Origin of the sequence: Rhodococcus sp. NPDC060084 (assembly GCF_042730335.1) — a bacterium.
GTDB lineage: Bacteria > Actinomycetota > Actinomycetes > Mycobacteriales > Mycobacteriaceae > Rhodococcus.
The window spans coordinates 56,454-105,725 of sequence record NZ_JBHWWX010000013.1 but is presented as its reverse complement, the minus strand read 5'-3'; the positions used below and the strand labels follow the sequence as shown (position 1 = coordinate 105,725).

Annotated in this window: 42 protein-coding genes (1 of these 42 cut by a window edge); 17 read left to right on the top strand and 25 right to left on the bottom strand. The window is 68.2% G+C overall.

Annotated elements, in window-relative coordinates:
- Nucleotides 1-56: 56 nt before the first annotated feature.
- Entirely contained in the window at nucleotides 57-533 is a 477-nt protein-coding gene (locus tag ACFWBU_RS10200; protein WP_169622132.1) for a VOC family protein, read from the bottom strand.
- A 78-nt stretch (nucleotides 534-611) separates the two neighbouring features.
- Nucleotides 612-944, bottom strand: coding sequence for a hypothetical protein (locus ACFWBU_RS10195; protein ID WP_169622133.1), 333 nt, complete (start codon nucleotides 942-944; stop codon nucleotides 612-614).
- A gap of 220 nt (nucleotides 945-1,164) precedes the next feature.
- On the opposite strand from ACFWBU_RS10195, the gene cysK reads away from it, so the two are divergent.
- Complete coding sequence (gene cysK / locus ACFWBU_RS10190; RefSeq protein WP_169622134.1) at nucleotides 1,165-2,097, top strand: cysteine synthase A; 933 nt, start codon at nucleotides 1,165-1,167, stop codon at nucleotides 2,095-2,097.
- Between the two features lie 4 nt (nucleotides 2,098-2,101).
- Nucleotides 2,102-2,683 (top strand): serine O-acetyltransferase EpsC, encoded by a 582-nt coding sequence (gene epsC, locus ACFWBU_RS10185; protein ID WP_378528176.1) that lies wholly within the window; start codon nucleotides 2,102-2,104, stop codon nucleotides 2,681-2,683.
- 120 nt (nucleotides 2,684-2,803) lie between these two features.
- Here epsC and ACFWBU_RS10180 read toward each other — a convergent pair whose 3' ends face one another.
- On the bottom strand, nucleotides 2,804-4,252 hold the full coding sequence (locus tag ACFWBU_RS10180) for an aldehyde dehydrogenase (protein ID WP_169622136.1): 1,449 nt from the start codon (nucleotides 4,250-4,252) through the stop codon (nucleotides 2,804-2,806).
- Between the two features lie 242 nt (nucleotides 4,253-4,494).
- Here ACFWBU_RS10180 and ACFWBU_RS10175 point away from each other — a divergent pair, with 242 nt between their 5' ends.
- A complete protein-coding gene (locus ACFWBU_RS10175) occupies nucleotides 4,495-4,890 on the top strand; it encodes a hypothetical protein (RefSeq protein ID WP_169651478.1) in 396 nt (131 codons plus the stop codon).
- Nucleotides 4,891-4,895: 5 nt separating this feature from the next.
- Here the strand turns inward: ACFWBU_RS10175 and ACFWBU_RS10170 are convergent, their stop codons facing one another.
- From ACFWBU_RS10170 to ACFWBU_RS10160, 3 genes are all read right to left on the bottom strand, one after another.
- Nucleotides 4,896-5,324 carry a CBS domain-containing protein gene (locus tag ACFWBU_RS10170; protein WP_169622138.1) on the bottom strand — a complete coding sequence of 143 codons (429 nt, stop codon included), beginning with the start codon at nucleotides 5,322-5,324 and terminating at the stop codon, nucleotides 4,896-4,898.
- A gap of 81 nt (nucleotides 5,325-5,405) precedes the next feature.
- The gene (locus tag ACFWBU_RS10165) at nucleotides 5,406-6,293 is read right to left on the bottom strand and encodes an ROK family protein (protein WP_169622139.1); all 888 of its coding nucleotides are present in this window, start codon (nucleotides 6,291-6,293) and stop codon (nucleotides 5,406-5,408) included.
- 43 nt (nucleotides 6,294-6,336) lie between these two features.
- Nucleotides 6,337-7,092 carry a class I SAM-dependent methyltransferase gene (locus ACFWBU_RS10160; protein ID WP_169622200.1) on the bottom strand — a complete coding sequence of 252 codons (756 nt, stop codon included), beginning with the start codon at nucleotides 7,090-7,092 and terminating at the stop codon, nucleotides 6,337-6,339.
- A 174-nt stretch (nucleotides 7,093-7,266) separates the two neighbouring features.
- On the opposite strand from ACFWBU_RS10160, the gene ACFWBU_RS10155 reads away from it, so the two are divergent.
- Complete coding sequence (locus tag ACFWBU_RS10155) at nucleotides 7,267-8,469, top strand: glycosyltransferase family 4 protein (protein WP_169622140.1); 1,203 nt, start codon at nucleotides 7,267-7,269, stop codon at nucleotides 8,467-8,469.
- On the opposite strand, the gene ACFWBU_RS10150 is transcribed toward ACFWBU_RS10155, so the two are convergent.
- Nucleotides 8,407-10,149 (bottom strand): hypothetical protein, encoded by a 1,743-nt coding sequence (locus ACFWBU_RS10150; protein ID WP_378528175.1) that lies wholly within the window; start codon nucleotides 10,147-10,149, stop codon nucleotides 8,407-8,409. The genes ACFWBU_RS10155 and ACFWBU_RS10150 overlap by 63 nt on opposite strands.
- A 42-nt stretch (nucleotides 10,150-10,191) precedes the next feature.
- On the opposite strand from ACFWBU_RS10150, the gene ACFWBU_RS10145 reads away from it, so the two are divergent.
- A complete protein-coding gene (locus ACFWBU_RS10145) occupies nucleotides 10,192-11,451 on the top strand; it encodes a polysaccharide biosynthesis protein (protein ID WP_169622141.1) in 1,260 nt (419 codons plus the stop codon).
- A 67-nt stretch (nucleotides 11,452-11,518) separates the two neighbouring features.
- Here the strand turns inward: ACFWBU_RS10145 and ACFWBU_RS10140 are convergent, their stop codons facing one another.
- Nucleotides 11,519-12,757 carry a DUF3068 domain-containing protein gene (locus tag ACFWBU_RS10140; protein ID WP_169622142.1) on the bottom strand — a complete coding sequence of 413 codons (1,239 nt, stop codon included), beginning with the start codon at nucleotides 12,755-12,757 and terminating at the stop codon, nucleotides 11,519-11,521.
- 192 nt (nucleotides 12,758-12,949) lie between these two features.
- On the opposite strand from ACFWBU_RS10140, the gene ACFWBU_RS10135 reads away from it, so the two are divergent.
- Entirely contained in the window at nucleotides 12,950-14,122 is a 1,173-nt protein-coding gene (locus ACFWBU_RS10135) for an acyltransferase (protein ID WP_169651477.1), read from the top strand.
- Here the strand turns inward: ACFWBU_RS10135 and ACFWBU_RS10130 are convergent.
- From ACFWBU_RS10130 to ACFWBU_RS10115, 4 genes are all read right to left on the bottom strand, one after another.
- The gene (locus ACFWBU_RS10130; protein WP_378528174.1) at nucleotides 14,011-18,306 is read right to left on the bottom strand and encodes an alpha-(1->3)-arabinofuranosyltransferase family protein; all 4,296 of its coding nucleotides are present in this window, start codon (nucleotides 18,304-18,306) and stop codon (nucleotides 14,011-14,013) included. The genes ACFWBU_RS10135 and ACFWBU_RS10130 overlap by 112 nt on opposite strands.
- Nucleotides 18,287-18,460, bottom strand: coding sequence for a DUF2613 domain-containing protein (locus tag ACFWBU_RS10125; RefSeq protein ID WP_169651475.1), 174 nt, complete (start codon nucleotides 18,458-18,460; stop codon nucleotides 18,287-18,289). The genes ACFWBU_RS10130 and ACFWBU_RS10125 overlap by 20 nt, the downstream gene beginning before the upstream one ends.
- A 96-nt stretch (nucleotides 18,461-18,556) precedes the next feature.
- Complete coding sequence (locus ACFWBU_RS10120) at nucleotides 18,557-19,639, bottom strand: isochorismate synthase MenF (protein ID WP_169622146.1); 1,083 nt, start codon at nucleotides 19,637-19,639, stop codon at nucleotides 18,557-18,559.
- 33 nt (nucleotides 19,640-19,672) lie between these two features.
- Nucleotides 19,673-20,140 (bottom strand): universal stress protein, encoded by a 468-nt coding sequence (locus ACFWBU_RS10115; protein WP_169622147.1) that lies wholly within the window; start codon nucleotides 20,138-20,140, stop codon nucleotides 19,673-19,675.
- 162 nt (nucleotides 20,141-20,302) lie between these two features.
- Here ACFWBU_RS10115 and ACFWBU_RS10110 point away from each other — a divergent pair, with 162 nt between their 5' ends.
- Together ACFWBU_RS10110 and ACFWBU_RS10105 are read left to right on the top strand one after the other, a co-directional pair.
- Nucleotides 20,303-21,475, top strand: a complete 1,173-nt coding sequence (locus ACFWBU_RS10110) for a glycoside hydrolase family 3 N-terminal domain-containing protein (RefSeq protein ID WP_378528173.1) — start codon at nucleotides 20,303-20,305, stop codon at nucleotides 21,473-21,475.
- Between the two features lie 75 nt (nucleotides 21,476-21,550).
- Nucleotides 21,551-22,159 carry a TetR/AcrR family transcriptional regulator gene (locus tag ACFWBU_RS10105; RefSeq protein WP_169622149.1) on the top strand — a complete coding sequence of 203 codons (609 nt, stop codon included), beginning with the start codon at nucleotides 21,551-21,553 and terminating at the stop codon, nucleotides 22,157-22,159.
- Nucleotides 22,160-22,229: 70 nt separating this feature from the next.
- Here ACFWBU_RS10105 and ACFWBU_RS10100 read toward each other — a convergent pair whose 3' ends face one another.
- On the bottom strand, nucleotides 22,230-23,087 hold the full coding sequence (locus ACFWBU_RS10100) for a MaoC family dehydratase (protein ID WP_378528172.1): 858 nt from the start codon (nucleotides 23,085-23,087) through the stop codon (nucleotides 22,230-22,232).
- On the bottom strand, nucleotides 23,087-24,433 hold the full coding sequence (locus ACFWBU_RS10095) for a 3-oxoacyl-ACP reductase (RefSeq protein WP_378528171.1): 1,347 nt from the start codon (nucleotides 24,431-24,433) through the stop codon (nucleotides 23,087-23,089). Before ACFWBU_RS10095 ends, ACFWBU_RS10100 begins: the two co-directional genes overlap by 1 nt.
- A 108-nt stretch (nucleotides 24,434-24,541) precedes the next feature.
- Here ACFWBU_RS10095 and ACFWBU_RS10090 point away from each other — a divergent pair, with 108 nt between their 5' ends.
- The 4 genes from ACFWBU_RS10090 (at nucleotide 24,542) to ACFWBU_RS10075 (ending at nucleotide 31,256) form a co-directional block, all read left to right on the top strand.
- Complete coding sequence (locus ACFWBU_RS10090) at nucleotides 24,542-25,855, top strand: acetyl-CoA C-acetyltransferase (RefSeq protein ID WP_378528170.1); 1,314 nt, start codon at nucleotides 24,542-24,544, stop codon at nucleotides 25,853-25,855.
- 217 nt (nucleotides 25,856-26,072) lie between these two features.
- Nucleotides 26,073-28,595 (top strand): VanW family protein, encoded by a 2,523-nt coding sequence (locus tag ACFWBU_RS10085; RefSeq protein ID WP_378528169.1) that lies wholly within the window; start codon nucleotides 26,073-26,075, stop codon nucleotides 28,593-28,595.
- Between the two features lie 68 nt (nucleotides 28,596-28,663).
- Nucleotides 28,664-30,094: an aldehyde dehydrogenase family protein gene (locus ACFWBU_RS10080; RefSeq protein ID WP_378528168.1), complete on the top strand. Its 1,431-nt coding sequence runs from the start codon at nucleotides 28,664-28,666 to the stop codon at nucleotides 30,092-30,094.
- A gap of 46 nt (nucleotides 30,095-30,140) precedes the next feature.
- Nucleotides 30,141-31,256: an NDMA-dependent alcohol dehydrogenase gene (locus tag ACFWBU_RS10075; RefSeq protein WP_169651470.1), complete on the top strand. Its 1,116-nt coding sequence runs from the start codon at nucleotides 30,141-30,143 to the stop codon at nucleotides 31,254-31,256.
- 88 nt (nucleotides 31,257-31,344) lie between these two features.
- Here ACFWBU_RS10075 and ACFWBU_RS10070 read toward each other — a convergent pair whose 3' ends face one another.
- Together ACFWBU_RS10070 and ACFWBU_RS10065 are read right to left on the bottom strand one after the other, a co-directional pair.
- The gene (locus ACFWBU_RS10070) at nucleotides 31,345-33,180 is read right to left on the bottom strand and encodes an acyl-CoA dehydrogenase (protein ID WP_169622156.1); all 1,836 of its coding nucleotides are present in this window, start codon (nucleotides 33,178-33,180) and stop codon (nucleotides 31,345-31,347) included.
- 98 nt (nucleotides 33,181-33,278) lie between these two features.
- Complete coding sequence (locus ACFWBU_RS10065; RefSeq protein WP_169622157.1) at nucleotides 33,279-33,887, bottom strand: cyclopropane-fatty-acyl-phospholipid synthase family protein; 609 nt, start codon at nucleotides 33,885-33,887, stop codon at nucleotides 33,279-33,281.
- Nucleotides 33,888-34,049: 162 nt separating this feature from the next.
- On the opposite strand from ACFWBU_RS10065, the gene ACFWBU_RS10060 reads away from it, so the two are divergent.
- Nucleotides 34,050-35,072 (top strand): beta-ketoacyl-ACP synthase III, encoded by a 1,023-nt coding sequence (locus ACFWBU_RS10060; protein ID WP_378528167.1) that lies wholly within the window; start codon nucleotides 34,050-34,052, stop codon nucleotides 35,070-35,072.
- A 3-nt stretch (nucleotides 35,073-35,075) separates the two neighbouring features.
- Nucleotides 35,076-35,795: an HNH endonuclease family protein gene (locus ACFWBU_RS10055; RefSeq protein ID WP_296549890.1), complete on the top strand. Its 720-nt coding sequence runs from the start codon at nucleotides 35,076-35,078 to the stop codon at nucleotides 35,793-35,795.
- A 10-nt stretch (nucleotides 35,796-35,805) separates the two neighbouring features.
- On the opposite strand, the gene ACFWBU_RS10050 is transcribed toward ACFWBU_RS10055, so the two are convergent.
- A complete protein-coding gene (locus ACFWBU_RS10050) occupies nucleotides 35,806-37,152 on the bottom strand; it encodes a cytochrome P450 (protein WP_378528166.1) in 1,347 nt (448 codons plus the stop codon).
- A gap of 122 nt (nucleotides 37,153-37,274) precedes the next feature.
- On the bottom strand, nucleotides 37,275-38,009 hold the full coding sequence (locus ACFWBU_RS10045) for an SDR family oxidoreductase (RefSeq protein ID WP_169622161.1): 735 nt from the start codon (nucleotides 38,007-38,009) through the stop codon (nucleotides 37,275-37,277).
- A gap of 127 nt (nucleotides 38,010-38,136) precedes the next feature.
- On the opposite strand from ACFWBU_RS10045, the gene ACFWBU_RS10040 reads away from it, so the two are divergent.
- Nucleotides 38,137-39,048 (top strand): alpha/beta fold hydrolase, encoded by a 912-nt coding sequence (locus tag ACFWBU_RS10040; RefSeq protein WP_296549892.1) that lies wholly within the window; start codon nucleotides 38,137-38,139, stop codon nucleotides 39,046-39,048.
- Between the two features lie 16 nt (nucleotides 39,049-39,064).
- Here ACFWBU_RS10040 and aroD read toward each other — a convergent pair whose 3' ends face one another.
- From aroD to ACFWBU_RS10020, 4 genes are all read right to left on the bottom strand, one after another.
- The gene (gene aroD / locus ACFWBU_RS10035) at nucleotides 39,065-39,838 is read right to left on the bottom strand and encodes a type I 3-dehydroquinate dehydratase (protein WP_378528165.1); all 774 of its coding nucleotides are present in this window, start codon (nucleotides 39,836-39,838) and stop codon (nucleotides 39,065-39,067) included.
- A 116-nt stretch (nucleotides 39,839-39,954) separates the two neighbouring features.
- Entirely contained in the window at nucleotides 39,955-41,607 is a 1,653-nt protein-coding gene (locus ACFWBU_RS10030; RefSeq protein WP_296550462.1) for an MDR family MFS transporter, read from the bottom strand.
- Nucleotides 41,604-42,266: a TetR/AcrR family transcriptional regulator gene (locus ACFWBU_RS10025; protein ID WP_378528164.1), complete on the bottom strand. Its 663-nt coding sequence runs from the start codon at nucleotides 42,264-42,266 to the stop codon at nucleotides 41,604-41,606. The genes ACFWBU_RS10030 and ACFWBU_RS10025 overlap by 4 nt, the downstream gene beginning before the upstream one ends.
- 44 nt (nucleotides 42,267-42,310) lie before the next feature.
- Nucleotides 42,311-42,634 (bottom strand): hypothetical protein, encoded by a 324-nt coding sequence (locus ACFWBU_RS10020; RefSeq protein ID WP_169622166.1) that lies wholly within the window; start codon nucleotides 42,632-42,634, stop codon nucleotides 42,311-42,313.
- Nucleotides 42,635-42,789: 155 nt separating this feature from the next.
- Here ACFWBU_RS10020 and ACFWBU_RS10015 point away from each other — a divergent pair, with 155 nt between their 5' ends.
- Nucleotides 42,790-44,379: a hypothetical protein gene (locus ACFWBU_RS10015; RefSeq protein WP_378528163.1), complete on the top strand. Its 1,590-nt coding sequence runs from the start codon at nucleotides 42,790-42,792 to the stop codon at nucleotides 44,377-44,379.
- A gap of 4 nt (nucleotides 44,380-44,383) precedes the next feature.
- Here the strand turns inward: ACFWBU_RS10015 and ACFWBU_RS10010 are convergent, their stop codons facing one another.
- The 3 genes from ACFWBU_RS10010 to ACFWBU_RS10000 all read right to left on the bottom strand — a co-directional run bounded on the left by ACFWBU_RS10010 (nucleotide 44,384) and on the right by ACFWBU_RS10000 (nucleotide 48,739).
- The gene (locus ACFWBU_RS10010) at nucleotides 44,384-44,632 is read right to left on the bottom strand and encodes a hypothetical protein (protein ID WP_240952518.1); all 249 of its coding nucleotides are present in this window, start codon (nucleotides 44,630-44,632) and stop codon (nucleotides 44,384-44,386) included.
- 195 nt (nucleotides 44,633-44,827) lie between these two features.
- Entirely contained in the window at nucleotides 44,828-48,271 is a 3,444-nt protein-coding gene (locus ACFWBU_RS10005; RefSeq protein WP_378528162.1) for a proline dehydrogenase family protein, read from the bottom strand.
- Between the two features lie 60 nt (nucleotides 48,272-48,331).
- The gene (locus tag ACFWBU_RS10000; protein WP_169622169.1) at nucleotides 48,332-48,739 is read right to left on the bottom strand and encodes a hypothetical protein; all 408 of its coding nucleotides are present in this window, start codon (nucleotides 48,737-48,739) and stop codon (nucleotides 48,332-48,334) included.
- 172 nt (nucleotides 48,740-48,911) lie between these two features.
- Between ACFWBU_RS10000 and ACFWBU_RS09995 the strand changes: the two genes are divergently transcribed.
- Nucleotides 48,912-49,272 carry the 5' end (the start) of a DUF1206 domain-containing protein gene (locus tag ACFWBU_RS09995; RefSeq protein ID WP_346765192.1) on the top strand. The gene runs 470 nt beyond the window's last position, so only the first 361 of its 831 coding nucleotides appear in the window; its start codon is at nucleotides 48,912-48,914; its stop codon lies off the right edge, out of view.

Sequence of the window (49,272 nt, the reverse complement as noted above, 5' to 3'; positions counted from 1 at the left end):
ACCGCGTGAGATCGGTTCGACCGATCTCATGCGGCATCCGGCTTTCCGGCCCTGTATCAGGCGTCTTGCGTGGCAGACCACTCGTCGAGCCGGCGCTTGGCTTCGGCGGGAGACACGTCTTCCACCCGCGTCATGATCGCCCAGCGGTGGCCGAAAGGATCGAGGATCGACGCGAACCGGTCTCCGGTGACGAACGTCGACGGTTCTTCGAACACGCGGGCGCCGAGTTCGACCGCCCGGGCGAACGTGGCATCGACGTCGGAGCAGTACAGGACGTAGGAGTGGTCGACCTGCTCGGTGCCGTCGGGTGCGCGCAGGCCCATCTCGGGATGCGGGTCGCTCAGTTGCAGCCGCCCGTGGCCGAAGTCGAGCTCCGCATGCAGCACGGTCCCGTCGGGACCGTCCATACGGTCGACGAGCACCGCGCCGAAGGTGTCGCGGTAGTAGTCGATGGCGCGTGCTCCGTCCTCCACGACAAGGAACGGGGTCAGCGTGGTGTAGCCGTCCGGAATCGGTTTCATCGCCTTGGTCATGCACGCCAGTGTCGACTCGAGCGCCACGCGAGTATTGAACGAACCCGACGGGCACTCGTACTGCTCGCCGACTGCGGGTCAGGGCTTGCCGCGTTTCGGCGTCTGCTCGGCGACACCGTGCCGCAGCGGTGTGTTGTCGTCGGGTGAGCTCGACGGGTCCACCGGCGACCCACCCGAGGCGCCGTCGACAGGTGGCGCGTGGGAAGGGTCGCCGCCTGTCGGCTCGGCACCGCCGGCGAGCTCGTCGAGCCGGGCGGTGAGCACCTCGAGGAAGTTCGGACGGTTCTGGTTGCCGCGCTCGTAATCGACGAGTGCCTGCAGTTGATCCTCGGTCAGCGCCCGGATGCGCGGAGCAAGTGTGCCGGGCGCGAGTTGGTCGTAATCGGGGACGGGAAGTTGCTGATCGGTCATGTTGCTGCTGTACCCGTGTGCGGGCGGGCAAACCGTCCGGAACGGCTCACGTCGACGGACAGTGCAGGACGACGTACTTGCCCTTCGGGAATAATGCCGACTAGCGGATACGTTCGTACTTCGATGGGACCTCCGCGTCCGCATGCGGCGACGGAATGGTGCAATAGACCACACGCTAGATCGATACGGCCGCAGCAGTGGCCACGAGGAGGACTCCACAATGGGGATCTACAACAATGTGACCGAGCTGGTCGGCCGCACGCCGATCGTGCGCCTGAACCGGCTGACCGAGGACGCCGGTGCGACCGTCGCCGCGAAGCTGGAGTTCTACAACCCGGCGAACAGCGTCAAGGACCGCATCGGTGTCGCGATCATCGACGCTGCCGAGCAGTCGGGTGAGCTCGCGCCCGGCGGCACGATCGTCGAGGGTACGTCCGGCAACACGGGTATCGCGCTCGCCATGGTGGGCGCTGCGCGTGGCTACAACGTCATCCTGACGATGCCGGAGACGATGTCGACCGAGCGTCGCGTCATGCTCCGCGCCTACGGAGCGCAGATCGTGCTCACCCCGGGTTCCGAGGGCATGAAGGGCGCGGTCGCCAAGGCCGAGGAGATCGTGGCGAACACGGAGAACGCGATCCTCGCGCGCCAGTTCGGCAACCCCGCCAACCCGGCGATCCACGAGCGCACCACGGGTGAAGAGGTCTGGAACGACACCGACGGCGCCGTCGACATCTTCGTCGCGGGCATCGGTACCGGCGGCACCCTCACGGGCGTCGGCCGCACCCTCAAGGCGCGCAAGCCCGACGTGAAGATCGTCGGTGTCGAGCCCGCCGATTCGCCGATCCTCACCGGCGGTGAGCCCGGACCGCACAAGATCCAGGGCATCGGCGCGAACTTCGTGCCCGACGTTCTCGATCGCGAGATCTACGACGAGATCATCGACGTCAAGTTCAACGACGCCATCGACGTCGCCCGCCGTCTGGGCACCGAGGAAGGCATCCTCGGCGGCATCTCGGCCGGTGCCAACGTGTGGGCTGCACTCGAGATCGCGAAGCGCCCGGAGAACGCCGGCAAGCTGATCGTCGTCGTCGTGCCCGACTTCGGCGAGCGCTACATCTCCACCCCGCTGTTCGAGCACATCCGGGACTGATTCCGTGCTCGGTATTCTCCGCACCGTTCGTGAAGATCTGCAGGCTGCGCGCGGACAGGACCCGGCCGCGCGCAGCAACGCGGAGAACGCAATCGTCTATTCCGGCCTGCACGCGATCTGGTCGCACCGGATCGCCCACAAGATGTGGGCGGTGCCTGCCCTGCGCGGCCCCGCTCGGGTTCTCGCGCAGTTCACCCGGTTTCTCACCGGCATCGAGATCCACCCGGGGGCGACGATCGGGCGACGCTTCTTCATCGATCACGGGATGGGCGTCGTCATCGGTGAGACGGCGGAGATCGGCGACGACGTCATGCTGTACCACGGCGTGACGCTCGGGGGTCGGGCGCTCGTCAAGCGCAAGCGCCACCCCACGCTGGGTAACCGCGTGACTGTCGGAGCCGGGGCGAAGATCCTCGGACCCGTCGTCATCGGGGACGACAGTGCGGTCGGCGCGAACGCCGTCGTCACGCACGACGTGCCGGCCGATTCCGTCGCGACCGGCATTCCGGCGACCGTGCGGTCGCGGCGGCAGCACGAGCCGCTCGTCGATCCGACGACGTTCATCGATCCCGCGATGTACATCTGACTGCTGCTTCGGTTTCCGCTGAAGCGAGAAGGGTGGCACCCGGTCTTCCGACCGAGTGCCACCCTTCTGCTGTGCGCAGTGTCGCGCGGATCAATCCTGTCCGGATCGACCCTGTGCGGATCAGTCCTGGTATCCGGGCGGGTAGAGAACAGACTTGGTCTCGCAGAACGCCTCGAGGCCTTCCGGCCCGTTCTCGCGTCCGATGCCCGAGTTCTTGTACCCGCCGAAGGGCGAACCGGGATCGAATGCGTACCAGTTGATTCCGTACGTGCCGGTGCGCACGCGCGACGCGATGTCCAGGCCCTTCTCCACATCGGTGGTGTACACCGACCCTGCCAGCCCGTAGTCGGAGTCGTTGGCGATCTTCACGGCCTCGTCGACGCTGTCGTAGGGCAGCACGCACAGGACGGGTCCGAAGATCTCCTCGCGGGCGATCGTCATGGAATTGTCGACGTCGGCGAAGACGGTGGGCTCGACGAAGTATCCCGTGTCGAGTCCGGCGGGGCGGCCGCCGCCGAGAACGAGGCGCGCGCCTTCTTCGAGGCCCTTGGCGATGTACCCCTCGACACGTTCACGCTGCTTGGCGGAGATCAGTGGGCCGAGCTGTGCGCTGTCGTCGGACGGCGGCCCGACGGGGAAGAACGCTGCGGTGGCGACGATCTTCTCGACGACTTCGTCGTACCGGGATCGCGGCGCCAGGATCCGGGTCTGGCCGACACATGCCTGTCCGGTGTTCATCAGGCCCGACATCACGAGCATCGCGATGGTGGAGTCGAGATCGGCGTCCTCGAGGATGATGGCCGCGGACTTGCCGCCGAGTTCGAGTGAGCACCGCTTGAGGTTGCGTGCGGCGATCTCGCCGATGTGCTTGCCCACGGCCGTCGAACCGGTGAAGGTGATCTTGTCGAGATCGGGGTGCGAGACGAGGTACTCGCCGGTCTCGGCGCCACCGGGGACCACCGACAGGACACCCTCGGGAAGCCCTGCCTCCGTGAAGATCTCCGCGACGACGTTGACTGCCAAGGGAGATTCGGGTGCGGGCTTGAGGACCACGCTGCAGCCCGCGAGCAGGGCGGGGCCGAGCTTGTTGGCGCACAGGAACAAAGGCACGTTCCAGGCGATGACGGCGCCGACGACGCCGACGGGCTCACGGGTGACACGCGAGCGGCCGAACGAACCGGTCCGCTCGTCGGTCCACTGGAACGTCTCGGCAAGTCCTGCATAGTAATTGAGCGTCGCGAGCGACGGCGTCATCTGCATCATCTGGACCGAGGCGGCAGGCTGCCCCATTTCGGACGAGACGAGCGACGCGAGGTCGGCGGCGCGTTCTTCCATCAGCTTCGCGGCCTTCGCGATGACCTGGCCGCGTTCGGCCGGGGACATGCGGGGCCACGGCCCGTCGTCGAACGCGCGGCGAGCGGCGGCGACTGCGGCGTCGACGTCCTCGGGTCCTGCGACGGGAACCGATCCGACGCGTTCCTCCGTGGCAGGGGAGAACACCTCGAGCTTCTCGTCGGTCGACGGTTCCACCCAATGCCCGCCGATGAACAACTTGTCGTAGTCGGTCATGTCCGCTTCCTCACCAGTTGCTGTTCGCTCATGTAAAGGCAGGTTCGTGGTTCGGTGCCGACGATCCCGCGGCCCACCTGTGACCTCGAACACTAGAACAGGTTACAGGTTTTTGGAAAGAGTGCGGGCGACCGGTGGCGGGAAACCGTTGTGATGACCACACTGGAGAGTGCCTGGGGTCACGCGACGGACGGTCACGGGCCATGACGCTCGGTCACGGGCCAACGGTCAGGAGACAAACAATGGCGGAGAACAACCCCTTCGGATTCGATCCGGACGACCTCGACCGCGTGGTCCGTGAAGCCGGGGAGGAGCTACGACAGCTCAAGGACCGGGTGCTGTCGTTCCTCGACGCACCGGAACAGCCGCGCTCCCCTCGGAGCGCACCCACGCCCGAGACGACGGGCGACACCGGAGCCGGTGTGTGGGTCGTCTACAACTGCGACGAGGACGGCGTGGTGCGCGTCGACCAGGTCTACCCCGCCGAACTCGACGCACTGCGTGCGCTCAAGGGCAACACGGATCCGACCAGATCGGTGCGGTTCCTGCCGTACGGGATGAGCGTGAGCGTCCTCGACAGGCCGAACAAGACCGCGTCGGACGACGAGACGGAGACCGCCGAGGACTCCGGCCTGTAACGGGCTCAACCTCGGTGGATGTACGACTCGAGCTGGTCGCGCTCGGCTTCGAGTTCGTCGAGGCGGCTCTTGACCACGTCGCCGATGCTGACGATGCCGACGAGGCGGCCGTCCTCGACCACGGGTAGGTGACGCACCCGCCTCGAGGTCATGGTTTCGGCGAGACTGTCCACCGTGTCGGTGGGCAGGCAGGTCGTCACGTCGGTGGTCATGAGGTTCCGCGCCTGATCGGCGAGGATGGACGGCCCGCGGTGGTTGAGACTGCGCACCACGTCGCGCTCGGTGATGATGCCGACCACCGCCCCGTCCTCGACGACGACCATCGCCCCGATGTTGTAGCGGGCGAAATCTCCGAGCAGCTCACAGATCGGCGTCTCGGGTGGGACGGTGCAGACTCCCGAACCCTTGTTCCGCAAAATCTCAGCAATCCGCATCCCGGTACCGCCGATCGATCCGCTGGAAGAGTGGTACGTCAGAGGGTAGGGCAGTGTCCCGCGCGCGCAGGACTTGGTTATCTAGTCGTGACCTGCGGCGAGGAGCGACGCGCCGGCCAGCGTGCCCAGTGCGCCGAGTTCGGCGGGCACGACGCGCACCTCGCGCAGGAAACCGAGGCGGGCATGCCGCGTCGTCGACGCCAGCAACGGTCGCCACAGGTGCGTCCCGGACTGTGCGAATCCGCCACCGACCACAACGTGCGAGACATCGGCCAGGGCTACCGCCGATGCGATGACCTGCCCCAGCGCGGTTCCCGCGCGTTCGAGTGCGGCTGCCGCCACGCCGCTGCCTGCCTGTGCGTCGGCAGCGAGGGCGGTGCCGTCGGATCCCTCCCAGCCGTGCAGCCGCGCCCACCGCACCGCTGCCGGCCCGCTCGCGACGGTCTCGATACATCCGACCCCGCCGCACGCACACACCGCGGTGCCGTACGCCGAGACCATGTGCCCGATGTGGCCGGCGTTGCCGGTGCGGCCCGTGACGATCCGGCCGCCGAGCACCAGCCCGCCTCCGATGCCGGTACCGACGACGACGCCGAGCAGGTCGGCCACGCCGCGCCCGGCGCCGAAGCGCTGTTCGCCCAGCGCGGCGGCCGCTCCGTCCATCGCGAGCCGTACCCGGGCACCCGGGAACAGACTGCGGACCGCATCGGCCAGCGGGAACCCGCTCGCCCATTCGGTGATGTTGATGGGAAACACCGTGCCCCGCGCGGTGTCGACCGGGCCGGCCGCGGCGATCCCGACCGCCGTGACCGGTTCGGTGCCGGCGACCTCCCGCAACAACGCTGCGCACGTCTCCCACACCCCTGCGGCTGGCACGGGTACGGACTGCGGTTCGAGAGGTGTCGCGTCATCGGCGACGGTGGCCGCGGCAATTTTGGTGCCGCCGACGTCGAGTGCCAGTGCGGTCATACCGTGACCCTAGGGGATGCCTGCAGCAGGACCCACCGGGACGTCACCGGCGTTGCATCACGAGAACCAGGTTGCTCACAAGGATTTCGCGGATCCACGGCACCTTCACGAGCCACCACGCCCACCGCGGGTGATACCGCGGGAACGCGGCGAGCAGGGTGCCTTCGGTACTCGAGCGCGCCCAGCGCAGACCGTCGGCCGCTCCCACTTCGAACAGGGACTGCCCGTACCGGTTCTTCGGCTCGCGGCCGTGCTTGCGCGCATACCGGCGCGCCGCGTACTCACCGCCGAATGCGTGCCACGGCCCGGTCTCGTGGCCCCCGAAAGGTCCCCACCACAACGTGTAGGACAGCACCATCAACCCGCCCGGTCGCGTCACCCGCAACATCTCGTCGGCCATCACCCAGGGGGCCGGGACGTGCTCCGCGACATTCGACGAGAAGCACACATCCACCGACCCGTCCCGCAGCGGCAACGCCAGCCCCGACCCGCGGATCGCGCCGCCCACCCGGAGGCCCGCCGCGTGCATCTCGGACGGGTCCGGCTCGATCGGGACATAACGGGCCCCGACGGCGTTGAAGGCATCCGCGAAGTATCCGGGTCCGCCGCCGACGTCGACGACCGTCGTGCCGGCCAGCCCGGTGCCGGTCGCGCCGGTGTGCAGATCGCCGATCAGATCGACGGTGTCGCGGGCGAGCCCGCCGTAGAACTTGTCGGGCGCGGACTGCTCGAAACGGAAACTGCTCAGCAGGCCGGCCGACCGCCGCAACGTCGCGCGTCGTGCGAAGAGCCGGGTCACGCTGGAGTCGGGCGCGGTCGGAGAAGGCACGTCGAGACACCTTAGTGTGAGGCCGACGGACGCTCTCCATACCTATGGCGCGGCGTACCCGTTAGGGTGTTCGTTGTCATACCTAGGCCCTCCCGGGTCACACACCGGTCCCTTCGGGACGTCGCAAGATATTGGGGGCTCCGCGTGCAGGAGGTACTGCTGCTCTGCTGGCGTGACACCGGACACCCTCAAGGGGGTGGCAGTGAGCGGTACCTGGAGCAGGTAGGAGCCCAGCTCGCTGCGCGCGGTATCAAGGTCACGCTGCGTACCGCGTCGTATCCCGGTGCCCGCCGCCGCGACAGCGTGGACGGTATCGACATCAGTCGCGGTGGTGGCCGGCTGACGGTGTACCCCCGAGCGCTGGCCGCGATCCTGGCCGGCCGGTTCGGTGTCGGCCCGCTCGCCGGAATCCGGCCCGACGCTGTCATCGACACCCAGAACGGCATCCCGTTCTTCGCGCGGGTTGTCGCCGGCGCACCGGTCACCCTTCTCGTGCACCACTGCCACCGTGAGCAATGGCCCGTGGCGGGACGCCTGATGGCCAAGCTCGGCTGGTGGATCGAATCGTCGCTGTCACCGCGCGTGCATCGCCGCAACCAGTACCTCACGGTGTCCCTGCCGTCCGCCGACGAACTGCGCGCGCTCGGCGTCGACCGGGAGCGCATCGCGGTGGTGCGCAACGGCGCCGACGCGATACCTGCCGGGGTCGCACCCGGCGACGACCACACCCGTACCGAGCACCCGAGCCTGTGTGTGCTGTCGCGGCTCGTACCGCACAAGCAGATCGAAGATGCGCTCGGTGCTGTCGCGGCGCTGCGCGGCCGAATCCCCGGTCTGCATCTCGATGTCATCGGCGGCGGATGGTGGGAGCAGAATCTGCGCGACGCCGCCGCAGACCTCGGGATCGCGGACGCGGTGACGTTCCACGGCCACGTCCCGGAGGATCGCAAGCACGAACTCCTCTCCCGCGCATGGCTCCACGTCATGCCCTCCCGCAAGGAAGGGTGGGGTCTGGCGGTGGTCGAAGCCGCCCAGCACGGTGTGCCCACCATCGGCTACCGGAGTTCGAAGGGCCTGACCGATTCCATCATCGACGGGGTGACCGGGTTGCTCGTCGACTCCCCGGCCGAGTTGACCGATGCCGTCGCCGACCTTCTCGAGGACCGCGGGCGCCTGCGTCAACTCGGTGCGAAGGCACGCATCCGGGCCGGGGAGTTCTCGTGGGAGGCGACCGGCGACGGAGTGTTCGACGTGCTTGCCGGTACCACCCGTGGTCAGCCTGTATCAGGACTGTTTCCGAGGACGGGCGAACCGCTGCACCAGCACGCCCACCACGCCGCAGGCTGAGAGCAGCAGCCACACCACGTGTGCCGCGATGGCGGATGCACGGTGCGGAGAGGCGTCCGTGGTCACGCCGTCCACGCGGTAGAGACTCAGATCGTCGTCGCTGTAGACCGGCTCGAGCGCGGCCAGAGTCCGCTGCGACTCGCCCCGATCTCCGGGGGTGCGGTGCTCGACGAGCACCCAGCCCACCCCCTCCGCGGCGAGCGTGTCGGGACCGGCGCCGGTGAGCAGGAGTCGTTCCACTTCCTCCGCGCGGTGCCCCTCGCCGGCCACCGTGCCCCCGGCCACCAGCAGGGTCCCGGTCTGCAACACGTCCGCGCGCACCATGCGCGGAGCCGGATCCAGCACGGCGGCCGGACCGGCGAAATCGAAGATCCGGAACATGCCACCGGGGAGCACGGCCACGTCGCCGTCGCGTGCGGTCACGTACTCGGTGACCTTCTGCCACCCGTCCGGGTAGCGGACGGGACGGACCTGCCCGGAGACGCCCCACGCGAGGTCGGGCAGTGCGAGGACGAGTCCCGCGACCACCACTGCCGCCCAGATCGGGGGACCGGAGAATCGACGTTGTAGTGCCCCGACGCCCGCTGCTGCGGCGAGCGCGTAGCCGGGCATCGCCACCGCCACCCACTTCTGGGTGTCCCGGAGCAGCCCCACGCCGGGCACGTTCGCCATCGACCATTCGCCGGCAGCGAGTCCAGGGCCCGTCGCGGCCAGGGCCGGTCCGAGCACTGCGACCGCGGCGAGCACACCGGCGGCGACGACCACGGGATGACGACGACGTCGCCACAGCGCCGGCACACCGCACGCGACGATGCCGAGCAGCAGCAACGTGCCGACGAGCGCCCACGGGGTGGTGCGGGAGCCCGGCACGGCATCGCCGTTCCAGATGCCGCCGAGTCCCGCGAGGGAACCGAGGGTGCCGAGGAGTGGTTCTGCCCGCGCGGCGAACGCACGCACACCGGCCGGGTCGGCTTCGGTTCCTCCACCGGCCAGGAGAGTGGCGGTGAGCCACGGCAGCGACGCAAGGACGGTGAAGGCAACGGCCCCCGCCACCCGCACGACCGTCGAATTCCGGCCCCCGGGCAGGGCAAGAACGGCGAGCGTCACCACGGCGGCGAGCAGCACCCCGGTGGGCGTCAGCCCGGCCGCTGCCAGGCACACCGCCAGCGCGGGCCATCCACCACGCTGCCGACGTCGGATCGACACGGCCGCGCATATCGCCCAGGGCAGCGCCGCGTATCCGGCGAGCAGGCTCCAATGGCCTTGCAGCAGGCGCTCCGCCACATAGGGATTCCAGATGGCGACCGTCGCCGCCACCACTTGGGCTGCCACCCCGGCCCGCGGCAGAACGACGGCCACGAGACGTGCCGCTCCCCATCCCGCCGCCCACACCGACAGTGCGAGGATCGCGCTCACCGCGACCCCACCGTCCATCACCGTGGTCACCCACGCGAGCAGCGCATCCTGGGGGACCGCGCGGGCTGCCGCGTCGGACAGCCCGAGAGACGAGTCGGTGAGGAAAGACCGCGGCGTGCTCACCGCGTCGCGCAGGAGCAGGTAACCGGGTGAGGTGAGGAGCGGGCCGAGCACGACGAACGTCAGGAGCAGCGACCACAGTGCCGGCACCGACCGCACCGGCAACACCGGTGCGACCGACCGCGAGGACACCGGCGTCAGCATGGCGGCAGAATACGGGGTCCGCACTGATGCGAGGATGGGCGGATGCCTCGACCCGAGACCACGCGCCGGTCGGCTGCCGCTGGAATGACGATGGTGACCGTCGGGGCGATGACGGCCAACATCGCGGCCTACCTGCTGCACCTGCCCGCGGGCAGATGGCTCGGCCCCGCCGGGTACGGCGAGTTCGCGAGCCTGCTCGCCGCCCAACTCGTGCTGGCGGTCCCCGCGCTCGCGTTGCAGACGGTCGTGGCGCGCGAGGCTGTGCACGGCAGCAGCGTCGCGGTGCTGCGGCGCCTCGGGTACCGGTGCGCCGCCTGGGCGGGCCTCGCCGCGCTGGTTCTCGTTCCCGTGGTGGCGTGGGCACTCGACACCAGCGTCGCCGGTGCGTTCGGATCTCTCGTGACGGCGCCCCTGCTCGTCCTTCTCGCGGCCGAACAGGGCCTTCTCCAGGGGCGTGGCAGGTTCGCGGCGCTCAGCGTCGTGCTGGCCACAGCGGGCATCGCGAAGGTCGCCCCGGCGGTTGTCGTGCTCATGCTCGGTGGCGGACCCGGGGCGGCGCTGTTCGCCGGCGCTGTGGGGACCGGCATCACCGCGATCTTTGCGTCCGTCCTCGTCGGGCGCACCGATCCGGCTGACGCGGGGTCCTCCTGGACGCCGTCCGCCGGTGCGATCCTGCGCGCCTCCCAGGTGCAACTCGCGCTGATCGCGCTGACCTCACTCGATCTGCTGCTCGCCCGGATGGTGCTGGACCCGGAGTCCGCAGGCCTGTATGCCCTCGGTGCTGTCGCGACGAAGGTGGCGTTCTGGCTGCCGCAGGCTGTGGGTGTGGTGCTCTATCCACGAATGGCCGATCCGGCGGAGTCCGCGGGGGCGGTGCGGTCCGCGCTGACGGTGCTCGTGGCGCTGGGCGCGGCGCTCGTCGCGGCAGCAGCGTTGTGTGCACCGCTCGTCCCGCTGCTCGTGGGAGATGCGTACCGGCCTGTGCAGTCGTTGCTGTGGATGTTCGCCCTCCAGGGAGCGTGCCTGGCGGTGCTGCAGGGCGCGCTGCTGTCGGCGATCGCGGGCGAGCGCACGCACCTGGCACTGGTCGCATGGGCCGGTCTTCTCGTCGAGGTGATCCTGATGGTGACGGTGGCGTCGACGATCGAGCAGTTCGTCGGCGTCGCGGTGGGGGTGGCGGCCACGACCGCCGCGGTGGTCGCAGTGCTGGCCGTACGAACCGCCGCCGCGTCCGCCCCACGCCCGGACAGCGAACCCAGCCCGGGCAGCGGACCCAGCCCGGGCAGCGGACTCACGACCTGACCCACAACGACACCGCCCCCACCGTGAACGGTGGGGGCGGTGTCGTTGTTCTTTGCGCTGCGCGTGCCTACTGCTGCGGAGGCTTCCGCAGGTCGGTGCGCGGGATCTCCTGCGTCTGATCGGTGGTCCAGTCACGCTGCTGCGTGTCCGAGCCCTGATCGTTCCGCGGGATGACCTCGGTCCTGTCGTCGGTGTAGTCCCGCTGCGGCGACGCGGAGTGCGCCGGTCCCACCGTCGTGGTGGCCGGGCCGGCCGGCGACGGTCCGGTGGTGGCAGCGGCACGACGGCCACCGTTCTGTCCGCCACGGAGACCGAGCACGATGCCCGCGATCAGCAGGATCGCGCCGAGGATGCCGAGGATGATCGGCACGGTACGACCGAACAGGGACAGCTGATCCTGTCCGTCCTTGGCCTGGCCGATCTGGTACTCGACGGTTTCCTCGTCGAACGGCAGTGTCACGTCGAGAATCGTCACCTCGGGGGTGTCGGCTTCGCGTGCGTAGTACTGGTTCTGTGCTTCCTGGCCCTTGACCACGACACCCGTGATGGGGTCGACCCACAGGTCGCGGACGTTGTTGTACCAGCGGGTCATCGTGATCGGCTCGTCACCCTCACCGACACCCCACGTGGAAGCGGGAAGGCTCAGCTTGTAGGTCGGGACCTCGGGATCGGCCTCGGACAGGTCGATCGGTCCGACTTCCTGGCTGAAGTGGTAGACCGCCATGCCGTTGATCTCTTCCTCACCCTTGAACTCGAGGGGGAAGGTCTCACGCGCGTTGATGTCGTAGTAGGGGTACGACTCCTGCTTGACATCGAACGGGAACTTGTACTGCAGGCCGTCGCGGTCGCCGAGATCGGTGGGCGGCGCGTCGGCAGTCGACTGCACCGTGCTCACCCGATCGGCGAAGTCCTCGGACGACACGGGCATCGACGTGTCGCGGTCGATCGTGACGCGGTCGACGGTCGCCGACACCAGTCCGGTGTCGCCCTGCATGTCGAGGCGACGCACCGTCTGACCCGCCTGGAGGGTCATGATGTCGCCGTCTGCGGGATCTTCCACCGTCACGTAACGCTGCGCCACGATCGGGACGTCCCTGTCGACCTGAGCATTGCCTGCGAGCAGGGCTCGGGAATTGAGGATGTCACCCGTGCCCTCGGCAACGGTGGTCACCTCGAGGTCGAGGGGTGTAGTCGCCAATTTGCCGACAGTGTAGGTCGGTACGAGAATTGCGATTACCAGGAGGAACGCCCCCAGGCCTATCAGAATCAACGCAAGTATCCGGCCGGAGCTCGAACGCTCAGCCATGCTGTCTCTCCTCACTCAACGGGTTGTCATCGAGTACCCCCACCGGCAGCAGGGCTGCACGGATCGCCTTGGCATCCGACCCGCGAACGCCACGTGAGCCAAGACACTAACAGTCCGCGGTGCTCGGTTGCTCGTGGCTCGTGACGAACCCGCATTTACGCGGGTGTGCCTGGGCGGGCACACTGGTCGCCGATGAGTAGTACAAGGGTCTCCGGCCCCCGCGTAAACGGGTTTCTCCCGGCGCTGGAGGGCATGCGCGGACTGGCATCGGTCGCCGTGGTGGTGACCCACGTCGCTTTCCAGACCGGTGCCGTGCACGAGTCGGCGCTCGGACGCGTGTGGGGTCGGCTGGACCTGGCCGTCGCCCTGTTCTTCGCCTTGTCGGGATTTCTGCTGTGGCGCCCGCACGCAGCCGAGGCCCGCGGTCTCGGCCCGCGGCCGTCTGCCCGGCGGTATCTGGTGTCGCGCGCGACGCGCATCCTGCCCGCCTACTGGATCGCGGTGATCCTGGTGCTGTGGCTGCTCCCCGGCGCCGGCGGCGGAGCCACGGTGTGGTGGGCGAACCTGACGTTCACGCAGGTCTTCGTGCCGCTCACCCTCACCGAGGGGCTCACCCAGATGTGGAGCCTGTCGGTGGAGGTCGCGTTCTATGCGGCGCTGCCGCTGATGGCGCTCGCCGTCTGCCGGTTGCGGGGCCCGGCCGCACGGATCCGGATTCCGCTCCTGCTCGGAGTGAGCGTGCTCTCGCTGCTGTGGGTGTGGTTGCCGATACCGACTCCCGAGCACATCAATCACGAGAACTGGCTGCCGGGGTATCTGCCCTGGTTCGCCGCCGGAATAGTGCTCGCCGAATTGGTGACCGGTCCCAGGACCTGGGTGCACCGGATCGCGGAGCGCCGGTACCTGATGCTGGGGATCGCGGCGGTCACATTCGGTCTGGCGACGACTCCGCTTGCCGGACCGAAGACGCTCACCGACCTCGAACCGTGGGAGTACAGCAACAAGATCGTGCTGGGCGCGATCATGAGTTTCGCGCTGCTCGCTCCGCTGGTCCTCGCCCCGCGCGAGCACCACGGATTCCTCGCGAGCGCGCCGGCGCTCGCGGTGGGGCGCTGGTCCTACGGCTTGTTCATCTGGCATCTCGCGGTGATGGCGATCATCTTCCCCGTCTTCGGGATCGCACCGTTCCAGGGGCATTTCTGGCCGGTGCTGGCCGTGACCTTCGTGCTCAGCGTTGCGATCGCGTCGGCCAGTTACGCGCTCGTGGAGGTGCCCGCGCGTGAGGCCTTCCAGCGTTGGGACCGCTCTCGCAAGGGCAGGGCGGCGAGCCCCACCGCGACGAGTCCCACCAGCGCCGCGAGCTGAATCAGGTACGAGTGCCCGACGTAGCCGTCGGGTGAGCGCCACGGCCCGGTGGACAACAGGGCCATCGCGAGCACGGTGGCACCGCCGGCAGTTCCCACGAGCAGACGCGATGCGGCTCGCCGACCCCAGCGTCGGGTCGCGGTGACGAGTCCCAGGGTGCCGAGGACCGCGACGACGGCACCTGCACCGCCGGCCACGACGACGGCAGCGGCGAGGACACCGGCCAGTCCGGCGACCGGCGACCGCCATGTGCGCGGTGCGGGACCGGGATCGGAGGCGCGCCGACGCGAGAGCGGCCACAGGGCCAGCGCGAACAGCGGCACCAGCAGCGCCAGTCCACCGAAGATCCCCACCCGGTACCAGCGGTCGGTCGTGAACTCGAGCGTCAGTGTGCTGTCCGGTCCGGCGGGCAGTATCCACCCCTGCTGCCAGCCGTCGACGACGACAGGGGTGGGCTCGAGACCGTCGGTGCTGCTGCTCGCCACCCAGCCGATGTTGGTGCTTTCCGGGATCACGACGAGCCGGTCCTCGTCGCTCGCGGGCACGGTGAGCTCCCGCAGGTTCGCGGACCAGGCGCCGGTCTCCAACTCCACCGGGGACACGGCCGGGGCGTCGGCGCCCGGCACCGTCAGTTGCAGGCGGGACACGATGAACGGGGTTCCCGGCGACACGTCGACGTCGACGCGACCGGCGTTCATGCCCACCGCATCGGTATCGCAGAGCGTCGCCGGCACTTCGGCCCCGGCGGCGAGATCGGCAACGCTCGCCGTCACCGACGTGCGGTAGGGCTGCCCGTCGACGGTGACCACCGGGCCGTCGTCGCAGCCGACCGTCACCTCCCGGTCGTAGATCCGGTCCTGCGCACCGATCGGGCCGTCGTCACCGCGGACGGTCACCTCGGCGATACCCGGGGGCGCAAGCTTCGAGAATCCCAGCACCGTGCGGTCGAGGACGTCGTCCCAGCGGAGAACGGTCAGCGTGATCCGGTCGGTGACATGCGGAGCGAGGTCCAGTGTGGTGGTGCCTTCGCTCAGCTCACGTACCTGTGGACCGTTCCCGAGGTTCACCGCGATCGCGCGTGGCGCGACGGGCAGCACTCCCAGCGACGTCGCGATGTCGAGGCCGGTGACCCGTTGCGGTGACGGCAGTTCCAGCGTCAGCGTCGGGCGGGGTCCGCCGGGTGCGAGGGAGCGTTCGTCGGCCGCCCACGATGTGCGCGGGTCCCCGTCGGTGGCGGCGAACGCCGACCCCTGCAGATCCACGACTTCCGCGTCACCGCGGGCGACGACGCGATCGGTGCGGTCGATGACATCGTCGAGTGCGGGCCCGGGGCGCACGCGCAGCCACAGGTCCGGTTCGACGACGGTCGCGGCAGGCACCTCGAGCGTGCGTGTGAAGAGGTTGGGTTCTTCCGTCGACGTCGCGAGTCCCCGCGCGCAGCGCACCCGGTCCGGGGTGTCGACGCAACTGCCGCGTCCGGGGAATTCCTGTCCGAGATCCCAGCCGCGCACCGTGACACCCTCCGCGGGTCCCGGAACGACGATGCGGCGCCGGATGTCGAGGCGCTCGGGGTTGCGGCCGTCGGTGAATTCGTCGACCGCAAGTTCCGCGATCCCGAATTGGTTTCCGCGCGAACCACTTTCGGTGTGGGTCGAGGTGATGCGGATCCACGACGTGGTACCGAGCGGCAACGCGACGGTCTGAGGGCGGCCGGGCTCCTCGACCCGCACGGCGGTACTGCCCCGCTCGGTGGTCACTTCGAGCCACCGGACGGGATCGCCGAGCGCACCGGAACTGGTGGTCAGTTGCAGCATGCCCGAGTGGACCGGGGTGTCGAGATCGAGTTGCAACCACTGTCCGACGGCGGATTCGAGGCCGTTGCTGTGCCACCCGGTGGTGGGATCTCCGTCGACGACGGCTGCGGGCCCGCTGCCCACCGCGGTGCCTCCGAGTTGCGTGGCGTCCGACGCCGCGCTCGACACGGTGATCCGTGCGCCTTCCCATTCGGCACGGACGAGTTCGGCGCCGGGCACCGGATAGTCGGGTACCGCGTTGCGGGTGCGGCGTGGGTCGTCCGCGGCACGAATCGCCGACGAGTGGTGATCGACCTGGCCGTAGTCGGTTTCCCGGTCGGTGGGGGTGTCGGTGACGGTGGCCTCGTCGACGGGCAGCCCCGTGCGGGCAGCGTCGGCGGAGAGAAGCGTGGGCCCGGCCAGATCCGGGTCTCCCGCGCGGAGGTTGAGCAGCGATTCGGGACCGCCCTGGACGACGGGCACATCGGCCGCGTCCACCATGTACGGCCCGATGGGTGTCGATTCGGTAGCCGCGACCTTGTAGATCTCGACTGCGGGATATGCCGGCCGCAGGTCCGCGTCGGTCACGAACCCGTCGGCGCTCGCCGACACGATGTCGTTGCCGAACCGGGCGACGCGCTCGATCCCGGGCGACTCGTCGAGGGCTCGATGGACGAGTGCGGGTCGCGCGGACGGGGACGTCTCGGGATCGAGGTCGTTGCGCACCACGAGGAACCCGATGCCCTGGCCACGCAGGGTTGCGGCGAGTCCCGGCGACGGGCGGCCGTCCGCGATCTGCCGTTGCACCGAATCGAGGGCGCGGATCGCTCCGGGCGGGACGAGGGGCACGGCGTCGCGCGACGCCCACGGCGTGGTTGCGAGCGCCTGCAGCGGCTCGTCGCGCGTCAGTCCCCAGATCTGGCTGCCGAACGGTGCCCCGGGCACGATCAGAGCACGTTCGCCGCGTTCGTCGGTGTGCTCGTCGAGCCATGCGGCGGTGGCGTGCCAGTAGTCCGGAACCTCGTCGTAGGCGCCGCGCGGCGCGAGCTTCCCTGTCCACGCCAGCGACGTGGCGAGGGTGAGGGCGACAAGGATGAGCGTGGCGCACGCGACCATCGGGTTGCGTTCGGGGTGGGCGAACGCCGTCCGGGTGCGCGCCCACGGCACCGAACCGGGAAGCGGAACCCGGCGCAGCAGGTGCGCGAGACCGAGCACGAGCGGCAGCCGCACCAGCGGTTCCAGTTTGTGCACGTTGCGCAACGGCGCGCCCGTGGAGTCGAGGAACGCGCGCACCTGATCGGCGACCGGCGATCCGAGCTCCCCGGCATATCCGGCGCCGAGGCCCGCGATTCCGACGAACAGGATCAGCGTGAGCCGGCCACGTGCCGGCATCGAGCGCATCGCGAGCCCGGCCAGTCCGGCGGCGGCGATCGCACCGGTGACGAGCACGGCGGCGGGCTGTGTGACCAGTACGGCGCCGGCGATGCGTTCGGGTGAGACGAACGGCGTCCAGCTGCTCGTTCCGCGAAGAACTTCCGCGAGCGATGTCCACTGGGTGGTCACACCCGACGATTCGATGAAGTCGAGGAACGGCGGGCTGACGCGGCCGAGCAGGAGCAGCGGCACCATCCACCACGTCACGGCGACGAGGCACAGCGGTATCCACCACGCCGTGAACCGCCACCATCGGCGGTTGGGCTTGTGCGCGGCCCACCACAACGCTGCGATCAGGCATGCAGCGGCCGTCGCGACGGCATTGATCGCACCCATGAGCGCGACTGCCGCGGCCGATTGCGCCGCGAGCCTGCGCGGCGAACCCACGTACCGAGTGCTCAGATACCGCACCACCGGCAGGAGCACCCACGGGGCGAGCATCATCGGATGCGCTTCGGACGAGATGGATCCGAGCGTGGTCAGAACGCGGGGGGAGAGAACGAACACGGCCGCCGCGACAACGCGGGAACCGCGGTTCCCGACTCCGAGGGCCTCGGCGAGCCGCACGATTCCCCAGAACCCGACGACGAGCAGCACCGCCCACCAGGCACGCTGCGTGATCCACGGCGGGATGTGCAGCAGCTGCCCGGCGGCGAAGAACGTGCCGTGAGGAAAGAAGTAGCCGTACGCCTGGTTTTGTACCTGTCCCAGCGGTGCGGTGCTACTCCACTGGTGAGCGGCGCGCGCGAGGAATCCGAGAGGGTTCTGTGTCAGGTCGTACTTCGTGTCGGCGACGACCAGGCCTGGAACCTGAGCGAACGACAACAGCACTGCCACCACGGTGGCGCCGAACAGCCACCGGCGGGACAGGGGTTCGGCGGACGGAGTGTCCGTCGCGCCTCGGTACGTGAGTGAACTCGAAGCGTTGCCGGAGCCGTCAGCGGCTGCCGTACTCAACCTGGTTCAGGAGGGAGGACTCGGCGTTTCCGCTGCGGTCGATCTGGGGACGCGTGTTCTCCTGCACTGCAGCAGTAACTCCGAACACCGCGACGACGCCGAGAACAGCACCGATTACCGCGCTGCCCAGGCCCGGACCCAGGAACTTCGCCATACCAATCTCCCCATCGTTCGTAACGCATGTCATATTGCTCGCGCCAAACTATCACCCCGGCGCGCGATGTCCGACCGCCTGCACCCCGAGAAGGATCTAGACGCCGAGCGAACCCAGCAGCGTGCGCAGCTTCGCGGTGGTTTCGTCGAGTTCCGCGTGCGGATCGGAATCGGCGACGATCCCCCCGCCTGCCCACGCGACCGCCCGCCGGCAGTCCGAACTCAGCTCGGCGCAGCGGATCGCGACGAACCAGTCGCCGTCACCGTCGGCGTCGCACCAGCCGACCGCGCCGCCGTAGAACCTGCGGTCGCCCTCGACCCGCGCGATGGCGTCCATGGCTGCTTCGGTGGGCGTACCGGCCACGGCGGGGGTGGGGTGCAATGCGGCCGCGAGGGTGAGCGCGTCCGTCTCCGGGTCGCGCAGCGTCCCGGTGATGGGGGTGGCCAGGTGCCACACATCCGGCGTGGAGGTGAGCTCGGGGGTTTCGGGGATCTGCAGGTCGCGGCACAGCGGCGCGAGACGGGCACGGATCCACTCGACGACGTACCCGTGCTCGGCCAGGTTCTTCGCCGACCCCAGCAGTTCCTTGCCGGCGCGGCGGTCGTCGTCGGGGTCGTCGCACCGCGCCGCCGTCCCGGCGAGTGGCCGGCACGTGACGGTGTCCCCCCGGCGGCTGACGAGCAATTCGGGGCTCGCACCGACCAAGGTGTGTCCCCAGAATCGTTCACCCGCCGCACTGAGATCGACCGCGAACGTCGCCGCGTCGGGATGCCGCTCGATCATGCGGGTGGCGAGGGTGAGCGGGTCGATGGGTGCGTCGGCCTCGAGGGCGACCCTCCTGGCCGCCACGACCTTGTCGAATTCGCCGAGTTCGAGCCGTTCCACCAGTGCGCGGACCCGCGCGACATGCACGCGCGGCAGCGGAAGCTCGGTGGTCCGGTAGACGTCCGGAAGGTCGGGGAGGTCGTCCGGCGCGGCCCACGGTCCGTCGGTGACGTCGGTGTGTTCCGGCTGGGCCAGCGCAACCGGTCGTGTCGGGTCGAACGGCAGGGCGCCGACGACGATGTCGGCGTCTCCGCGGTGCAGGGCGCGAGACGCGGACGCGACATCGTCGAAGAGACGACGCGTGCCGGTGGCGTGCACGGTGCGATCGGCGCGGGAAAGCAGAAAACCGTCCATGGTGATTCGACGATATTCCTGCGCGCGCCGCGCTCAGCGTCCAGGTGGCACGATCAGCACGGGACGGTGACTGTGGCGCAGGACGTGGTCGGCCACCGAAGACTGCAGCAGCGAGCGCAGGCCCGTGGTGCCACGCGTGCCCGCGACGATGATGTCGACGTCGAGTTCGTCCGCCGCTTCGACGATGGCAGCCCACACCGCGTTGACCACCTCGACGGTGCGTCCCTCGGCCTGCAGCCCGAGGGAGTTGGCGAGTGCGAGTCCTTCGTCGTTGGTGACCTTCGCATCGGTCAGCGCGATGTCCTCACGGTCCTCGTCCGGAACCCATTCCGGTTGCATGACGCCGGAGAGTCCCGACATGCGCGCCGCCTGCCGCACCATCGGCTCCCAGGCTGTGACGACCACCGCTCGGCACGACTCGAGGAACCGCCCCGCGTACTGCACGGCGCGCTTGGAATTCTCGGACCCGTCGTAGGCGATCAGGATCAGATCTGCGGCCACCGGGCACCTCCTGTGTCGAGTGATACGGGGTCGAGTGGAGTCCGGGTCTGCCCGGGAAGGCCTCTACGACTGCGGGATGCGGCACGAATGCTCGGGTGCACCTTAGCGTGCGACGACCGGCTGCGGGAGGGTTCGTCGCGGCGGTCCGCTACCGTCGGAACGATGCGGACCCGCCACACGCTCGCCGTCGTTCTCACCGCTGCACTCGCAGCCGCGGGATGCGGCGCGAACGACACCTCCGATGTCTCGACCACCAGCGGAACGGATGACACCGCGACGTCCGAGTCGAGGACCGCCACCTCGTCCGCGGAGGCCCTTCCAGCTGCGCCACCGGCGTGCGGCGACGATCTGCTCGCCTCGCTCACGGGCAGGCAGAAGCTTGCGCAGTTGCTCAATGTGGGAGTCACCGGAGCGGACGACGCACGTGCGGCGGTGCAGTCCGAACAGATCGGCGGCATCTTCATCGGTAGCTGGACCGACCCCGCAATGCTCGCCGAACGGCAGGTTCAGGGTGTCGCGGCGCAGAGCACGCTGCCGTTGATGGTCACCATCGACGAGGAGGGCGGACGGGTGTCGCGTGTCGGGGCACTGCTCGGCACCGATCCGTCGGCGCGCGTCACCGCCGAGACCATGACGGTCGAGCAGACCTATCAGATGGCACTCGAGCGTGGACGGGAGCTGCGCGAGCTCGGTATCACCGTCAACTTCGCTCCCGACGTCGACGTGAGCAGTCAGCCCGACGACTCGGTCATCGGCGACCGTTCGTATTCGTCCGACCCGCAGGTGGTCGTCGAGTACGCCGGCGCCTACGCGCAGGGTCTCCGCGATGCGGGCATCATGCCGGTGCTCAAGCATTTCCCGGGCCACGGGTCGGCGTCGGGGGATTCGCACACCGGTGCTGTCACTGCTCCGCCGCTCGAGCAGCTGGAGCAGAGCGATCTCGTGCCCTACCGGGCACTGGTCGCGCCCGATGTCGCCGTCATGCTCGGGCACCTCGATGTTCCGGGACTGACGGGCGGGTTGCCGGCCAGCATCAGCCCGGAAGCGGTGGAGCTGTTGCGGTCGGGCTCGTACGGAGCACCCGAGTTCGACGGGGTGATCTTCACCGACGATCTGTCGGGGATGCGGGCGATCACCGACACCTACGACATCACCGAAGCGGTCGAGGCTGCGCTGGTGGCCGGCGTCGACCAGGCGCTGTGGCTGACCACGGACGAGGTCCCCGAGGTCCTCGACCACCTCGAGGACGCCGTGGCGGCGGGGGAACTGCCGCAGTCGCGGGTGGACGACGCCGTCCGTACGGTCGCTCGGGCCAAGGGCGCCCTGGACTGCTGATACGCATGTTCGCGCCTGTGCGCAGACTTCCCTACCGTAGAGTAAGAAACCGATTCGAGGAGGTGGGGAGGGTCGATGGCCGGCGGAACCAAACGATTGCCGCGCGCGGTGCGGGAGCAGCAGATGCTCGATGCCGCGGTGGACGTTTTCTCCGAGAACGGTTTCCACGACACCTCCATGGATGCGATCGCAGCACGGGCATCGATCTCGAAACCGATGCTCTACCTCTATTACGGCTCGAAGGACGAGTTGTTCGCCGCGTGCATCAGCCGCGAGGGGCAGCGTTTCGTCGAAGCACTCACCCCGGCCGGCGATCCGTCGCTGTCGCCGCGTGAGCAACTGCGGGTCGCGCTCGAGTCGTTCCTCGGCTTCGTCGACCAGCACCGCAGTTCGTGGATGGTGCTCTACCGCCAGGCGCTTGCGCAACAGGTCTTCGCAGGACAGGTGCGGGGCAGCCGGGATCGGCTCATCGAACTCACCGCACATCTGCTCGAGTCGAGCACCCGGGACCCCGAACCGGGGACGGACTTCACGATCATGGCTGTCGCGCTGGTCGGTGCGGGAGAAGCGGTAGCCGACCGGATCGCGGGGGGCGAGATCGACGTCGCGAAGGCCGCCGAACTCCTCGACAACCTGGCATGGCGCGGTCTCGCGGGCAGAAAACGCTCGGATCCGCCGGGCTGAAACACCGCCGGATGTCGGAGGGCAGGTGCCGGGACGCCCCCATCGCGTCCCGGAACCTGCCCTCCGATCGTCAGCGCAGTGTTGCGGTGAGGTGTGGGTAGAGCTTCTTCGGATGGCGAAGCGAGATATCCCAGCCGTCGGCGTCGCGCCGCGCGTAGAGATTCACGGTCGCCGGAAGAAGTACCGGTTTACCGAATTTCACCGCGTAGGTCACTGCTCCGGGGACCTTGCCCTCGACGGCGCGTAATGCTGCCGCCGCACTCCACATTCCGTGGGCGATGGTCTTCGGGAAGCCGAAGGCCTTGGCGCCCAGGGTCGAAACGTGGATCGGATTCCGGTCTCCGGATACCGCAGCATACCGGGAGATGACCTTCTGATCCACCCTCAGTGTGGAAGTCGGGACCGGCGGAATTTCCACCTCCGGTGGGTCCTTCCTGGGCTGCCCCGACAGTGAAGTCCGTTGCTGATGAAGGAACGTGGAGGTCTGGCGCCACACCGGTTCCCTGCCGACCGCGACCTCGCTCACCACGTCGACCAGCAGACCCTTGCGGTGTTCGCGCATGTTCTCCGCGTGTACCCGCACGTCGAGCGGTTCGGTGACGGAGATGGGCCGGTACTGTTCGATCACGTTCTCGGCGTGTACCGAGCCGACGGCTGCGAACGGAAACCCTTTGGACACCATGAGTTTCATGACCACCGGGAAGGTGAGCATGAACGGGTAGGTGAGCGGCAGGGTGTCGCCGAACGTCAGCCCGCACACCTTGGTGTACTCGGCGAGGTTGTCCGGATCCACGCGCAGACCACGAAGGACGAGCGTGTCGTCGGGCAGCGTGTCGCCCTTGGCTCCCACGACCGGAAGTGCCGACAGCACAGCACGGCCGTAGACGCCGAGAACCGAAGGGCTCGAATCGAGTTCGATGACCGCCATCAGGCCCCCAGCATGGACTGACCGCACACGCGGACGACCTGGCCGGTCACGGCGCTCGACGCGGGGCTCGCGAACCACGCCACGGTTTCCGCGACGTCGACCGTCTCGCCACCCTGCTGCAACGAACTCATCAGTCGTCCGCCTTCGCGGGTCGCGACCGGGATGGCCGCGGTCATCGCGGTCTCGATGAAGCCCGGGGCGACGGCGTTGATCGTGATGTTCTTCTCGGCGAGGACCGGAGCGGTGGCCTGGACCAGTCCGATGACCCCGGCTTTGGACGCACCGTAGTTGGTCTGGCCACGATTGCCGGCGATCCCCGCGATCGAGGAGACATCCACGACGCGGCCGCCCTCCTTGAGCGCGCCCTTCTCGACCAGGACATCGGTGATCTTCTGGGGTGCAACGAGATTGACGCCTATGACGGCGTTCCACCGGGCGTCGTCCATGTTCGCGAGCAGCTTGTCGCGGGTGATGCCCGCGTTGTGCACGATGATGTCCGCTCCGCCGTGGCGTTCGAGAAGGTGCGCCGCGAGCTTGTCGCCTGCGTCGGGCGCGGTCACGTCGAGGGCGAGCGCAGTGCCGCCGACCTTGTTGGCGGTCTGCGCGAGTGCTTCCCCGGCCGCGGGGACGTCTGCCGCGACAACCGTGGCGCCGTCGCGCGCAAGGACCTCCGCGATGGTGGCGCCGATGCCGCGCGCCGCACCGGTGACGACGGCGACCTTTCCGGCGAGGGGCTTGTCCCACGACGCCGGAGCGGTCGCGTCGCCGTCTCCGATGCGGATGACCTGACCGTCGACGAAGGCGGATTTCGCCGAGAGCAGGAACCGCAGGGTCGATTCGGCGCCGGACAGTCCGGTCGACGCCTTGGGCGAGACGTAGACGAGTTGGGCGGTCGCACCGCGGCGAAGCTCTTTCGCGAGGCTGCGGGTGAATCCTTCGAGCGCGCGCTGCGCGATGCGTTCGTCTACCGACGACGCGTCCTCGGGTGTGGTGCCGAGAACGACGACGCGCCCGCTCGGGGCCAGGTTTCGGATCGCGGGCTGGAAGAAGGTGAAGAGCTGTTCGAGGCCCGCGGAGTCGGTGATGCCCGTAGCGTCGAAGACGAGTCCGCCGAACGAGGTGTCGGCGGGGTCGGCGATCGGGTAGTCGCTCAGCAGCGACCGGATCGGCTCGACCAGCCGGCCGTTGCCGCCGACGAGGAGAGGCCCGGGGAGTGCGGGTTCGCCGGGCTGGTAACGCCTGAGCTTCTCCGGCTGCGGCAGGCCGAACTGCTTGGCGAGGAAAGATCCGGGTGCGGACGAGATGAGCTGGGCGTAGAGCTTCGGAGCGCCCTTGGCTTCTGCCACGGTTCCACCTTCTTCTTTTCGGTCGTCGATGCAGTGGTCGACAACAAACTTACCCGTGAGTAAGAATAGTAACCAGAATTCGAGTCCATCTGAATCCGGGAGACACCAGTGACCACCAAAGCCCGTTCCACGCAACAGCGCCGTGTCGCCGTCCTCGGGGGCAACCGGATCCCGTTCGCACGGTCCGACCGCAAGTACGCGCGCGCATCGAACCAGGACATGTTCACCGCGACACTCGACGGTCTCGTCGGTCGCTTCAACCTCCAGGGCGAACGCCTCGGCGCCGTCGTCGGTGGCGCCGTTCTCAAACACAGCCGAGATTTCAACCTCGTCCGGGAGTCGGTCCTGGGCAGCGCACTCAGCCCGTACACGCCCGCATGGGACCTCCAGCAGGCCTGCGGCACGGGCCTGCAGTCGATCATCTCGGTGGGAGACGCGATCGCGGCGGGCCGCATCGAGGCCGGCATCGGCGGTGGCGTCGACACCACCTCCGACGCACCCATCGCCGTGAGCAACGAACTCCGCGAATTCCTGCTCTCGCTGAACCGGGCACGCGGCACCGGAGCTCGCGCCAAGCTGCTCGGCAACGTACGTCCGTCGATGCTCGGCATCGAGATCCCCCGCAACGGCGAACCCCGCACCGGTCTGTCGATGGGTGAGCACGCCGCGATCACCGCCAAGGAATTCGGAATCCGGCGCGAAGATCAGGACGAACTGGCCGTCGCGAGCCACCGCAACATGGCCGCGGCCTACGATCGCGGATTCTTCGACGATCTCGTCACCCCGTTCCTCGGCCTCACCCGCGACGACAACCTGCGGCCCGATTCGTCGGTCGAGAAGCTGTCGACGCTCGAGCCGGTGTTCGGCAAGAAGCTCGGCGACGCCACCATGACGGCGGGCAACTCCACTCCTCTCACCGACGGCGCCTCCGCGGCGCTGCTGTCCAGCGAGGAGTGGGCGGCGGAACGGAAGCTTCCGGTCCTCGCGTACCTGGTGGACTCCGAGACGGCTGCGGTCGACTACATCCACGGCGGCGACGGGCTGCTCATGGCCCCCACCTATGCGATTCCGCGTCTGCTGCAGCGCAACGGGCTGACCTTGCAGGATTTCGACTTCTACGAGATCCACGAGGCATTCGCATCCGTGGTGCTCGCCACGCTGCAGGCATTCGAGTCGGAGGATTACTGCAAGGGCAAGCTCGGACTCGACGCACCGCTCGGATCGATCGACCGCAGCAAGCTCAACGTCAACGGTTCTTCACTCGCGGCCGGGCATCCGTTCGCGGCGACCGGGGGGCGCATCGTGGCGGCGCTCGCCAAGATGCTGCACGAAAAGAAGCAGGAGACCGGACAGCCGGTCCGCGGCCTCATCTCCATCTGTGCTGCCGGCGGCCAGGGCGTGACCGCAATTCTCGAGGCGTAGACCACACCGAACAAAAAAACCCGGTAGGTCTGTAACGCCTCGGCGAGCACAGCGATAGACCGGTCGACCCCGTGTTGCTGCCTGACCCCCGACCTGGTAGCAACACGGGGTTTCTGCATTCCGGCCGCAGCGCGGTGAAACCGGGGAACTACTCTGGGTGTGGTAACCGGCGCACGGGGTTTCCGTCCCGGCGCGCCCAGTTGGTGAAGGGATTTGGGTGAGCGGCACACACGGGACCGACGGCTCCGAACACGAGAACGACGACGTTCGACCGGCCGAGCCCGATTCGCGGGGTTCGTCGGCAACCGAGGCAGACAGTTCGTCGGCTCCGACCGAGCAGTTCGCTGCTTTTTCGGCGCCGCGGGTCCCGGAGACTCCCCGTGAAGAGCCTGCCGGTACCGGTACCGGCACCGAGCCGCCGGAGCCTGAGACGCCGCACTCCGGCACACCGCAGCCCGAGACGTCTCGGGCCGGCACCTCCCAGCCTGAGACGGCAAAACTCGAGACCGCGCGCCCCGAAGCACCGCGCCCCGAGACAGCACGGCCCGAGGCGGACCCGTCCGAAGCGGCCACGGCGGTGATTCCGGTGGTGACACAAGCCGGCCGCGGCGACGCGTCCACCGCCCGTATCCACCGCTCGTCGGATGCCTCGTCCCCGAAGCCGGCCGGAAGTACACCGCTGCCCTCCTCGGCTCCGGATTCCCGCAACGCGCCGCCCCCGGCGTCGCCTCCTACACCGCCGCCCGGGTCACCGCCCCCGGTCGCGCCTCCGGCCGGCGGCAACTCCGGGTCGTCCGGCGACGGATCGGGCTCCTGGTGGTCGGGAGTGCCCAGGCGAACGGTCGCGCTCGTCGTCGGCGGAGTCGTCGCCCTGCTCGCCGTGCTGTACGTCGCAGACCTCGCGGTCAGTTCCGGCAAGGTGCCGCGCGGCGTCACCGTTGCCGGCATCGAGATCGGCGGGGAGTCGCTCGACGAGGCGGAAGCACACCTGCGTCAGGTGCTCAGCGAGCGCCTCGACGAGCCCGTCCCGGTTGTCGCCGGGGAGACGAGCGGGGAAATCGTGCCTGCTCAGGCCGGGATCGGTATCGATTGGGAGGCGACGCTCGACCGCGTCGGAGCCCAGCCCCTGAACCCCTTCACGAGACTCGCCTCCTTCTTCGGCGACGAGGAGATCGGCGTCGTCTCCACCCGAGACGACGCAACGCTCGCCGTCGCCATCGACGAGTTCACGGCGGCCGCCGCGTATTCGCCGCGCGAGGGCAACATCGTGTTCGAGGGCGGCACCCCCGTCCCCGTCACCCCACAGCCCGGTCAGCGCGTAGATGTCGCTGCCGCATCCGACGTGTTCGCCGAGCGCTGGGCATTCGGTGAAGTGTCGCTGCCGGTCGAGCAGGTCGATGTCACGGTCACGCGTGAAGGCCTGGACCGTGCACTCGCCGACATCGCGGTTCCGGCGGTCTCCGCCGACCTCGTCGTGCGCGGCAAGGACGGGACGACGGCGACCCTCGCACGCGACCAGGTCGGTGCGGTGCTGTCGTTCGCGCCGGACGGTAAAGGCGGATTGACGCCGGAATACCATCCCGAGGCGGCCGTCGAGATTCTCGCGCCTCAGCTCCGGCCGACTGAAACCGAGCCCCGCGACGCCCGGATCGAGATCCAGGGTGGACGTCCTGCGGTGGTGCCCGGTGTGAAGGGCGAACTCGTCGACTGGGCAAAGACCCTCGAAACGTTCCCCGAACTGCTCGCCGTCACCGACGACCGGGTCGTCGACGCGGTCTACCAAACCGTGGACCCCGCGCTCACCACCGAGGCAGCGGAGAAGCTCGGCATCAACGAGGTCATCGGGGAGTACACGACCGGCGGTTTCGAATACGCCTCCGGTGTCAACATCCGCCTGGCCGCCGCAGAGATCAACGGTGCGGTCGTGAAACCGGGAGAGACCTTCTCTCTCAACGGGTACACCGGCCCCCGCGGCGCAGCGGAGGGCTATGTCGAATCGGGCATCATCGAGGCGGGACGCCCCGGCAAAGCGGTCGGCGGCGGCATCAGCCAGCTCGCGACCACGCTCTACAACGCGTCCTACTTCGCGGGCATGGAGGACGTGGCCCACACCGAGCACAGCTACTACATCTCCCGCTATCCCGCCGCCCGTGAGGCCACTGTCTTCGAGGGTGCGATCGACCTGCAGTTCCGCAATCCGTTCGAGACGGGCGTGCTCATCCAGACGATCACCACCAGTTCCGACGTGACGGTGCGTCTGTGGGGAACCAAGACCGTGGACGTGCAGTCGATCACGGGTGAGCGGACGAACTTCACCACGCCGAACACCATCACGTTGCCTGCCGGCCCCGGCTGCATCGCGTCGAGCGGCGCCAAGGGATTCACGGTCTCCGATACGCGCGTCGTGACCGACGCAAAGACGGGTGCGCAGATTTCGAACACGACGCGGACGGTGCGCTACGACCCGGTGCCGATCGTCAAGTGCGTCGAGCCCGACGACAAGGACGGTGCCGACTCCGAAGGTGATCAGGGCACGGGGGGCGACGCGCCCGCTCCGGCGAGCCCGGCGCCGGCGCCGGCACCGGCGTCGTCGACGCCCGCGAGCGCTCCGGCCGGAGAAGCGCCGGCGCAGGCGCCTGCGGAGAGCACTGTCTCCGATGCGGCCGACCCGATCGCGGAGCCGGAAGCCGCGGCGCCCGCGCGGAGACAGCCCGAGTCCGTGACCGCACCCGGGAACTGAGATTCGGCCGGTCCCGCTGAGCGAGATTCCATGTCGAGGAGTGTGACGCCGCTCATAGCCTCGGCGGCATGACCACACACATCAGCGCGGAGTCGCCGGCCGGCGAGCTTCTCGCAGATCAGCAGGCCGAGTTCCGTTCCCATCGGACGAGTTCTCCCGCGGAACGCCGGGCCCGCATCCAGCGGGTGATCGACATGCTCGTCGCCCGCTGCGACGAACTGGTCGAGGCGATCGACGCCGACTTCGGTGGACGTCATCCGGGCTACACGACCGTCAACGACGTGCTCGGCTCGGTGACCGCTCTGAAGTACGCGCGCGATCACCTCGACGGCTGGATGCAGCCGGAGCAGCGGACGGTGTTCGCGCCCTACGACCAACTCGGTGCCACCGCTGCGATCCATTACCAGCCCAAGGGCTCGGTCGCGATCATCGGAACGTGGAACGCTCCGGTCTACACCCTGATGGGCCCACTCGCCGGTGTCCTCGCAGCCGGCAACCGCGCGGTGCTCAAACCGTCCGAGGTGGTCCCGCGCACCGCGCAGGTGCTGGCCGAGGCGACCGCCGAGTTCCTCGATCCCGTGGACGTCGCGGTGGTCACCGGTGGCCCGGATGTCGCGCGGTCCCTCACGTCGCTGCCCTTCGACCACATCGTCTTCACCGGTGGTGTGGCCGCCGGTCGCTCGGTGCTCGAGAACGCTGCCCGCAACCTCGTCCCGGTGACCCTGGAACTGGGCGGGAAGTCGCCGGTGATCATCGGGCGCTCGGCCGACCTCGACACGGCGGCGTTCCGTATCGCGGTTGCCAAGGCCACCAACGGCGGTCAGCTCTGCGTCAACGCCGACACCGTGTACGTGCCCGCCGAATCCCTCGAGTCGTTTGTTTCGGCGATAACCCGGTCCTACGCGGAGTTGCTGCCCACGGTGGCCGGAAATCCGGACGCCACCGCGATCGTCGATGACCGGCATGCCGCACGGATCGACGGATACGTCAGCGAGGCAGCAGGACTGGGCGCACGAGTCGAGGTGGCTCCGGACGAGCCGATCAGCACCGAGGAACGCCGTCGGCCGCTGCGCTTGGTGCTCGACCCGCCAGAGTCTGCGGCGATCTCGCGGGAAGAGATCTTCGGACCCGCCCTGGTGGTGCGGACATACGACGATCTCGCGCACGTCCTCGACACCGTCAACTCGGGTCCGAAACCCTTGGCGCTGTACTACTTCGGGAGGGACGCCGACGAGCAGCGCACCGTCGTCGACGGCACCACGTCCGGTGGCGTCACGATCAACGACGTGCTGATGCACGCGGGGATGCTCGACGCGCCGTTCGGCGGTGTCGGTGAATCCGGGATGGGTCACTACAGCGGTCGCGAAGGATTCCTCGAATTCAGCCACAGCCGAACAATTTTCGAGTCACCGGAACATGATCCGCGCCGCGAGTGGGGAATGTTGCCGCCGTACGGCGAGGGATACCGCGCCGCGATGGCGGCTCAGATCACCCCGTGACTGCCCGGCTACCCCACGCTCGCCCCCACCCCGAGGAGAACACCTGATGAAGACCCGTGGCGCGATTATCCGCACAGCACCCGGTACCTACGAGATCGCCGACCTCGAGTTGGACGAACCGCGCCACGGCGAACTGATGGTCCGGATGGTGGCCGCCGGGCTGTGTCATTCCGACGACCACATCGCCACCGGTGACCACGCGGTCGGCAGTTACCCCATCTGCGGCGGTCACGAGGGTGCCGGTGTGGTGGTGCAGGTCGGACCCGGCACCACGGGATGGAGCGAGGGCGACCATGTGGTGTTCTCGTTCCTGGCTGCGTGCGGACGGTGCCGCTGGTGCGCGAAGGGCCTCCAGAACCTGTGCGATCGAGGTGCGGCGATCATGACCGGCAGCCGCCCCGACGATCCGGCGAGCTTCCGGCTGAGCCTCGACGGCGTCGAGGTCGCACAGACGTGCGGCCTGTCCACGTTCAGCGAATACACCACCGTCAGCGTCGATTCCGCGATCAAGGTGGACAAGGATCTCCCGCTCGACAAGCTGTGCCTGCTCGGCTGCGGTGTCGGCACCGGATGGGGCGCGGCGGTCAACTCCGCAGAGGTGTATCCCGGGCAGACCGTCATCGTGCAGGGAATCGGCGGAATCGGCATCAACGCCGTGCAGGGAGCCGCGCACGCCGGAGCGGCCCACATCATCGCCGTCGACCCGGTGGAGTTCAAGCGCGAGAGTGCACTGCGGTTCGGTGCGACCCATGCCGTCGCGGGTATGACGGAAGCTACCGAGATCGCGCGCTCGTACACCAACGGGCAGGGCGCCGATGCCGCGATCGTCACCGTGGGCGTGACGACCGGCGAGCACATCGCGGAGGCGTTCTCGTCGATCCGGAAGGCCGGCACCTGTGTGGTGACCGGTCTCGGGAAGATGACCGACTTCGGGATCCCCATCAGCGCCATGGAATTGGTGCTGTACCAGAAGCGACTCCAGGGCTCGTTGTTCGGCGCCTTCGCGCCGACCGCCGACATCCCTTGGATGATCGACCTCTACACCTCGGGCAAGCTCATGCTCGACGAGCTGGTGACGTCCACCTACAAGCTCGACGACATCGCCCAAGGCTTCACCGACATGCACGAGGGCAGGAATCTGCGCGGGGTGGTCGTGTTCTGATCGAGCGGTAACCGGACGACAGTGGCTCCCGCCGATAATCGGCGGGAGCCACTGTCGTCTCGTTGTGTCCTCGGGTGTTACGCCGGGATCAGAATGCGGCTTCGTCGAGCTCCATGATGTCGAGGTCGACATTGGCGATGACGTTGCGCGACGTGGTCAGCTGCGGCAGAACGTTCTTGGCGAAGAACGACGCTGCGGCGACCTTGCCTTCGTAGAAGGCCTTGTCCTTGGCGTCCGCACCGGCGTCGAGCGCGGTGAGTGCGATCTCGGCGTGCTCGAGCAGCAGCCAGCCGATCATCAGGTCACCGAAGGACTCGAGGAAGCGGACCGATCCGAGACCGACCTTGTACAGCTCGGTCGGCTGCTCCTGCGCACCCATGAGGAACTGGGTGAGCGTCGCGACCATGGCCTGCGTGTCGTCGAGGGCGGTGGCGAGCAGTGCACGCTCCGCCTTGAGACGGTCGTCGCCGCTCTCGCGCTCGAGGAACTTCTTGATCTGTCCGGCCACGTGGGCGAGAGCGACACCGCGATCGCGGGCGATCTTGCGGAAGAAGAAGTCCTGCGCCTGGATGGCGGTGGTGCCCTCGTACAGCGAGTCGATCTTCGCGTCGCGGATGTACTGCTCGATCGGGTAGTCCTGGAGGAAGCCGGAACCACCGAAGGTCTGCAGCGAGTCGGTCAGGTACTGGTAGGCCCGCTCCGAGCCACAGCCCTTGACGACCGGCAGAAGCAGGTCGTTGATGCGGTGGGCGAGGCCGGCGTCGGCGCCGGAGACCTGCTCGGCGACAACGTCGTCCTGGTGTGCGGCGGTGTAGAGGTACACGGCGCGCAGGCCCTCGGAGTACGCCTTCTGCATCGCGAGCGAGCGGCGCACGTCGGGGTGGTGCAGGATCGACACGCGCGGGGCGGTCTTGTCGGACATCTGGGTCAGGTCGGCGCCCTGGATGCGGTCCTTGGCGTACGCAAGTGCGTTCTGGTAGCCGGTCGACAGGGTGGCGATGGCCTTGGTGCCGACCATCATGCGAGCGTGCTCGATGACGTCGAACATCTGCGCGATGCCGTTGTGGACCTCACCGACGAGCCAGCCCTTGGCCGGGACGCCGTGGCCACCGAAGGTGAGCTCGCAGGTCGCGGAGGCCTTCAGACCCATCTTGTGCTCGACGTTGGTGACGAACACGCCGTTGCGGTCGCCCATCTCGCCCTTCTCGAAGTCGAAGTGGAACTTCGGGACGAAGAAGAGCGACAGGCCCTTGGTGCCGGGGCCGGCGCCCTCGGGGCGGGCGAGGACGAGGTGGAAGATGTTCTCGAACAGGTCGTCGGAGTCGGCCGAGGTGATGAAGCGCTTGACGCCCTCGATGTGCCACGAGCCGTCGTCCTGCTTGATCGCCTTGGTGCGGCCCGCGCCCACGTCGGATCCGGCGTCGGGCTCGGTGAGCACCATGGTGGCGCCCCAGCCGCGTTCGACACAGGTGGCGGCCCACTGCTTCTGCTCGTCGGTGCCGTTCTCGAACAGCACGCCGGCGAAGGCGGGACCTGCTGCGTACATGAATGCGGCGGGCTGCGCGCCGAGCATCATCTCGTTGACCGCCCACAGGAGCGCGCGCGGCGACTCGGTGCCGCCGAGCTCCTCAGGGATGCCCATGGACCAGTAGCCGGCATCCCACCACGCCCGGAACGCCTTCTTGAAGCCCTCGGGGATGGACACCGAGTGGGTCTCCGGGTCGAAGACCGGGGGAGTGCGGTCGGTTTCCGCGAATGCCTCGGCAGCGGGACCCTCGGCGAGCGCCTTGACCTCGGAAAGGATGCCGCGCGAGGTCTCCTCGTCGAGGTCGCCGAACGCACCTGTTTCGAGGACCTTCTGAATCTGCAGGAACTCGAAGAGATTGAACTCGAGGTCGCGGAGGTTGCTCTTGTAATGGCCCATGTCTGATGTCTCCCGGGGGTGTGGTGCGGTCCAGTTGGATCAAGTACCGCCCAAGCTTATTACTCGTCGGTAACATCTCTATGTTACTCGTCGGGCAACTAACTTCCAAGACTGACTTTGCGTGCCACCACCAAGGCATCGACGGCAGTTCCCGCTTCCGTTTCGCGGTGCCTGCGTTCGGCAACCTCGATATCGAGTCGGCCGTCGATGTCGTTCACGACATCTGTTGGTGTGTAGAGGATCTCGGCATCCTTGGGGCCTCCGACTCCATGCTGGAGATTTGTCGAGTCGTGGCCGAGAAATATGAGGATTCCGTCAGGTTTCAGCGAACTGACGGCTTTGTCGACGAGTGCTTTCCGTTGCGACGGAGGGAAATGCAGGAATACCGAGAGGATCAAGTCATACGTGCCGTCGAAGGTGTCGGAAATCACATCGGAGAGCTGATATCGCAACCGGTCGCGCGATCTCTTGGGCGCCTGCGCAGCGATTCGGCGGGCCTTGTCCAGCGCCACGGCCGAGAAGTCGGTGCCGACCACCTCCCAGCCGCGCGTCGCGAGCCATAACGAGTGGCGGCCCTCCCCGCAGCCGAGATCGAGCGCGCGCCCGTGCGGCAGCGACGTCGCGAACTCCACCACCACCGGGTTGGGCGGAGCGCCCCACACCAGTTCCGAGGATTCGTACCGGTCGTCCCAGTCCTGTGCGTCCATACCGGCACGGTAGCGACCGGGCGCGATACCGGCTCCGACGAGGTGCGATACCACTGGGCGCGGCCTGCCCGGACCCCGTGCTGTGACATTTTCGTAACCCGCGCTACCGTGTCTCGATGCGGCGCACTGATGAGCAGTGCCCGAGGAGGAGGAGTTCGCCTGATGGGTGCACAGATCGCCGTCCCCGCCACGCTGAGGAACAGCGCGCTTCTCGGGTTGGGTGTGCACAGGCCCGAGCGGGTCGTCACCAACGCGGAGATCTGTGAACAGATCGATTCCAGCGACGAGTGGATCCAGTCGCGATCCGGAATCAAGGAACGCCGTTTCGCGAAGGCGCACCCCGAAGAGACGATCGTGGACATGTCGGTCGATGCCGCCTCGAAGGCGCTCGACGCAGCCGGACTGAGCGGCCCGCAGATCGACACCGTCATCATCGCGACCTCCACCTACGGCTTCCAGACGCCCCAGGCCGCCGCGCTCGTCGCGGACCGCCTCGGTACCGGCGGCGCCGCCGCCCTCGACATCCAGGCCGGTTGCGCAGGCTTCTGCTACGCGTTGGGTGTCGCATCCGACCTGGTGCGCGCCGGGACCGCGGAGAAGGTGCTCGTCGTCGGTGTCGAGCGAATGAGCGACGCCACCGAACCCACCGACCGCTCCGTGCGATTCATCTTCGGTGACGGTGCGGGCGCGGTCGTCGTCGGTGCCTCCGACGAGGTCGGTGTCGGCCCCACGGTGTGGGGATCGGACGGTTCGCAGGGCAACGCCATCCGCCAGGAGCCCGACTGGGTCGACTTCGCCCAGAACCCGCAGCAGAAGCGTCCCTGGATCATCATGGAAGGCACCGCGGTGTTCCGCTGGGCAGCCTTCGAGATGAGCAAGTACGCCCGCCAGATCGCCGACAAGTCCGGGGTCGCTCTCGCCGACCTCGACGCGTTCGTGCCGCACCAGGCGAACCTGCGTATCAACGACGTCATCGTCAAGCAGCTCGAGCTTCCCGAGTCCGTGCAGGTGGCCGACGACATCATCGAGACCGGCAACACCTCTGCCGCGTCGATCCCGCTGGCGATGGAGAAGATGCTGCGCACCGGTCAGGTCGAGGCGGGCGACACCGCCCTTCTCCTCGCGTTCGGTGCCGGCCTGTCCTACGCCGGCCAGATCGTGAAGATGCCTCCGCTGGCGCAGTAGTACATGGCCCGTACAGGACAGCCGTCGATTCCTCGATGGCTGTGGATTCTGTGCTTCATCGCGGTCTCGATCGCGGTCGTCGTCCTCGAACCCGTCGTCACCGACGAGTCGGGGGCAGCGGAGCCGCCGGTGGGGATTGCCACGGGAGGCGACCCCACGGCGGTCCTCGCGGCGCTCTCGGCGCTGCCGGTACGCGCCGCCGATCCTCAGGACGGCTACAGCCGTGAGCTCTTCGGGCCCGCCTGGACCGACAACGTCACGGTCGGGTTCGGCCGCAACGGCTGCGACACCCGCAACGACATTCTCAAGCGCGACCTCGTCGACATCTCGCTCGAGCCCGCCACGAAGGACTGCACGGTCCGGACCGGCACCCTGCGGGATACGTACACGAACCTGGAGATCTTCTTCCGACGCGGCACCGACACGTCCTCCGCGGTGCAGATCGACCACATCGTGGCCTTGTCCGACGCCTGGAAGAAGGGTGCCCGCTACCTCGACGACCAGGCGCGTCGCAACCTGGCCAACGATCCGCGCAATCTGCAGGCGGTCGACGGCCGCACCAACCAGTCGAAAGGCGACTCCGACGCCTCCGCCTGGCTGCCACCGAATGCGGGCTATCACTGCGACTACGTGGCGCGGCAGGTCGAGGTGAAGGTCGAGTACCGGCTGTGGGTCACCCCGGAAGAGCGCGACGCCATGGCCCGCGTTCTGTCGTCGTGCTGAAGCGGAGCGGTCACCTGGCGCGGAGGTTGATCGGCCCTCCGTCGTCGGGAAACGGCAGTGACGTGAAGTTCATCGGTGCGACGTAGTCGGCGGGTACGTCCCACTCGTACCGGAGCAGCAGGTGGTGCAGCACCGACTTGATCTCGGCGCCCGAGAAGTGCTGCCCGAGACAGCGGTGCACGCCACCGCCGAAAGGCGTCCACGCGTGGGGATGGACGCGGTCCTCCCGCCGTTCGGGAGCGAACCGCTCGGGGTCGAAACGTTCGGGATCCGGCCACAATTCGGCCATGTGGTGGCTGTAGTGGACACCGACGTTGACGAGCGTGCCCTTGGGAATGAAATGCCCCAGGATCTCGGTGTCGGCCCCTGCCCGGCGCACGACGCCGGGTACCGGCGTGACCAGGCGCTGGCACTCCTTGATCACCAGATCGAGCGCGGTGAGGTCGTCGAGTTGCGCGAAGACGGGCGTCGCGGTGCCGAGCGCTTCGGATTCCTCGCGGCACCGCTGCTGCCACTCGGGGTACTGGCCGAGATATTGCATCGCCGTCGAGAGCGTGATGGTGGAGGTGTCGTGTGCTGCCATCATCAGAAAGATCATGTGGTTGACGACGTCGTCGTCCGAGAACCGTTCCCCGTCCTCGGACTCCACGTGGCAGAAGACCGAGAAGATGTCGTTGCCCTCGGCTGCGCGCCGTGCGGGCAGGTAGCGGCGGAAGAACGCCTCGAGCCGCTTGCGTCCCTGGATGCCCTTGCGCCACCTGCTGCCGGGCAACGGATAGCGGACGATCGCGGTCGCCGCCTGTACGCACCCGATGAAGGCGCGGTTGACCTCCTGCATCTCCTGGTCCGACGATCCCTCGGCGCCGCCCATGAAGATCTCGGTGGCCAGACTCAGGGTGAGTTCCTTGAGCGCGGGGTAGGCCCGGAAGCCGTCACCGGGGACCCAGGTCTCGAGCGTGCGTTCGATCGACGGATGCATCGCGTCGGTGTAGAGCGCGAGGCGGTCGCGCGTGAAGGCTTTCGCCATGATCCGGCGATGCGCGGTGTGTTCGTCGCCGTCCATGAGCATCAGTCCGCGGTCGAAGAACGGGCCGATCAACGCGCGCCATCCCGGGCCGCTCTGCAGGGCGCGGTCGCGGTTCTGCAATGCCGCTCCCACGGCGTCGGGCCCGATGAGCACGACCCACGGGCGCCCGGCGAACCGGAACCACGACACGGGGCCGTGCCGGTGGAACCGCTTGTCGTAGGCCTTGATCGGGTCCCGCATGTAGTCCAGCGCGTAGCCGATGTACGGGAGTCCGCTGTCGCCGGGGACGGGCTCGAGACCGGGCGGCGGGGGAGCGAGCATCTTCGTCACGGGGTACATCTCCCGTCGGGTCGGGATCTGACTCTGGCTGTGGTCAGATTACTGTAACCCGCATCACACCGAGTGTGGCGTTCGATCGATATCCGCGTGCGACCGCAGTACTCCGGGCACGCTCAGCCGGCCTGGTCGGAGGGGCGGAGAAGGATCTCGTTGATGGTCAGATGACGGGGACGGGTGAGCGCGAAGACGATCACGTCCGCGATGTCGGGTGGCTCCACCGTGGAGGCGTCGTAACCCTGTTGCACGACCTGCCGGGTCGCGTTGTCGGTGATGTGCGTCGGCAACTCGGTGTCGACGATTCCGGGCTCGATGAGCATCACGCGCACGTCGGGGTGCAGTTCCTGGCGCAGTGACTCGGACCAGCCGTTGATTCCCCACTTCGTGGCGGCATAGACACCGTTGGTGGGCCGGGCGGTACGTCCGGCAACCGAGGAGATGTTGACGAGGTCCCCGCCACCGTCCCGAAGCTGCTCGAGGAAGACCTCGGTGGTCGTGATGGCCCCGAGCAGGTTGACCTCGATCATCCTGCGGTAGTCGTCGTGAAACTTCGGCGAGAACGGTCCGAGCAGCATGACGCCCGCGTTGTTGATCAGGACGTCCGCTCCGCCGAACTCGTCCTGCACCCGCTGAGCAGCGGCGACGAGGGAATCGCGGTCGGTCACGTCGGCCCGGATCGCGAGCGCACCGCTGCCCAGGTCGGCCGCGAGAGCTTCGATCCGGGCGAGGCGACGTGCGAGCAGCGCGACGCGGAAGCCCGCGCCCGCGAGGGCACGTGCGGTCGCGGCACCGATGCCGGACGACGCGCCGGTTACCACCGCCACGCGGCCCGAGTTCGAGGATTCGGTCATGAATCGGTCCCTTCGTGGGTGACGCTTCCATCAGACCACCGTCCGGGCGCCGGGGTCTGCGAAATCGCCCGGCCGACGCACGTCGCGGAGATGTACGTGACCGCCGACACATGCCATGCTGACGCGCATGGACGTCGAACGACCGAAGCTCGAAGGTACGGTCGCGGTCGGAAACGGTCGCCGTCTCGGTTTCGCCGAATTCGGCTCCGCGCAGGGACGCGCGGTGTTCTGGCTGCACGGCACCCCGGGAGCGCGCCGCCAGATCCCCGTCGAAGCCCGCGCCTTCGCCGAACGGGAGAACATCCGGCTGATCGGGATCGACCGTCCGGGGATCGGGTCGTCGACCCCGCACCTGTACGAGAACGTCCTGGCCTTCACCGACGACCTGGAGATCATCGCCGACACCCTGGGCGTCGATCGGATGGCGGTCGTCGGCCTCTCCGGCGGCGGTCCCTTCACGCTGGCGTCCGCGTACGCGCTGCAGGATCGGGTGGTGGCTGCCGCAGTGCTCGGCGGTGTCGCCCCGGTGGTCGGTCCGGAGGCGATCAGCAGTGCGCTGATGCGACTGGGAACGTTCGTCGCGCCGGTCCTTCAGGTGGCGGGCGCCCCCATCGGTACCGCACTGAGCGCCGGTATCCGGCTGGTCCGGCCCTTGGGGTCGCCGATCATCGACCTCTACGGACGACTCTCGCCGGAGGCCGACCGCCGTCTGCTCGCGAGGCCGGAGTTCAAGGCGATGTTCCTCGACGACCTGCTCAACGGCAGCCGGCACCGCATCTCCGCGCCGTTCGCCGACATCGTGGTGTTCACCCGCGACTGGGGCTTTCGCGTGTCGGACGTGAAGGTGCCGGTCCGCTGGTGGCACGGCGACAGCGACCACATCATTCCGTTCGAACACGGCCTGCACATGGTGGATCTGCTGCCCGACGCGGAGTTCCATCATCTGCCGGGTGAGAGTCATCTCGCCGGTCTCGGTGCCGCCCAGGAGATTCTCACGACGCTGATGAAACTGTGGGACGACGCGGACGCCGACCGGTAGAGGTGCCGGTCGGCGCCTACCGCGACCGCTCGAGGACGTCGAGCAGCGCGCGCAGTTCCGAGGCGTCGACCTGCCCGGGTGCCGATGCCGTGCCCACCATCCCGAAGGTCGCGGCGGAACCGAACACCTGACCGGCGATCCGGGAGACCACCCCCAGGCCACCCATCGACATGGTGATCAGCGGGCGATCCGCGTACTCCTCGTGCATGATGCGTGTCGCATCGAGCAGGGTGAGCACGTCGGCAGCGGACCGGGGCATCACCGCGATCTTGCAGATGTCCGCTCCGAGTGCCTGCATCGCGCGCAACCGCGAGACGATCTCGTCTTTCGGGGGCGTGGCATCGAAATCGTGGTTGGACGCGACCACCGCGACGTTCCGGGCGTGGGCGGACGCGACGATCCGTTTCACCGCGTGGCTCTCGCGCCGGTACTCCACGTCGATCAGATCCACGACACCGCTCTCCGCGAGCGCGATCGCCAGCTCGGCGTACGCGTCGTCGCCCGAGGTGGCCTGTCCGCCTTCGTGCGCGGTGCGGCAGGTCGCGAGCAGCGGCGTGGCACCGAGGGCGCCGGCGAGCGCGTGCGCCTGGGCGACCACCGACGCGGTGTCCTCGAGGGTGCCGAAGAAGTCGACCCGCCACTCCACGACATCGGCGACCTGCCCGGACAGTGCCTCGACCTGCGCGTGCAGTTCGTCCGGGGTCCGGCCGGTGACGGGCACGATGATCTTGGGTGTGCCCTCGCCGATCGTCACGTCCTTGACGCGGACCGGTGTGATGCTCCGACCCATGTGTCGCCTCCCGTTGCCTGCCCGCCGCGGCATGTCGCCTCTGGGCGTCCATTCGATCACGTGAGGTTCCGCGCGCTGCGCCGGACCTCTCGGTCCCTGGCGTGCGGAACCGGCCGCTACGAGCCCGGTGACGCCGGTGGTTCCGTCCGGTCGCCGGGGGCGGACACCGCCACGGTGTCGTGTTCGGCGGACGCCGTGCGCGCTGCTTCCGCGTCCTTCGCGCTGATCGCTTCGCCACGCGCCACCATGCCGGCTTCGTCGGAGAGCGGGATCTCCTTCAGGAAGCAGGCCAGGACGATGGCGACGATCAGGAACGGGATGAGGTACCAGAAGACGGGGGCGAGCGAGTCCGCGTAGGCGTCGACGACGCCCTGCCGCACCTCGTCGGGCAGTGCCTTCATGATCGCGGGGTCGAGGGTGGCGGTGGCCTGTCCGGCCTGCTCCGGATCGGCCCCCGCGGTGGTGAACACGTCGGTGAGCTTCACGGAGAGCTGGTTGGTGAAGATCGTGCCGAAGATCGCGACACCCAGCGCGGCGCCCACCTCGCGGAAGTAGTTGTTCGAGCTCGTGGCGGTACCGATCTCGTCGACCGGCACTGCGTTCTGGACGACGAGGATGACCACCTGCATGATCAGGCCGAGCCCGAGTCCGAAGACGAAGAGCATCGAGCAGATCACCCACAGTGGTGTGCTGCCTTGCAGGGTGGTCAGCCACAGCATCGCCAGCGCGGTGATCGAGGCCCCGGCGATCGGGTACATCTTGTAGCGCTGCGTCTTGGTGATCGCGAGGCCCGAGCCGATCGAGGTGATCAGGAGGCCGACCATCATGGGCAGCAGCAGCAGGCCCGATACCGCCGCGGAGGTGCCGGACGACATCTGCAGGAACGTGGGCATGAACGCGAGCGCTGCGAACATACCGAGACCGAGCACGAAACCGATCGCGGTCGCGTTGACGAAGATCGAATTGCGGAACAGCGACAGCGGGATGATGGGGTCTTGTGCCCGGGATTCGACGAGCACGAACAGGCATGCCATGGCCAGCAGGCCGATGCCGAATGCCCAGGTGAGCGGGTCGCTCCAGCCGCGGTCCGCGTCGCCGCCGAAATCGGTGAAGAAGATCAGGCAGGTCGTCGCGAGCGACAGCGTGATCACACCGAGAATGTCGATGCGCTTGGTGGGCTTCTTCGTCGGCAGCGTGAGCATGAACCACGAGATCAGCAGCGCGACGATGCCGACGGGAATGTTGATGTAGAAGCACCATTCCCACGTCAGGTGATCGACGAAGAACCCGCCGAGCAGCGGGCCACCGACGGCGGAGAGACCGAAGATCGCGCCGAGCGGACCCATGTACTTGCCACGTTCGCTGGCGGGAACGATGTCGGCGATGATGGCCTGCGACAAGATCATCAGGCCGCCGCCTCCGGCGCCCTGCAGAGCGCGGAAGACCACGAACGTCCAGAAGTCGTCGGTGAACGCGCAGCCCGCCGACGCGAGGGTGAAAATCGCGATGGCGATCATGAACAGGTACCGGCGGCCGAAGACGTCGCCGAACTTGCCGTAGACGGGCATCACGATCGTGGTGGCGAGCAGGTATGCGGTGGTGATCCACGCCTGGTGCTCGACGCCGCCGAGCTGGCCCACGATGGTGGGCATCGCGGTCGAGACGATCGTCTGGTCGAGGCTCGCCAGCAGCATGCCGGCGATCAGGGCCGAGAAGATGATCCAGATTCGGCGTTGGGAGAGAACCAGTGGTTCTGCGGTAGAGGTCACCGTATTCCTGTCGGGTCGTGGAGGTCGAGAGGGTGTTCGAGCAGCCGCTGGGCGCATCCGATGTCGCGTTCGAGCAGGTCGCGGAACGGTGGGCTGTCGGGCGTGCGGAAGAACTCGTCGACGGCGTCGTGAATGAGACCGGCGACGAATCGCACGGTGACGCGGACGAAGGGGTCGTCGGCGGAGAGCCCTTCGCGTGCGGCGATCAGTTCGGCGAAGTCCTGCTGGTGCGACTCGCCCAGCGACATCATGCGGGCGAGCAACTGAGGTTCGCTGCGCACGATCTCGCAGCGGAGTCGATGTTGTTCCCGAGTGAAATCGTTGCGTTCGAACAGTGCAACGGCGAGCCGCGCGATATCGCGCAGCAGGGCCGGCGAGGAGCCGGGCCCGGCGCGGTCGCCCCCCGCCACGAACTCGTCGCGGTCTTCCGGGGTGAGTGCTGCAGGCGGGTTGCCGAGCACCGCATCCTCTTTCGAGGCGAAGTAGTTGAAGAAGGTTCGCCGCGACACGCCGACGTGTTCGCACAGTTCCTCGACGGTGAAGCCGGCGAGACCCCGACGGGCGGTGAGTGTGCGTGCGTGCTCGACGAGCGCGGCGCGTGTCCGCTGCATGCGACGGGTCCGGGCACCCTCGTCGATAGAAATTGCACTCTCGGACACGGAGTGCATTTCTACCACCTCCGCCCCGCAGTCGCACCCTCGCGTCAGTCGAGCCAGGACCTGACCGGCGGCTTGACCCACATGATCTTCTCGTCGGGGTGGGTGCGCGTGGCCGAAGGATGATCCGGGTGCTCGTGCGCCCATGCGGTCTTCTCGTCGAGCAACTGCGCCACGAGCGCCCACGTTTCCATCGTGCGCGGCGGGTGGGCGTCTGCGGCTCGTGCCAGCCGCCTGCGCGTGTCGTCGGACATGGCCAGCAACTCCGCGCCGGTGACACCGCGGTTCCAGGTGTAGCGGGCGAGGCCCACCGCCTTCTCCCGGCGATTCTTTTCAGCGCGGTCGGTGTGGGCGAAGTCGGCGCTCGTCATCCACCCTCCTGCTTCTCCGTGTCGGTGGCCGTGCGGCCACGATGGTCCCGTCCAGTCTGCATACTCTCGCGCACCGGCGACACCTCACCGCACCCTTGACAGACCTCACGCACGCGGCCCACGCTCGACGGACGACACACCGAGGGGGTGGCCCCGTGTCCGCACAGGCCGCGTTGCCGGAGGGAACCCCGGACTCTGTCGTGGCACAGGCCCAGCGCGCTCCCCGCCCGCCGGTCTTCGATCCGACCGCCGGTATCGCCGTCGACCGCCCGACCCCGCGCGGGGTTCCGCCCCATCGGCTCGTCGCCGTCGGCGACTCGCTTCTCCAGGGATTCCAGAGCGGTGCGATCTACCGGACGGAGGTGTCGGTACCCGCGATCGTCGCCTACGAACTGGGCATCCTTGCGGCCTTCCGGTATCCCCGCTTCGGAGGACCCGGGGGGCTGCCACTCAACGTCGAATTGTTGTTGCGCCGGCTCGAGGATCGATACGGGGGCCGTCTCGACGTGTGGGAACTTCCGACGGCCTTGTTCGCTGTGCGCGGGTTCATGGACGAGGTCGAGGACTACTGGGAGCGCGGCCCGGGTGCCGAGGCGCCGATCGTGGCCGGCTACAACCACAATCTCTCCTGCTACGGCTGGGATCTGCGGGACGCGCTGGAGAAGACCGCGGCACACTGCGAACGTGCGCTCGCGACCCCGCGGGACAACCTCGTCGACCAAATCGTCGAGAACAATGCGGAGCGCGCCGCTCTCAGGGTCTATCCGCGCTGGGACGAGCAGCGTCGTCACGAGACCGTGTTCGACGCCGCGCGGGCGCTCGGTGCCGAGCACGACGACGGCACCGATGCCGGTATCGAGACGCTGGTGGTCTTCCTGGGCGCCAACAACGCCTTGCGCGCCGCCACCGAACTGCGGGTCGTGTGGAGCGGTGAGGACTTCCGGCAACTCGAGCGCACCCGCGACGCCACGATCTGGACACCGGAGCACTTCGACGCCGAATTCGCCGAGGTCGTGGCGCGACTCCGGACGGTCGAGGCTCGTCACATCATCCTGTGCACCGTCCCGCACGTCACCATCGCGCCGATAGCCCGGGGGATCGGCACGAAGTCAGGGTCACCGTACTTTCCGTACTACACCCGGCCCTGGATCGACGAAGGCCGCTTCGACCCTGCTCGCGACGAGCACCTCACGGGTGCGCAGGCGTACGCGGTCGACACCGCGATCGACCTCTACAACATCACCATCACGGAGGCAGTCGCCGATGCTCGCCGGGGCGGTCTCGACTGGTACCTGCTCGACTCTGCGGGAATCCTCGACCGTCTGGCCGCGCGCCGCTACGTCGATGATCTCGCGGCGCGTCCGGAGTGGTGGACTCCGTATCCGCTGCCGCCGCTGCTCGCCGCTCTCATGCCCGTCCCGGACACCCGGTTCCTGTCCGCGGACGGGAACGGCGGACGCGCCACGGGCGGCTTGTTCTCCTTGGACGGCGTGCATCCGACGACTGTCGGCTACGGCATCCTCGCGCAGGAGATCGTCGACATCATGGTGCGAGCCGGCGTGGAGTTCCGGCATCCCCGCGGTGCGGTGCGCGAGGGTCGCGTCGAAGTGGATTTCGCCCGGTTGCTCCGCAACGACACCCTGGTGCAGGCGCCTCCGCAGAATGTCGACTCGTCGCTGTCGGTGCTCGGTTGGGCGGACCAGGTTCTCGATCTGTTCCGGATTCGGTGGAACCTGGGGATCTGACCGGTCAGGTCAGGTTCACGACGTGTTCCTGTGCCGCGAAGGCGGCCTGTAACTTTTTGCGGGACAGCCCTTTCGGTCCGCACGCGCATCCGGACGGAATGCCGTCGTCCTCGAACTGCGTCGCCTCGAGCGTGTCGACGAACTCGGAATGGAGCTTGTCGCCGTGGTGACCGGTCGCTTCACGGTCGCGGTTGCCACGCCCGCCCGGTCCGCTCTTGGACACGACCACCGGGCCCGCGGAAGTCTCGTACACGGCCGCGATGGTGTGGCCGGCGGGACACCGAACCTTCAATGCCGCCTTTTCCGTGCGATTGGGACCTAATTCCTTCACAGCCGCCAACGCCAATTTCCGGCGTTCGGTGGGGGGTGTCGTGGCGATATCCATGCTCCTATTGCACCTCAGATCCATTCGTTCCACAGGGCTTCCGGTCAATCGGACGGGGCGAACTCAGATGATCTCGTCGGTGAGGTGGTGGAGGGTGCCGAACCGGTGTGCCGTAATCGATACCGATTGTTCGAGAAGGAAGGGCAGCATCTCCACCCGACCGGACTCGGTCACAGGGTGATCCCAGACCGGCACGTCGCAACGGCCACCGAGGCGCTCTGCGACAGTGCGGGGCTCTCCACCGATCATCCGGACGCGCACCGAGTCGCCGGAGCAGATCCGATCCAGCCACTCCGCGTCGGTTTCGGTGACACTCTTTTCGATCATCTGCCCGGTTGCCGACAGGACGGCGCGTGGAATCTCAAGAGCGGAAGACACTTCCACTTGCGCACCGGTGCGTGCCGCCGCGCCGAGTACCCTCACGAAATCTACCGGGTTTCCGTCCTCGCCGAGTCGGACGCACACCCGCGCCGGAAGATAACGGAAGAGGTTCCGCTCCACGACGAGGCGGCTGACATCCTTCGGGACGCCGAACTCCGAACGCCATACGCGGGCGTCATCGGCGAACGCCCGGCGCAGCATCCCCGAATCGGTGCCGGTCCATTCTCGAGACGCAGTCAGGAGACGGCCGACGACCGCCTCGGTGGCTCCGTCGGCAGCAACGGCGTCGACGGCCTTGTGCGGCAGCGACTCCCATGAACCGAACCCGAAGAGGTACTGGGGACCGCCCGCCTTGAATCCCGCGCCGACCGACGACTTCTTCCAGCCGCCGAACGGTTGCCTGCGCACCACAGCACCCGTGATCCCGCGATTGACGTACACGTTCCCGGCCTCGACGCGGCCCAGCCAGCGGGCGATCTCCGCGGTGTCGAGCGAATGCAGACCGGCGGTGAGCCCGTAGTCGACTTCGTTCTGGATGTCGATCGCCTCATCGAGGTCCGCCGCGGTCATGATTCCCAGCACAGGACCGAAGAACTCGACCAGATGCGTGCGCGACCCGCGTTGCACGCCCTCGCGCACGCCCGGAGTCCACAACCTGCCCTCGTCGTCGAGCCGACGCGGTGCCGTCAACCACGATTCGCCCGGTTCCAGTGTGGTGAGGGCGTCGAGCAGCTTCCCGTGCGCAGGTTCGACAAGCGGCCCCATCCGGGTACGCGGGTCGTGCGCCGGCCCGACAGTGAGCGACGTGACGGCGTCGACGAGCTGGTCCCGGAACCGCCGTGACGATGCCACCGACCCGACGAGGACGACGAGCGACGCAGCCGAGCACTTCTGCCCCGCATGGCCGAACGCCGACTGCACGATGTCGCGCACCGCGGCGTCGGGATCGGCACTCGGCGTCACCACGATCGCGTTCTTGCCGCTGGTCTCGGCCATGAGCCGCAGTCCGGGCCGGAACGATCGAAATCGCTCTGCGGTCTCGTAGGCACCGGTGAGCACGACCCGGTCGACGCGAGGATCCGAGATCAGTTGCGTGCCCAGCGAGCGTTCTCCCAGGTGTACGAGGTGAAGAACGTCGCGCGGCACCCCGGCTTCCCACATTGCCTCGGCGAGTACGGAACCGCAGCGTGCGGTCAGGGCGGCGGGCTTGAGCACGACCGCCGACCCCGATGCCAGCGCCGCCAGCGTCGACCCTGCCGGGATCGCTACCGGAAAATTCCACGGCGGCGTGACCACGGTGAGCGCCGAGGGCACGAAGCGGGCTCCGTCCACGGCTGCGAGATCGCGCGCCCGGTCGGCGTAGTAGCGGGCGAAGTCGATCGCCTCGGAGACCTCCGGGTCGGATTCGTCGAGAGTCTTGCCGCCCTCGGCCGCCATGATCTCCAACAGGTCGGCGCGACGCGCCTCGAGCCTCCGCGCGACACGTTCGAGCACCGTCGCCCGGTCCGCGGCGCTGCGCGCGCCCCAGCCGCGCCCGGCGTCCGCCGCTGCCGCCACGATGGCGTCGAGCCGATCGGACGACGTCACCGTGTGGGCGCGCACGAGGTCCGAGCCGAGGCAGGAGGAGGGAACCCGTTCGAGGATCGCCCGCCCCCAGGCCAGATTCCGGGGCAGCGACGGGTCGGTGTCCGCGGTGTTGAAGAAGCCGTCGCCGTCCGCGGCGTCCGGAACCTCGTGGCGGTCCTGTCGCCGATTCGGCTCAGGGACTCGTTCGTCGAGCGCAGCGACCGAATCCCGGAATCGCTGCGCCTCCCGCTCGAACAGCGACGGATCGTCGCGCAGATCGAACACGGCCGACATGTAGTTGTCCTGGCCCGCGCCTTCTTCGAGCCTGCGCACCAGGTACGACAGCGCGACGTCGAACTCCTCGGGATGCACGACGGGGGTGTAGAGCACCAGACCACCGACGTGGCGGCGCACCACGTCGGCCTGGTTCTGCGCCATGCCCAGGAGCATCTCGAAATCGACCCCGTGTCGCACGCCGTGTCTGCCTGCCAGGAGCCAGGCGTAGGCGATATCGAACAGGTTGTGCCCGGCGACCCCGATCCGGACGTTGTCGATCCGTTCGGGTGTCAGCGCGTAGTGCAGCAACCGCTTGTAGTTCGTGTCGGTGTCCTGTTTCGTGCTCCAGGTAGCGAGCGGCCAGCCGCGCAGCGCCGCCTCGACGCGTTCCATCGGCAGATTTGCGCCCTTGACCACGCGCACCTTGATGGGAGCGCCGCCGCGGGCACGCCGAGAGGCGGCCCATTCCTGGAGCCGGATCAACGCGGCGAGCGCATCGGGAAGATAAGCCTGGACGACGATGCCGGCCTCGAGGTGCAGGAACTCGGGCAGGTCCAGCAATCTCGTGAAGACCGCGATGGTCGGTTCGAGGTCGCGGTATTCCTCCATATCGAGATTGACGAACTTCGGTGTGGCCGACTGTGCCGCGAGCCGATACAACGGCGTGAGCCTGTCCACGATGTCGGTGACGGCCTCGTCGAACCCCCACGCGGCGTGCGGGGCGATGGTGGCGGAGACCTTGATCGACACGTAGTCCACGTCGTCGCGCGCCAGCAGCGTCCGTGTGCCTTCGAAGCGGCGGGCCGCTTCCTTGTCGCCGAGCACCGCTTCCCCGAGCAGATTGAGGTTCAGCCGCACACGACGGCGCCGGATCACGGCGAGGGCACGTCCGAGCCGCCGGTCGGTCGCATCGACGAGCAGGTGCCCGACCATCGCCCGCAGCGCACGGCGCGCGACGGGTACGACGAGGTGGGGGAACTCGGGACCGAGCGTGCCACCGGCACGCAACGCCAGTCGCAGATGAGAGGGAAGGAAGGAAGGTACCTCGCGGGAGAGTTCGGCCAGGTTGTGCGCCGCGACCGTCGGGTCCTCCGGACGGATCACCCCGTCGACGAAACGGACGGTGAAGTCGAGGCCGTGCGGATCCTTCAGCACACCCGCCAGCTGGCGGCCTGCCCGGTCGGGAGTCGAGGTGGCGGACTCTTCGATCCAACGGCGGGCGAGCGTGACCGCATCGTCTGCGATCGCCCCGGGTGGATACGGTGCGTGCGTGCTCTCCGTCATGGCTGCACTCCGATCATCGACCGCCCCCACGGTGGCACGGGGCGGTCCGGCTCCGGACGGCTAGCGTTTGCGGAGCCCGTCGAGCATCAAGGTCAAGCCGCCGCCCAGCATCCAGACGTCCTTGGCGAGCGCCAGTCCGTCCTGGGTGGGGCGCGGGTCCCCTTCCTCGTGCATGCCGGGGGTTTTCCAGTACATCGCCATCATGCCGCCGCCGAAGGCCGTCAACGCCGCGCCCGCCAGGAAGGACGGAACGACGGGTGCCAGTAGCGCTGCACCGATCCCGATTTCGGCGGTCGACAAGGCCGTACCGAACGTTGTCGGACGCCACTGCTTGACGAAGGGGAACGCCTGCGAGGCCATGCCCTGCAGTGCCTCCGCATTCTCAGCGGGAAGATTCCGTTTTCCCAGTCCCGAGTTGAGGATGAATGCACCGGTGGCAACTCGGAGCGGGATATGAGCAATTCGCACGACGAACCTCCGTGGTCGGCTTCGATGCTGCTCGCCAATCTACCGACTGCGAGTCGAATGCGTTTGATCTCCGAAGGCTTCGGGCATACCGGACAGGACAACGAGCGCAGGTTGATGAGCATCGGGTGGGCGAGCGAAGCCGGCCGCGCGGTGCCGGAGGATGGGTGGACAAGTGACAGGGCAAATTTCGACTTCGAGGGGCTCCTCGGTAACGGGGCGGCTCTCACGGAATCATTGGTTCGAGCGACTCGCCCGCGCGGGTTACGTCGGTAGTGGGCTGGTGCACCTGCTGGTGGGCTACCTCGCGATCCGCGTTGCCCTGGGCAGCAACGAGGAGGCATCACAGTCGGGCGCTCTGGCCGAAATCGCGGCCAAGCCCGGCGGCAAGTTCCTGCTGTCCGTCCTGTGCGTCGTGCTCTTCGTATTGGCCCTCTGGCGTCTTGCGGAGGGTGTGCTCGGCGGGGCGGCGCACTCGTCGTCGGCCGGCCAGGACAAAAAGGACGAGACGTTCGGCCGGATCAAGGCCGTCGGTG

Excerpts from the sequence above, each read along its gene's own strand:
- ACFWBU_RS10200 (WP_169622132.1), bottom strand. The coding sequence starts at position 533 with ATGACCAAGGCGATGAAACCGATTCCGGACGGCTACACCACGCTGACC.
- ACFWBU_RS10195 (WP_169622133.1), bottom strand. The coding sequence starts at position 944 with ATGACCGATCAGCAACTTCCCGTCCCCGATTACGACCAACTCGCGCCC.
- cysK (WP_169622134.1), top strand. The coding sequence starts at position 1,165 with ATGGGGATCTACAACAATGTGACCGAGCTGGTCGGCCGCACGCCGATC.
- ACFWBU_RS10180 (WP_169622136.1), bottom strand. The coding sequence starts at position 4,252 with ATGACCGACTACGACAAGTTGTTCATCGGCGGGCATTGGGTGGAACCG.
- ACFWBU_RS10175 (WP_169651478.1), top strand. The coding sequence starts at position 4,495 with ATGGCGGAGAACAACCCCTTCGGATTCGATCCGGACGACCTCGACCGC.
- ACFWBU_RS10170 (WP_169622138.1), bottom strand. The coding sequence starts at position 5,324 with ATGCGGATTGCTGAGATTTTGCGGAACAAGGGTTCGGGAGTCTGCACC.
- ACFWBU_RS10165 (WP_169622139.1), bottom strand. The coding sequence starts at position 6,293 with ATGACCGCACTGGCACTCGACGTCGGCGGCACCAAAATTGCCGCGGCC.
- ACFWBU_RS10150 (WP_378528175.1), bottom strand. The coding sequence starts at position 10,149 with ATGCTGACGCCGGTGTCCTCGCGGTCGGTCGCACCGGTGTTGCCGGTG.
- ACFWBU_RS10145 (WP_169622141.1), top strand. The coding sequence starts at position 10,192 with ATGCCTCGACCCGAGACCACGCGCCGGTCGGCTGCCGCTGGAATGACG.
- ACFWBU_RS10140 (WP_169622142.1), bottom strand. The coding sequence starts at position 12,757 with ATGGCTGAGCGTTCGAGCTCCGGCCGGATACTTGCGTTGATTCTGATA.
- ACFWBU_RS10135 (WP_169651477.1), top strand. The coding sequence starts at position 12,950 with ATGAGTAGTACAAGGGTCTCCGGCCCCCGCGTAAACGGGTTTCTCCCG.
- ACFWBU_RS10125 (WP_169651475.1), bottom strand. The coding sequence starts at position 18,460 with ATGGCGAAGTTCCTGGGTCCGGGCCTGGGCAGCGCGGTAATCGGTGCT.
- ACFWBU_RS10120 (WP_169622146.1), bottom strand. The coding sequence starts at position 19,639 with ATGGACGGTTTTCTGCTTTCCCGCGCCGATCGCACCGTGCACGCCACC.
- ACFWBU_RS10110 (WP_378528173.1), top strand. The coding sequence starts at position 20,303 with ATGCGGACCCGCCACACGCTCGCCGTCGTTCTCACCGCTGCACTCGCA.
- ACFWBU_RS10105 (WP_169622149.1), top strand. The coding sequence starts at position 21,551 with ATGGCCGGCGGAACCAAACGATTGCCGCGCGCGGTGCGGGAGCAGCAG.
- ACFWBU_RS10100 (WP_378528172.1), bottom strand. The coding sequence starts at position 23,087 with ATGGCGGTCATCGAACTCGATTCGAGCCCTTCGGTTCTCGGCGTCTAC.
- ACFWBU_RS10080 (WP_378528168.1), top strand. The coding sequence starts at position 28,664 with ATGACCACACACATCAGCGCGGAGTCGCCGGCCGGCGAGCTTCTCGCA.
- ACFWBU_RS10075 (WP_169651470.1), top strand. The coding sequence starts at position 30,141 with ATGAAGACCCGTGGCGCGATTATCCGCACAGCACCCGGTACCTACGAG.
- ACFWBU_RS10070 (WP_169622156.1), bottom strand. The coding sequence starts at position 33,180 with ATGGGCCATTACAAGAGCAACCTCCGCGACCTCGAGTTCAATCTCTTC.
- ACFWBU_RS10065 (WP_169622157.1), bottom strand. The coding sequence starts at position 33,887 with ATGGACGCACAGGACTGGGACGACCGGTACGAATCCTCGGAACTGGTG.
- ACFWBU_RS10060 (WP_378528167.1), top strand. The coding sequence starts at position 34,050 with ATGGGTGCACAGATCGCCGTCCCCGCCACGCTGAGGAACAGCGCGCTT.
- ACFWBU_RS10055 (WP_296549890.1), top strand. The coding sequence starts at position 35,076 with ATGGCCCGTACAGGACAGCCGTCGATTCCTCGATGGCTGTGGATTCTG.
- ACFWBU_RS10045 (WP_169622161.1), bottom strand. The coding sequence starts at position 38,009 with ATGACCGAATCCTCGAACTCGGGCCGCGTGGCGGTGGTAACCGGCGCG.
- ACFWBU_RS10040 (WP_296549892.1), top strand. The coding sequence starts at position 38,137 with ATGGACGTCGAACGACCGAAGCTCGAAGGTACGGTCGCGGTCGGAAAC.
- aroD (WP_378528165.1), bottom strand. The coding sequence starts at position 39,838 with ATGGGTCGGAGCATCACACCGGTCCGCGTCAAGGACGTGACGATCGGC.
- ACFWBU_RS10020 (WP_169622166.1), bottom strand. The coding sequence starts at position 42,634 with ATGACGAGCGCCGACTTCGCCCACACCGACCGCGCTGAAAAGAATCGC.
- ACFWBU_RS10005 (WP_378528162.1), bottom strand. The coding sequence starts at position 48,271 with ATGACGGAGAGCACGCACGCACCGTATCCACCCGGGGCGATCGCAGAC.